The following is a 49,134-nucleotide window of genomic DNA, read 5'->3' on the forward strand; positions in this document are numbered from 1 at the left end:
CCAGGTCGAGAAGAGTTCCCGTTCTGGCAAGCCCCCAGTAAAGAGGGAGACAGTTCAGGAACTGGATGTGGCCGACGCGCGGCCGGCTGCGACGGATGTCGGTTGCTGTGCTTTCACCGTGACTGTCCACATCGTGAGGCTAGACCCGACTCCTGCGGCCGTACGCGCCGGGTCCGCGCGGTGGTCTCCCCCCGCGCGGCCCCTCCGAACTGCGCTTCGTCAGCGCCACGGACGCCGAATCAAACGTCCGGGTGACGTGATCTTTCCCTCTACCGCTGTGCGCACGCTGCGTGCTAGGCTCGACGCAAGTTGCAGTTTGGTTTCCCTTGCAGTACAGAGCCTGCGGAGCATGTAACCCGCAGGCTTTTGTAGTTTTCAGACTTCTTGCAGGTTCTGGAGCAGGGCAACCCTTTGGCCCATAGGAGGGCTTATGGCTACCGGAACCGTCAAGTGGTTCAACGCTGAAAAGGGCTTCGGCTTCATCGCCCAGGACGGCGGCGGCCCGGATGTCTTCGTCCACTACTCCGCGATCAACGCGACCGGCTTCCGCTCCCTCGAGGAGAACCAGGTCGTGAACTTCGACGTCACCCAGGGCCCCAAGGGCCCGCAGGCGGAGAACGTCACCCCGGCCTGACGGCCACGGGTCGGCGATCGCGCACGACTTAGCACCACCAAGGAGCCCCGTTCCCTGCGGAACGGGGCTCCTGCCCTTTCCCCGAGCGGGTGCTGCCGCCCGGCCGGCGGCTCCGCGCACAGCGCGTCGATCTCCGCCGCGCCGTCCCGTTCGGATCTCCGCCCGTCCACGTCACGGCGCGACGTACGGAGGGTGAGGCCGTCACCCGAACGCCCGGACCGCCTTGCCTGCCGGGCGGACCGGCCGTCGCATGGAGCCATGTTCGTTCGTACGACGTATGCGACAGGTGATCCGGCCACGCTCGACGAGGCCGTGCGGGCACTGACCACGGAAGGCAGGCAGCAGCTCGCCGAGGAGCCCGGCTTCCGGGGCGCGGGCATGTTCGCGGACCGCGAGCTCGGCAAGCTGGTGACCGGGACGTGGTGGGAGGACGAAGCGGCCATGCGCGCGAGCGCCGACCGCATGGGGCAGTTGCGCGCCCGGGTGCTGTCGTCGTTCGCGACGACCGTGACGGTCGACAACTGGGAGGCCGCGGTCGCGGCCCGCGCGGAGTCGGTCCCCGAGGGAGCCCGCTTCCGGCTGGTCCGGCTGGATGTGGCCCCGTCCGACGCGGACCGCCTGGTCGACGCCTTCGAGAACGGCGTCCTGCCGCGGCTGCGGACCATGCCCGGCTTCCTCGGCGGATCGCTCCTCGTCGACCGCGCTGCCGGACGCGCCGCGGTGGGCACGATCTACGCCGACAAGGACAGCCTCGCGGCCTCGCGCACTCCCGTCGCCGCGATGCGGGGCGAAGCCACGAGCAGGGCGCGGGCGACCCTGCGGTCGCTGGAGGAGTTCGAGGTGGTCATGGTGGAGAGCCCGCCGCCGTCCTGACACCGGGCACCGCCGACCGGACGGGGCGAACGGCGAGCCGGGGCCTCGGGGACGTCACCGCGGGCTCCAGCGCTCCCCGCGCATGAGCCGGTCGAGCCCCGTCCAGGCGAAGTTCATCAGCAGGCCCGCCGACTCCTTGGCCGGGACGCCACCGGCCTCGTTCGCCCAGCCGGCGAGCGACTCGGCGGCGCCCACCAGCGCCTGGGCGAGCCCGGTGACATCCCGCTCGGCCAGCTCGGTGTCGCGGCGCCCCGCCGGCGGCACGCTCTGCCGGGCCGCGGCCGCGATCAGACCGGTCACGAAGGCGGCGATGTCCTCGCGCATCCTCGCCACCTCGGCGGCGAACGGCTCGCCGTGCGTACGCGCCTGGTGGTGCAGCACGGCCCAGCCGTCGGGGTTCTCTGCGGTGTGGCGGAAGAACGCCTCCAGGCCCGCCCACATCTGCCGGTCGGCCGACAGGCCCGGCTCGACGGCCGCCTGCACGGCCTCCGTCAGGGCCCTGGCCTCCCGCCGGATGCACGCGGTGAAGAGCTCTTCCTTGGAGTTCAGATACAGATAGACGAGCGGCTTGGAGACCCCTGCCAGCTCGGCGATCTCGTCCATCGACGCGGCCCGGTAGCCACGCTGTCCGAAGGTGCGGACGGCGGCGTCCATCATCTGCTGCTCGCGCACGGCCCGCGGCATCCGCTTGGCCCTGACGCCTTTCACAGCACCCATTGTCGAACGTTCCTCCCGCCCCGTGCCCTTACCCAGCGGTAAGACTACGGCCCGGGGGAAGGACGGGCCGAACGGCGGAGAACTGCCGGGAGAAGGATCGTCCGGATGTGATCGGTCCCGCTCCCCGGCGCACACCGCCCCGCGAACGCGCGAACGCCCCGGATCCGGCGGATCCGGGGCGCTTCGTCCTGCGGACGGGCCGTTACGCGGCGGCCGGGACCGCGACCTCGCGCTCGGTGCCCTGCGCCCCGGCCTCGTCCTCGTCGATCGGGGAGGAGGTGGCCGAGTCGTACGCGTCGCGGTCGAGGATGTTCTCGCGGGCGGCGACCAGGACCGGGACCAGCGCCTGGCCGGCCACGTTCGTCGCGGTCCGCATCATGTCGAGGACCGGGTCGATCGCCATCAGCAGACCCACGCCCTCCAGCGGGAGGCCGAGCGTGGAGAGGGTCAGCGTCAGCATCACGGTCGCACCGGTCAGACCCGCCGTGGCGGCCGAGCCGACGACCGAGACGAACGCGATCAGCACGTACTCCTTGATGCCCAGCTGCACGTCGAAGATCTGCGCGATGAAGATCGCGGCCAGCGCCGGGTAGATCGCGGCGCAGCCGTCCATCTTGGTCGTCGCGCCGAAGGGGACGGCGAAGGAGGCGTAGTCCTTCGGGACGCCGAGGCGCTCGGTGACCTTCTGGGTGACCGGCATGGTGCCGACCGAGGAGCGGGAGACGAAGGCCAGCTGGATGGCGGGCCAGGCGCCCTTGAAGAACTGGACGGGGCTGACCTTGGCGAGGGTCGCCAGCAGCAGCGGGTACACGCCGAACAGGACCAGGGCGCAGCCGATGTAGACGTCGGCGGTGAAGGTCGCGTACTTGCCGATCAGGTCCCAGCCGTAGTCGGCGATGGCGAAGCCGATGAGGCCGACGGTGCCGATCGGCGCGAGGCGGATGACCCACCACAGGGCCTTCTGCAGCAGCTCCAGCACGGACTCGCTCAGGGCGAGGACCGGCTTGGCGCGGTCGCCGAGCCCCAGCGCGGCGACGCCGGCGACGGCGGCCATGAAGACGATCTGGAGGACGTTCAGCTCCGTGAAGGGCGTGATGACGTCGGTCGGCACGATGCCGGTGAGGAAGTCGATCCAGGAGCCGGCGTTCTCGGGCTTCTGGCCGTCCTTCGGGGTGAGGCCGGTACCGGCACCCGGGTTGGTGACCAGGCCGATGACGAGGCCGATGGCGACCGCGATCAGCGACGTGATCATGAACCAGAGCAAGGTGCGGGTGGCCAGCCGGGCGGCGTTGTTGACCTTCCGCAGGTTGGTGATCGAGACCAGGATCGCGAAGAAGACGAGCGGCGCGACCGCCAGCTTCAGCAGCTGGACGAAGATCGAGCCGACCTGGTCGAGCGTGTCCTTCAGCCAGGCGACGTCCTGGCTGCGGGCGAACCAGCCGAGCAGGACGCCGAGCACCAGACCGGCGACGATCTGGGCCCAGAACGGGATCTTCGGTATGCGGTTACCGGGCGCGGACGCAGTGGTCGCGGACACGGGGACACTCCACAGGGGCGTAGCGGGACAGACGGGGAACAGGGGCGGCGCCCGTGCGCGGAGGTGCGCGGCGCCGCCCAGATGCCGGGTCAGACCTGGCGGCGACAGACCGCGGACATACAGGAGGCGCCCCCGGCGCGAGCGCAGCGAAGTGCGAGGGGGAGGCACAGATCGACATGCAGGCGCGCCACGAGCGGGACGCTCGCGGTCGTGTGAGGGCGCACTGCTGTCTTCATGCCGAACACGTTAACACTTGAACTTTGAGAACCTCAAAGCTCCCCTTTGGGAGGATCCCCTTCGGGCCCGTCGGCCCACGCCCGCCGCTACTGCGTGACGCCGTCCTCCTGCGAACGGTTCGCGTCCAGGCGCGCCTTGGCCCGGTCGACCTTGGGGACGATCTGCTCGGACATGGCGTCGCGCTGCTTGCGCAGGAGCACGAAGCTCAAGGGTGCGGAGAGCACGAGGGAGAGCAGGACCACCCAGGCGAAGTTGGCGTCGCCGACTCCCTTGGGCAGGGCGCCGATCTGGACGAGTCCGGTGACGACGACGAAGCAGCCGACGAAGATCGCGAGCCGCAGCGCGGTGTACCGGAGCGCGGCGCTCGACTTTCCTGCGGACACAGCGGGCCTTCTTCCTTGGTACGACAGAGGTGCCCGTCCAGTGAAGCACGCCCGACAAAAGGGGCGGCCCGCAGGGCTTCGACGGGGGGCGGGAGCCGGGTGGCGGAAGGGCGGGGGCCCAGGACTCGACGAGGGGGGTCGGGTGGGAGCGTCAGTTCAGCGGCAGGAGCATGATGACGTCGTCGCGGTCGTCGCCGTCCCCGACGCGGATGGCGCCCGGTACGCGGCCGACCTCCTTGTACCCGCAGGCGGTGTAGAAGCGGTCGGCGCCGGTGCCGCCCCGGCAGGTGAGGCGTATCGCCTCGATGCCGTCGAGGCCCCGGGCGGCCTCCGCGGCGGCGGCCATCAGCTCGCGGCCGTAGCCCTTGCCCTGGTGGCGGGGGTGGACCATGACGGTGTAGAGCCAGATCCAGTGGGTCATCAGGCGGTGCGTGTTGAGCGCGAGGAACGCCGTGGCCGCGATCTCGCCGTCCTCGTCGCGCCCGACGAGCAGTCGCATCCGGCCCTCGGCCATGGCCGTCAGGTGCTTGACCCACTCGGGACGTATGTCGTCGGCCGTGACGGGCGGCACGAAGCCGACGGCTCCGCCGGCGTTGCTGACGTCGGCCCACAGCTCCAGCACGCCGTCGCGCAGAGCCGGCCCGCCGGGCGGATCGAGTTCGAAGGTGAGAGCCATGCGTGCCAGCGTAGGAAAGGCCCGGCGGCGGGCACGCGGGTTTCCACGGTCCGAGACGAATCCCACGCTCCGACCGGACGCGGCTTTGCCCCCGGGCCGGAGCCGCGGGGGCAAAGTCACTGGACGTCAGACACGCATCGGCTGCGGGGACTCCCGGCGGGAGTCGTCCGGGCCGGGGTACTCGCGGATGATCTCGTAGCGCGTGTTGCGCTCGACCGGGCGGAAACCGGCGTCGCGGATCAGGTCGAGCAGGTCGTCGCGGGTGAGCTTGCTCGGCGTGCCGTAGTTGTCGGCGTCGTGCGTGATCTTGTACTCGACGACCGAGCCGTCCATGTCGTCCGCGCCGTGCTGGAGGGCGAGTTGGGCGGTCTGCACGCCGTGCATCACCCAGAAGACCTTGACGTGCTGGATGTTGTCGAACAGCAGGCGGGAGACCGCGAAGGTCTTCAGCGCCTCCGCGCCGGTCGCCATCGTGGTGCGCGCCTGCAGCTTGTTGCGGACCTTGCCGTCCTGCATGTCGACGAAGTCGTGCTGGTAGCGCAGCGGGATGAAGACCTGGAAACCGCCTGTCTCGTCCTGCAGTTCACGAAGCCGCAGGACGTGGTCCACGCGGTGGCGCGGCTCCTCGATGTGCCCGTACAGCATCGTGCACGGGGTCTTGAGACCCTTCTCGTGCGCCAGGCGGTGGATGCGCGACCAGTCCTCCCAGTGGGTGCGGTGGTCGACGATGTGCCGGCGGACCTCCCAGTCGAAGATCTCCGCGCCGCCGCCGGTCAGCGATTCGAGGCCGGCCTCGATCAGCTCGTCGAGGATCTCCGAGGCGGACAGCCCCGAGATGGTCTCGAAGTGGTGGATCTCGGTGGCGGTGAAGGCCTTCAGCGAGACGTTCGGCAGGGCCTTCTTCAGCTCGCTCAGCGAACGCGGGTAGTACCGCCACGGCAGGTTGGGGTGGAGGCCGTTGACGATGTGCAGCTCGGTGAGGTTCTCGTTCTCCATCGCCTTGGCGAGGCGGACGGCCTCCTCGATGCGCATGGTGTACGCGTCCTTCTCGCCCGGCTTGCGCTGGAACGAGCAGTAGGCGCACGACGCGGTGCACACGTTGGTCATGTTGAGGTGGCGGTTGACGTTGAAGTGGACCACGTCGCCGTTCTTGCGCGTACGGACCTCGTGGGCGAGACCGCCGAGCCAGGCCAGGTCGTCCGACGCGTAGAGCGCGATGCCGTCCTCACGGGTCAGCCGCTCACCGGCCCGGACCTTCTCCTCCAGCTCGCGCTTGAGTCCAGCGTCCACCTGGCCGCCTCCCATATCTCCACGTAAAACAGGCTCCGCCCACCGTACTCCCCCGCCCTGGCGTCCCTTCACGGGCGGGGCGGTACGGCGGGCGGCGGGTGACTCACGCCTCGTCGGGGAGGTCTCCGACGCGGTTCTCCCACTTGGTGGAGAGGACGATCGTGGTGCGGGTGCGCGAGACGCCGCGGGTGCCGGAGAGCCGGCGGATGGTCTTCTCCAGGCCGTCGACGTCGCTGGCGCGCACCTTGAGCATGTACGAGTCGTCGCCGGCGATGAACCAGCAGTCCTCGATCTCGGCGAGGTCCCGCAGCCGGCGGGCGACGTCCTCGTGGTCGGCGGCGTCCGAGAGCGAGATGCCGATGAGGGCCGTGACGCCGAGGCCGAGCGAGGCCGCGTCCACGGTGGCGCGGTAACCGGTGATGACCCCCGCCGCCTCCAGGCGGTTGATGCGGTCGGTCACGGAGGGGCCGGAGAGCCCCACGAGCCGGCCGAGCTCGGCGTACGAGGCCCTGCCGTTCTCGCGCAGGGCCTGGATGAGCTGCCTATCCACGGCGTCCATAGACTCAAGCCTTCCATTATTCAGCGATTCCGCAAGTTTACGTGTAGAATCTAAGGCATGCAGGGCCGACACCCTGCGAATCACTCAAACGATCACAGCTGATCCCACAAGGATCCGGATCCATACAGGAGATGACACTCACCGTGTACACGATCGAGATGGCCTACGCCCACATGCGACAGCTGCAGGAGCTGGCCAACCGCTCGCGTGCCCACCAGCCCTCCGCCGCCCGCCGGGCCGACCGGACCCGCGCACCGCGCCGCGGCAGGAAGGGCTAATCGTCCGCGGAGCCACCACCGAGCTCCCCCTCCCAACGGCGGTACAGCCGGTGCGGCACCCCCGCCGCGTCCAGCACCCGCCCGGCGACGAAGTCCACCAGATCCTGGATGTGCGTCGCCCCCGCGTAGAACGCCGGAGAGGCGGGCAGCACCACGGCGCCCGCCTCGTCCAGCGTCACCAGGTGCTTCAGCGTCTGCCCGTTCAGCGGGGTCTCCCGCACGGCGACCACCAGACGGCGCCGCTCCTTGAGCGTCACGCTCGCGGCTCGCTGGAGAAGGTCCTTCGAAAGCCCCAGCGCCACACCCGCCACACAGGCGGTGGACGCGGGCACGATCAGCATCCCCTTGACCGGGTACGACCCCGACGACGGACCGGCGGCCAGGTCACCCGCGGCCCAGTGGCGCACCCCGGCCACGTCGACGTCGAACGTGTCGGGCTTGCCGTCCGCCCCGCGGGCCAGCCACTGACGCAGGTCGTCCCGCCAGTGCGCGTCCCGGAAGGCGATCCCCGTCTCGTCGAGCAGGGTCAGCCGCGAGGCCCGGCTGACGACGAGGTCCACGCTCTCGCCGGCGGCGAGCAGCGCCCGCAGCACCGCCGCGGCGTACGGCGTGCCGGAGGCACCCGACACCCCCACGACCCACGGCCGACGACTGTTCATCTCCTGCGGCTCCACATGGGTGAGCCTATCCGGCGGGGCGCGTGCGGAACTGAGCCAGGTGCGCCGGCCGTTTCCCGGTGGAGCGCACGCACACCACAGGGGGCCGGCGATGCCGCACACACACGTCACACCGTCGACCGCGTCGGACCGCGCGAAGGCCGCGGCCGTGCTCGTGCTGGGCTTGGTCGGGCTGCTGTGGGCGCTCGAAGCGATCGACGTGGCCACGGGCCACTCCCTCGACGCGTACGGCATCGTCGCCCGTGAGCCCGGCGAGCTGGCCGACGTGGTCCCGGCGGCCTTCGTGCACTTCGGCTTCGCGCATGTCGCGGCCAACAGCGTCCCGCTGCTGATCTTCGGCTTCCTCGCGGCCCTCGGCGGGATCCGCCGCTTCCTCGCCGTGTCGCTGATGGTCGTCGTGGTGTCCGGCCTGGGTGTGTGGCTGGTCTCCCCGTCCGACGCGAACACGGCCGGCGCGTCCGGCCTCGTCTTCGGCCTCTTCGGCTTCCTGGTGGCGCGCGGCTTCGTGGAGCGCAAGGCGCTGGACCTGGTGGTGGGCCTGCTCGTGGGTGCGGTCTGGGGCAGTTCGATCCTGCTCGGCATCTCACCGGCCGACACCGCGGTGAGCTGGCAGGGCCACCTCTTCGGCCTGCTGGCGGGCGTGGCCGCGGCGTTCGTCTTCCGCCGCCGGGCCCCTCGCGCTTAGGCGCCCGGGTCCACCGGCAGTTCGTCGGTGCCGATGCCGAGCCGCCCCGTCCCTGTGTCCGCAGTGACCGTCTTCCCGTACGGGACGGTGTCCCGGCCGAGGCAGCCGTCCGGCCCGGCTTGACCGCACCGTGGCTAGAGGGTCAGACCCCGGACCACCAGATCCAGCAGGGCACACACGAACAGGGCAATCCCGATGAAGCCGTTGACGGTGAAGAACGCCCTGTTCAGACGCGACAGGTCGTCAGGGCGCACGATCGTGTGCTCGTAGAGGAACGCCGCCGCCACGATCAGCAGCCCCAGCCACAGGAACACTCCCGCGTCCGTGGCCAGCGCGTACCAGACGAACAGCGCCATCGTCACGACATGGCAGCCGCGCGCCCCGTACAGCGCCGCCGGGATGCCGAAGCGCGCGGGGACCGACTTCACGCCGTGGGCCCGGTCGGCCTGGACGTCCTGGCACGCGAAGATCAGGTCGAAGCCGCCGATCCACACGCCCACCGCGAGACCGAGGATCACCGCCTCCCACGACCACGCGCCGGTGACCGCGATCCACGCGCCGACCGGCCCCATGGCCTGGGCGAGACCGAGGATGGCGTGCGGGAAGTCCGTGAACCGCTTGCCGTACGGATAGACCACCATCGGCACCACGGCGACGGGCGCGAGCGCCAGGCACAGCGGGTTGAGCAGGGCCGCGGCGCCGAGGAAGACGACGACGGCGACGAGCGCCCCCGTCCACGCCGAGCGGACGGACACCGCGCCGGTCACCAGCTCGCGCGAGGCCGTACGCGGGTTACGGGCGTCGATCTCCCGGTCGATGATGCGGTTGCACGCCATCGCGAACGTCCGCAGGCCGACCATCGCGACGGTGACGAGCAGCAGCTCGACCCAGTGGACGGTGCGGTCGTGCCGGAACATCGCGGTGAGCGCGGCGATGTAGGCGAACGGCAGCGCGAAGACGGAGTGCTCGATCATCACCAGGCGCAGGAACGCCCTGGTGCGTCCGGGCTGCGGGACGGCCGCGGCGGCGGAGGTCACAGGCCGTACTCCTTCCAGCGGCGGTCGACCTTCGCCGCCGTCTGCGGGTCCGACACGACCATCTCGGGCCAGCCGCCGTCGCGGGTGTAGCCCTCCTCGGGGAGCTTCCGGGTGGCGTCGATGCCCGCCTTGCCGCCCCAGAACTGCTGGTAGGAGGCGTGGTCGAGATGGTCGACCGGGCCCTCGACGACCGTGAGGTCGCGGGCGTAGTCCGTGTTGCCCAGCGCACGCCAGGACACCTCGTGCAGGTCGTGCACGTCACAGTCGGCGTCGACGACCACGATCAGCTTGGTCAGCGACATCATGTGCGCGCCCCATATCGCGTGCATGACCTTCTGCGCGTGCTTCGGGTACTTCTTGTCGATCGAGACGATCGCGCAGTTGTGGAAGCCGCCCGACTCCGGCAGGTGGTAGTCCACGATGTCCGGCACGATGATCTTGAGGAGCGGGAGGAAGAAGCGCTCGGTGGCACGGCCCAGCGGGCCGTCCTCCGTCGGCGGCCGGCCCACCACGATCGACTGGAGCAGCGGCCGCTTGCGCATCGTCACGCAGTCGATCGTCAGCGCCGGGAACGGCTCCTGCGGCGTGTAGAAGCCGGTGTGGTCGCCGAACGGGCCCTCGGGGAGCATCTTCCCCGGCTCCAGCCAGCCCTCCAGCACGACCTCCGCGTTCGCCGGGACCTGCAGCGGCACGGTCTTGCAGTCGACCATCTCGATCCGCTTGCCCGCGACGAACCCCGCGAACAGGTACTCGTCGATGTCGCCGGGCAGCGGCGCCGTCGACGCGTACGTGACGGCCGGCGGGCAGCCGAAGGCGATGGCGACCGGCAGCCGCTCCCCGCGCCGGGCGGCGACCTGGTAGTGGTTGCGGCTGTCCTTGTGGATCTGCCAGTGCATGCCGATGGTGCGCCGGTCATGGCGCTGGAGGCGGTACAGGCCGAGGTTGCGCACCCCGGACTCGGGGTCCTTGGTGTGCGTGAGTCCCAGGTTGAAGAAGGAGCCGCCGTCCTCGGGCCAGGTGAACAGCGCCGGCAGGGAGTCCAGATCGACGTCGTCGCCGGTGAGGACGACCTCCTGCACGGGCGCGTCCTTCACCTTCTTCGGCGGCACGTGCACCATCGAGCCCAGCTTGCCGAACGCCTCGCGCACCCCGACGAACCCGTGCGGCAGCTCGGGCTTGAGCAGTCCGCCGATCTTGTCGCTGATCTCGTCGTAGGACGTCAGGCCGAGCGCCTTGAGCAGCCGGCGGTCGGTGCCGAACACGTTCATCGCCAGCGGCATCGCCGAGCCGCGCACGTTCTCGAAGAGCAGGGCGGGGCCGCCGGCCTTGTTCACCCGGTCGACGATCTCCCCGACCTCCAGGTACGGGTCGACTTCGGCCTTGATGCGCTTGAGGTCGCCCTCGCGCTCCAGCGCCCGGAGCAAGGAGCGAAGATCGTCGTAAGCCATGGGATCAAGTATCGGCCACGGGCTACCCTGGGCCCGTCACCGGGGCCGGGGAACACGGCTCCGCCCACATCTCCAGGGGGCTGTCCCACATGCTCAGGGCGCTGATGTACATCCTGCCGCTGGCGCTGACGATCTACGCGTTCATCGACTGCCTGAACACGCCCGAGGACGAGGCGAAGCACCTGCCCAAGCTCGCCTGGATCTTCATCATCCTGCTGTTCTGGATCGTCGGGCCGATCGTCTGGTTCGCCGCGGGGAAGATGCGGCACGCCCCGGCCGGTGGCCGCACCCCCTCCCCCTTTTCAACGGGCTACCGCAACCACCGCATGGAGTGGGTCGCTCCCGACGACAACCCCGAGTTCCTGAAGTCCATCAAGGAAGAGAACGAGAAGGACGAGTCGCTCCTCAAGGACTGGGAGGCCGACCTGCGCCGCCGCGAGGAGGAGCTCAAGCGCCGTGATCAGGGCGAGGACAAGGACGGCTGATGGAGCTCCGGCTCCTGGTGACCTTCGAGAAGGTCGCCACCGTCCTCAGCTTCACCAGGGCCGCCGCCGAGCTGACGTACGCCCAGTCCAGCGTGACGAGCCAGGTCCGGTCACTGGAGTCCTCGCTCGGCGTGGACCTGTTCGAGCGGCTCGGCAGCCGTATCCGGCTCACGGAGGCGGGCGAGCGCCTGCTGCCGTACGCGCGCCGGATGATCGACCTCGCCGACGAGGCGCGGGCCGCGGTCGCCGGGGCCGGCGAGCCGGCCGGGACGATCACCGTCGGCACCATGGAGTCGCTGACCTCCTACCGCCTGCCACCCCTCCTGGAGCTCTTCCACCACCGCTATCCGAAGGTCCGGCTGTCGCTGCGGCCCACGCTCGGCGACGAGACGCGCCGGGCGCTGCGCCGGGTGCGTACGACATCGGCTTCCTGATGGAACCGGAGACGGAGCACGAGGGCCTGGAGAGCGAGGTACTGGCGGCGGAGCCGCTGGTGCTCGTGTCCGCGCCCGGGCATCCGCTGGCCGGACGTACCGCACTCGCGGCCGCGGATCTGGCGGCGGCGCAGCTGGTGGGCACGGAGCCCGGGTGTCCCTACCGGGACCTGTTCGAGCGGGAACTGGCCGACTGGGCACCGCCGTTCATGGAGTTCGGGACGATCGAGGCGACCAAGCGGGGCGTGGCGGGCGGTCTGGGGATCGCCCTGCTGCCCCGGATCGCGGTCTGTGGGGAGCTGGCGTCCGGGGCGCTGGTGGCGCTCGGCTGGGAGCCGCCGTTCACCCTGTTCACGCAGATCGCGTGGCGGCGGGAGAAGCGGCTTCCGGCGCATGTGCGTTTGTTCGTGGACCAGGCGCGGCGGCTCGTGCGCGAGGACGCCGCGGAAGCGTGACCCTGAGGCTCGCCAGCACGATCAGCGGCACGCCGAGCGCCTGGACGGGCCCGATGTGGTGCCCGTACACCGCCCAGTCGGCGATCATCGCGACGGCTGGGTAGGTGAAGGCGAGGACGGCGATCTTCGCGGTGGGCAGCTTCTGGTAGGCCGCGTACATCAGCACGTACATGACGCCGGTGTGGATCAGTCCGAGGCCGGCGAGCCAGACCCAACCCGCGCCGAGCCGCGACGCCGCGCCGAAGTCGGCGAAGGGAAGCAGCAACGGGATGCCGACGAGGACCTGGACGAGGGCGACGAGATGCGGCCGCACGCCGGTGACCCGCTTGGTGACGACGGTCGACAGCGCGTAGAGCACCGCGGCGGCGAGCGCGAGGCCGAGCCCCTCGAGGGACGCCGTGTCGCCGGGCCGGACGCCGGAGACGAGGACCAGTCCGGCGAACGCGACCGCGAGCCAGCCGCACCTGGCGGCCGTGATCCGCTCCCGGAACAGCACCGCGCCGAGGAGCACCAGGAAGAACGGCTGCGTGTGGTAGACGACGGTGGCGAAGGAGATCGACGTGGCCTCGTACGCCTCGAAGAGGAACACCCAGTTGAAGACGATGAACACCCCGCCGAGCGCGGCGAGCCCGAGCTTCCTCGGGGTGAGGCCGTGTCCCGTGAACCAGCCGCGGGCGAGGATGTACGCGCCAAGGGCGGCGGCCCCGAACAGGCAGCGGAAGAACACCACGTCGAAGGGGGACGCCCCGGACTCGACGACGAAGATGCCGAGGGTGCCCGAGAGCACCATGGCGAGGGTGAGTTCGACAGTTCCCCTGGTCTCGTTTCTCATGGTGATGACGCTATGAACGCGGCCGTGCGCCGGTCCACGGGCCAGTGGGGCGTCCCGCCGATGGCCCCATCGGCCGCGTCGATGGGATGGTGCCGGGAGCCCGCGGGGAAGAGTGGGGGCATGGACGACGCTCAGGCCCGCAAGTGGCTCGCCACCGCCGTCGCCGAGGCCCGCGCGGGGCTCGCCGAGGGCGGCATCCCGATCGGCGCCGCGCTGTACGGGGCCGACGGCTCGCTGCTGGGACGAGGCCGCAACCGGCGCGTGCAGGACGGCGATCCGTCGACGCACGCCGAGACGTCGGCGTTCCGGGCGGCCGGGAGGCAGCGGTCGTACCGGGGCACCACGATGGTGACGACGCTCTCGCCGTGCTGGTACTGCTCCGGACTGGTGCGGCAGTTCGGGATCTCCCGGGTCGTGATCGGCGAGGCGCGGACCTTCCACGGCGGGCACGACTGGCTGGCGGAGCACGGCGTGGAGATCGTGCTGCTGGACGATCCCGGGTGTGCGGCGATGATGCGGGAGTTCGTCGAAAGGCATCCGGCGCTGTGGAACGAGGACATCGGCGGCGAATGACCCCGCCGCGGCCTCGCGACGGCGCGTGACGGACTGAACACAAAAAGGCGGCAATCCCCTCGCCCACCTGCCCGGTCGGCCATATCATGGCCGTCAACTACCTGTTCCCCGGCGCCACTTGACCGCTCGGGAGTTGTTTTTGAGGGATCAACTCGCCGCGAGGAGCGAACTGCTCGCGCAGCTCACGTCCCATCTCACCGGCACCGAGGTCGTCGGCCGGAAGTCACGCCCCTCCTGCAAGGCCCTGCCGCCTCCCGTGGTCGCTGTCGTCGGCGGACGCGGGATGGGCAAGTCGTACGACTTCGCCTGGCTGCGGGACGTCTGCGGACCGGTCACGCCCACCGCGTACCTGGACTGCGCCGACGACACGCTGCGCACCGGCGCGGCCGAGTCGCCGGAGTCGCGTTCGCTGGTGACGGAGGCGCTGCGGCTGCTCGGCATCGGCTTCACCAGCGCCGGGCCCGCACGGGCTCCCACGCTGCACATGACCCGGCTGTTCGCGGGGCTCGTCGCCGTCGCCTCCGGCACGTGGAACGCCGACCAGGACGAGCGCATCGCCGCCGAACTGCGCCGCCTGGAGCTGATCGCGCCGTCGCGGGGCAACTGGGCGGCGGTCGTGCAGAGCTGGGTGGCCAAGCTGATGGCGGCGTACGCGGCGCTGCCCATGCCGCTGCCGCCGGTGCAGAAGTTCATCGAGGTGTCGGTGGAGGTGCTGCTCCAGGAGCTGTTCCAGCGCGGCAGCCGCAAGGCCGTCGGCTGGTACGCGGCCTATCCGGGCGCGCAGGGCAGCGCCCGCTGGGGGCTGACCCTGCTGGGCAGCCACTTCCGGCTCGGCGGTGACCAGCGGCGGCGGGCCGAGTACTTCCTCGGTCAGGCGCTGCGGGCCGACCTGGAGGAGGCGTACCGGACGACCGGCGGCTGGCTGCTGCGCACCGGCCGCCCGCTGATGCTGCTCGACAACGCCCACGACGAGCTGGGCGAGCAGCTGGTGCGCGACTGCCTCACCCACCGGTCGACCGGCCATCCGGACCGGGTGGTGGTGTACGCGGCGTTCCGGCGCGGCGATCCGCCGGTCCTGCAAGGCGCGCACCGGCTGGCGTCGCTCAGCTCCGCGGTGGGCCTCGCGGGCGGCCGGGGCGACGGGCTGTGCGTGCACCCGATGGTCGTGGTGCCGTATCCGCCGCTGCCTCCGGCCGGTCCCGAGACCTCCGACGGGCTGCTGAGCCATGTGGATCCGGACGCGATGCTGCCGCCCGGACTGCCGCGCGCGCTCTACCGGTTCACGGGCGGACGACCGCTGGCGATGACCCGGATGACGGACGCGATCGAGGAGCTGCGGACGGCGGACGGAGCCGCCGTGCCGCCCGATCGGGCGGGCCCGCCCGTGCCGACCGCCCTCGCGACGCTGACGCTGCGTTCGCTGCTGCGGCACCGGCCGGCCACACCGCGGCAGGCGGACACCGGGCCGACGGTCGCCGAGGCGCTGCGCGAGGAGCTGGCCCCCGGAGAGCTGGGCGAGCTGCTCACCCGGGTGTCGCCGGCCGCGGACGCGCGCTCCGCCGAGCTGCTGCTCCCGGCGGCGGCCGGCATGACGACGCCGGAGCTGCGCCACGCGCTCGACTCCGACGGATGGCCGCGCTGCGACCGGCACTTCGTGGCCGACCACTGCCTGCGCACGCTGCTCCTGCACCGGCTCTACCACCTGGACGCGGACCACTCGTCGTGGCTCGGCATGCACTCGCGGCTCGTGATGCACTACGCGGCCGCCGGAAGCGACTCCTGGCACGCGTACCACCACGAGCTGGCGATCGGCCGGACCGACGGTGCGATCGCGCACCTCACCGGCTCGCTCGGCCGCGCGGACACGGCCGCCTGGCTGGACGAGCTGCTGCACATCGCGTCCGCGCCCGGCTTCGAGGGACTGTCGGAGCGGCGGCGGCTGGCGTTCACGGGCGGGCACCGTGAGCCGCAGCGGCGCGTCGAGCGGCTGCTCAACGCCGCCTGGCTGGCGCAGGACTGGCTGGAGCTGCCCGAGGCGCGGCTGGAGGCGGCTGTCCACGGGGCGCTGCACGCCCTGCGGGACGACGTCGCCGACAGCTCCGTGCTCACCGACGCCGCCACGCACTGGGCGGAGAGCATCCGGTCGGGCCGTCCGCTGCGGGAGTGCGACTGCTCCCGGCGGGGCCGGGCGAGTGGGGGGATGGACTGATGAACAACCTGACGAAGATCCTCATCGGGGTCGGGGCCGTGACCGCGGTCGTGCTGGGCGTGCTGTTCGGGCCGGGCATCCTCGACCCGGACCGCTCGTGCGCGAAGGGCGTGGTGAAACCGGAGGGCAGCGACGAGTGCATCGGTGTCTCGGCGACCGGCTACGACTTCGGGGTGAAGGAGATCCGGGAGGTCACGCGTGCCATCGCCGCCGAGAACCGGAGCGTGGAGGACGCCGAGCAGCTGACGGTCTCGGTGGCGGTGATGATGCCGTTCACCTCCCGGGCGCCGGAGCAGCTGACGAAGATGCGCCACGAGCTCCAGGGCGTCTACGTGCAGCAGAAGCTCGCCAACCGCGCCGAGGGCAGACCGCCGAAGATCCGGGTGCTGCTGGCCAACACCGGTCACCTGGGCCACCACTGGGAGACCGTGGTGAACCAGCTGGTCACGATGGCGGACGGTCCCGAGCAACTGCGTGCGGTGACCGGCATCGCGACGAGCAACACCGCGAACAAGCAGGCCGTCGCCCTGCTGGCCCGTCATCACATCCCGATGGTGGGCTCCACCATCACCGCCGACGACATCACCAACATCCCGGGCCTCGCGCGGGTGTCCCCGACCAACAAGGACGAGGCCCGGGCGCTGGTGTCGCACGCCAAGTCCGTCGACCGCAGCGCTCTGCTCGTGTACGACACGAACCCGGACGACCGCTACGCGCAGACGCTGCGCGAGGCGTTCAACGAGCAGCTGCCGAACCAGGTCTACGAGCCGACGCAGTTCACGTCCAGCAAGGAACCGAACAACCCGGGCAATCTCGGCAATGTCTTCAACAGCATCGCCCACTACATCTGCGACACCGAGGCCCGCACGGTGTTCTTCGCCGGCCGCCACACTCCGCTGCGGATCTTCGTCTCCGAGCTCGGCAGGGCGGGCTGCGCGAGCCGCGGTTTCACCGTTCTGACCGGCGACGAGGCGTCCTACCTGGGGTCGGACGAGACCATGGACCGGCGGGCGCTGGCGGTGCGGCCGGGCGAGAAGAAGCCGCGGGTGACGCTGAAGTACGCGGCACTCGCCCACCCGGACGCCTGGGTCGAGGCACCCGGACGGCCGCTGCCCGCGACGGGCGGCTCGGCGGCGGCCTACCGGCAACTGTCCGACGCGATCGCCGAGATGCGCGCCGAGATCGGACCGAACCGGCTCCACGACGGGCAGACGATCATCGGGTACGACGCGATGGCGACGGCCGTGCAGGGCATCCGGCGCGCGACCGGCACCTCGGCGAAGGCTCCGGCGCTGACCGATGTGACGGCTCAGTGGCCGCATCTGACGGGCTCGCTCCGGGTGAACGGCGCGAGCGGCTGGATCTGCCTGGACAACTACGGCAACCCGCGGAACAAGGCGGTGCCGATCGTGCGGCTCGCCGCCGACGGGACCCTGCGGTTCCAGGAGTTCTCCTGGCCGGACCAGAAGCCGCCGCCGGTGGACTGCATCGTGAGGAAGGACTGATCGGCTCCGCGTTCAGGCGGCCGCGTAGGCGTCCCGCAGCTGCTGCCAGCGCTCGGCGGTCCAGGCCGACCAGTCGGTGGTCGGCCGGCCCTCCAGCGCGGCGACGAGCAGCTCGAAGTGGTTGTGCCAGCCGGCCAGGCAGTCGAGCAGCACCTCGTCGTCGCAGCGCAGTTCGTTGGTGAAGCGCAGCACTGTGGCCTCGTCGCCGTGCGGTTCCAGGTGGAAGCGGACGCGGCCGTGCACGGTGACCGTGTACTCGGCGACCCGCTCCACGTCCCAGGCCGTGACATGGCCCTCGGCGAAGGTGTGGCGGCCCTCCGCGTCCGTGTTGAGCCAGCGCAGCCTGACCGCGCCGCCGATTCTGGGCTCGAGCAGGTCGGCTGCGCAGAGCCAGGTCGGCAGACCCTCGGGAGTGGCGACGGCGGCCCATACCCGGATCACCGGGTGCGGCAGGTGCAGCTCGTACCGCAGCAGGCGAGTGCCGTCGTCCCGGGTCTCGACGGTGCCCTGGGGGATCACGTCACTCATGTCTCCAGCGTCCCGCTGGGGCGGCGCGGGCGCTACCTCACGGGCGGCGTCAGACGCCCGCGTACGAGTGCAGGCTGTTCACGAACATGTTCACGCCGTAGTAGTTCCACAGGAAGCACAGGAACGCGGCGAGCGCGATGTACGCGGCCCTGCGGCCCTTCCAGCCGGCCGTGGCGCGGGCGTGCAGGTAGGCGGCGTAGGCGACCCAGGTGATGAAGGACCACACCTCCTTGGCGTCCCAGCCCCAGTAGCGGCCCCACGCGTCACCGGCCCAGATCGCGCCCGCGATGATCGTGAACGTCCACAGCGGGAAGACGGCCGCGTTGACGCGGTAGGAGAACTTGTCGAGCGAGGCGGCCGAGGGCAGCCGCTCCATGACCGACGTGGCGAAAGCGCCGGGCTGCCCGCCGCGGGCGAGCTTGCGCTCGTAGGCGTCGCGGAAGAGGTAGAGCACCGCGCCGACCGCGCCGAGGTAGAAGACGGCACCGCAGAAGATCGCGGTGGAGACGTGGATCCACAGCCAGTACGAGTCGAGGGCGGGCACCAGCTGGTCGCTCTCGGTGTACAGGTACGTCACGGCGAAGCCGAGGTCCAGCAGGACGGTGGTGACCAGCGGCAGGCCGGCCCAGCGGATGTTCTTCCCGGTCAGCAGGAGGACGAGGTACACGCCGACGGCGACCGTGGAGAACGTGGTGGAGAACTCGTACATGTTGCCCCACGGCGCCCGCTGCACCGACAGGGCACGGGCGACGACGCCCGCCGCCTCCAGCAGGAACGCGAGGGCGGTGAGCGACACCGCGATGCGGCCGTACAGGTCGCCCTGCTCGGTGCCGCCGTGCGCGCCGGGGCCGTCGGGCACGTCCCGGGCGCCGCTCGCGGCCCGGGTGACGACCTTCGGCCTCTCCAGGACCGCCGTCGCGCCCGCCTTCCTGACGGTGACCGGCGGGGCGGCGGCCTCCTGGCCGGGGGCCGTGAGCGCGGCGGCCGTGCGGGCCACCTTGCTGCGGCTGCCGAAGAGCCACTCGGCGATGTGCGCGAAGAAGGCCAGCGTGTAGACGGCCATCGACGAATAGATCAGGTAATTGCTGATCTGCGCGAGGTTCTCGTTGGCTGCGGCGGCGGTTGCGGCGGCGAGAGTCACTTCCCGGCCCCTTCGGCAGAAACGGCAGAAACATCAGTGGGCGAAGGCGCTGTGGGCGCCTTCGAGTGGAGGGTCGCGGCCAGGTCGGCCAGTTCCTCCGGGAGCTTCGCCGACTCGCTGCGGCCGAGGCCCGCCATCTCGACGACCGTGGTGCCGTCCTCACCGCGCACGGCGCGCACCCAGACGCGTCGGCGCTGGATGAACAGCGAGGCGGCGAGACCCGCGATGGCGGCGATCGCGCCGGTCAGCGCCCAGCCGGTGGCGGGCTGACGCGTGATCTGGAAGGTCGCCCACTCCTTGACCTCCTTCTCGAAGGTGATGGAGCCCGCGCCGTCCGGCAGCTTCATGGTCTCGCCGGGGCGCATCCGCTGCTTGAGGATCTCCCCGTCGGCGTTCTTGAACTGCTTCATCTTGCTGGTGTCGAGCTGGTACACGTTCTGCGGCAGACCCGCGTCGACACCGAGGCTGCCGTGGTAGCCGGTGAGCGCCAGCACGGGGTACTCCAGGCCCGGGAACTGCGAGAACATGTCGCCCTTGCCGTCTCCCGCGAAGGTCGGCACGAAGAACGCCTGGAAGCCGAGCTGGTCCTTGCGGCCGTCCTTGTCCCGGTAGCCGTCCATCACCTTGATGGCGCCGGTGGAGGTGACGTTGTTGTCGATCGGCAGCAGCGGCACCGCGTCCTGGAAGACGACCTTGCCCTTGCCGTCCCGCACGGTGACGACGGGGGCGTACCCGTGGCCGTTGAGGAAGACCTTGGTGCCGTCCACCTCCAGCGGCTCGTTGACCTCGACGACCTGCTTCTTCTCGGTGCCGCCGGGCCCGGACCAGGTCACGGCGGCCTCGTAGGTGCGCGGCGTGCCGCGCTGCGGGCCGCTCTGCGCGTACGTGCCGGTGAAGCTGTCCAGCGTGAAGCTGAACGGGGACAGGTCGTCGGTGTCGAACAGCGAGCCGGACTTGAAGTCGTCGTACTGCGTGAGCGTGTTGGAGAAGCCACCGCCCTCGACGACCAGCTTGCCGCCCTCGGACTTGAACAGCTGGCCCGCCGCGAACGCCACGAGCATCACGATCAGCGACACGTGGAAGACCAGATTGCCGGCCTCCCGCAGGTAGCCCTTCTCGGCGGCGACCGCGTCACCCGCCTCGTGGGCGCGGAAGCGGCGCCCGCGCAGCAGGGCGAGTGCCGCCCGGCGCACCTGCTCCGGCTCGGTCTCCGTGCGCCACGTCGTGTACGCGGGCAGCCGTGTCAGCCGCCGCGGCGCGCCCGGCGGGCGGCCGCGCAGCTGGCCCACGAACTGCCAGGAACGGGGCACGATGCAGCCGATGAGGGAGACGAACAGCAGGATGTAGACCGCCGAGAACCACACCGAGCTGTAGACGTCGAAGAACTGCAGCTTCTCGTAGAGGGGTCCGAGGACGTCGTGGCGGTCCTTGAACGCCTGCACCTTCATCTCGTCCACGCTGTTCTGCGGGACGAGGGAGCCGGGGATGGCGCCGAGCGAGAGCAGGAAGAGCAGGATCAGCGCGACCCGCATGGAGGTCAGCTGCCGCCAGAACCAGCGCGCCCAGCCGATCGCTCCGAGGGCGGGTCCGCCGACGGCCTGGTCCGTCGCCGTCTCGGTGGGGGCGGTGGACAGCTGGGCGCCGGCCTCGCCGAGCTCGCGTTCGTCGGTGTCGTACTTGCTCATGGACGTTCAGATCCCCACCGTGAAACCGTTGGACCAGCTCTGCATCGACTGGACCATGGTGTCCCAGACACCTGTGAGCAGCAGCAGCCCGGTCGCGATCATCATCACGCCGCCGATCCGCATCACCCATGCGTAGTGCTGCTTCACCCAGGCGAAGGCACCGAGCGCCTTGCGGAACGCCACCGCCGCGAGGACGAACGGCAGCCCGAGGCCGAGGCAGTACGCGACGGTCAGCAGCGCCCCGCGGCCGGCGCTGGCCTCGCTCGCCGCGAGCGCCGTCACGGCGGACAGCGTCGGCCCGATGCACGGCGTCCAGCCGATCCCGAACAGCGCGCCGAGCAGCGGCGCGCCCAGCAGGCCCGACACCGGCCGCCTGTGGATGCGGAACTCGCGCTGGGTGAGCCAGGGCATCAGGCCCATGAAGAAGACACCCAGCAGGATCATCAGCGCGCCGAGGACCTTGGACAGGATCTCCCGCTGCCCCTGGAGCGTGGAGCCGAAGTAGCCGAAGAGCGCGCCGCCGGACACGAACACGGCGGTGAAGCCGACGACGAACAGGGAGGCGCCGGCGACCATCCGGCCGCGCTTGGCCTCGGCGAGGTCGGTGCCCGTCACGCCGGTGACGTACGAGAGGTAGCCCGGGACGAGCGGCAGCACGCACGGCGAGAAGAAGGACACCAGCCCGGCGAGCACGGCGATGGGCAGAGCGAGGAGCAGGGCGCCGCCGAAGACCGTGTCGTACACGCCCGGTGCCGCGGCAAGGAACGTCACAGGATCACTTCTCCGCGATCAACGGGTCGATGATCTTGTGCAGTTCCTCGTCGTCGAGCGCCTTGAGCGAGCGGGCCGCGATCTTTCCGTCCCGGTCGAGCACGATCGTGGACGGAATGGCCTGCGGATTGAGGCTGCCCTTGGGGAAGCCGTTGACGATCAGTTTTCCGATCGGGTCGTACAGGCTCGGGTACTCGATCCCGTAGTCCTTCTCGAAAGCGAGCGCCGGCTCCTTCTTGCTGTCCCGGGTGTTGATCCCGACGAACTCGACGCCCTTCGCCTTGGTCTCCTTGGCGACCTTCGCGAAATAGGGGGCCTCGGAACGGCACGGCGGGCACCATGATCCCCAGACGTTCATCACGACGATCTTGCCCTTGAGGTCGGCCACGTCGAGCGGCTCGCCCTCCAGGGTCTCGCCCTTGAGCGCGTGGGGGGCCTGGCGCTCCCCCTTGGCGACGGTGTCGATGCCGCCGGAGCCGGTGACGAAGTTGGTGTCGCCGCCGCCTCCGGACTTTCCGCCCTCGCCACAGGCCGACAGGGTGAGCGCACCTGCGGCGACCAGGGCGGTCAGCAGGGCGGCGCGGGGGGCACGGCTGAGGCTCATGTGAAAAGTTTCGCATGGCCCCGGCGGCGATCTTCCGCACCCCCCTCCGTGCCCGATAAGGCCCGTTGTCAGGAAGCCTTAAGGAATGCGTTCCAGCCGCCGGCGGGGGACTCGCCGACCTGAAGCGTGCGCAGTTTCGCGAGCACCTGCGGATCCTGCACGTCGAGCCAGTCGCAGAACTGCCGGAAGGAGACGAGCCGTACGTCCTTCTTGCCGGCCATGCCCTTGAGCGCTTCCTCCACGGCGTCCATGTAGATGCCGCCGTTCCACTGCTCGAAGTGGTTGCCGATGAAGAACGGTGCGCGATTGGACTCGTAGGCCCGGGTGAATCCCGCGAGATACGCGTCCGTGGCCTGCCTGCGCCAGCCCGGAAAACGCGAGGGCACGCCCTGCGTCGCATTGCCGGACTGGTTGGCCAGCATGTTGTAGTCCATGGACAGCACCTCGAAGGAGCGCCCGGGGAACGGCACCTGCTGGAGCGGCAGATCCCAGATGCCCATCCGCCGGCCGGGCCACGTCTGGCGGCCGCCGGGCGAGGAGGCGTCGTACCGCCAGCCCAGCTGCTTCGCGACGGGCAGGAGCTTGTCCTGGCCGAGCAGACACGGCGTGCGGCCGCCGACGAGTTCCTTGCGGTAGTCGAAAGGCAGGGGATCGATGTCGTGCCAGCCGCTGTTGGTACGCCATTCGGTGACGAACCTCACAGCCTGGTCGATCTCGCTGCGCCAGTCCGACGACGACCAGTTGCCGCCCGATCCAGGGCCCTGACAGAAATGCCCGTTGAAATGGGTGCCTATCTCATGGCCGTCGAGCCATGCCTGGCGTATGTGCTTCAGGGTGTCCTTGATGTGCTCGTCGGTGAGATAACCGATGTCGGACGCGCCGATCGCATTGTTCGGCGGACGGTAGAGAGTCTTTTTCGACTCGGGCAGCAGATAGATGCCGGAGAGGAAGAAGGTCATCGCCGCGCCGTGGTTCCTGGCGAGTTCGAGAAAGCGCGGGAAGAGGCCGTTGCCGACCTCACCCGCCCCGTCCCAGGAAAAGATCACGAATTGCGGCGGCGTCTGCCCGGGCTCCAGCGGAACGGGACGCTCCGGCTGATGGGGCTGCTTCCCGGTGTCGGACGTGGAGCCGTCGCCGATCGGCCGGCCCCGCGTCGCCGAAGGCGAGGGCTTCGCGCCCTTGCCCTGGTCACCGCCCCGGCCGGGCGCACCACCTCCGGAACTGCCCGGGCCACTGGAGCCGCAGCCCGCCACGGTGACCGCGGCCGCGGCCCCAAGTCCCGCTCCGAGCAAGTCCCTTCGAGTGATGTCGCGCATATCGTCCCCATCCGCGCTCCCCTGGTCGGAGGGAGCTCTTCCAAACCGGCACAGGGAGAGATGCGGTGCGGAACGCGGAGGTTCCTGATGTGCGGGACGGGTTTTTCTACGCCGTTTTCCGGGCGGACTACGCGCCGAATGCCTTGGACTTGCCCTTCACGGGTTTGGCACCGGCGAGAAGGTGCGGCGGGACGAGATCCCGGGCCGGCTCGGAGTATCCGACCGACACGATCCTGTTTCCCTCGTACGTGAACGAGGTGAGCGAGGCGAGGGTGCACTGCCGGCGCCGCGGATCGTGCCACAGCCGTCGCTTCTCGACGAAACTGCGCACGACCCAGATCGGCAGCTGGTGGCTGACGCACACGGCCTCGTGGCCGCGCGCCGCGTCCCGCGCCGCCTCCAGCGCTGCCGACATCCGCACGACCTGCTCCACGTACGGCTCGCCCCAGGAAGGCCGGAACGGGTTCGTCAGGTGCTTCCAGTTGGCCGGCTGGCGCAGCGCCCCGTCGCCCACGCCGAAGGTCTTGCCCTCGAAGACGTTGGCCGCCTCGATCAGCCGCTCGTCGGTCTCGAGGGTCAGGCCGTGCGACTTGGCGACCGGCTGGGCGGTCTCCTGGGCCCGCTCCAGCGGGGAGGCGACGACATGCGTGATGTCCCGGTCCGCCAGGTGCTCCGCGACCCGGTCGGCCATCTGCCGGCCGAGCTCGGAGAGGTGGTAGCCGCTGCGGCGGCCGTAGAGGACGCCGTCGGGGTTGTGCACCTCGCCGTGGCGCACGAGATGGACGACGGTGATGTCCCTGGTGCTCATGCGGTGGCCTCCGCTGCGGCTCGGGCGGCGGCGGGCAGCGCGGCCGCGATCCGCTCGATCGCCCGCTCGTCGTGGGCGGTCGAGACGAACCAGGACTCGAACGCGGACGGCGGCAGGTAGACCCCGTCGGCGAGCATCGAATGGAAGAACGCATTGAAGCGGAACGCCTCCTGCTTCTTCGCGTCCTCGTAGTCCCTGACCTCGGTCGGGGTGAAGAAGACGGAGAACATGTTGGACGCCGTCTGCAGGCGGTGCGCCACGCCCTCCTTGGTCAGGGCGCCGGTCACCAGCGCCTGGATCTCCTTCGAGACCGCGTTCACCTTCTCGTACGCGGCGTCGTCCAGCAGGCGCAGCTGCGCGAGGCCCGCGGCGGTCGCCACCGGATTCCCGGACAGCGTGCCCGCCTGGTAGACGGGACCGGCCGGCGCGAGGTGCGCCATGACGTCCCGGCGCCCGCCGAACGCGGCGGCCGGGAACCCGCCGCCCATGACCTTGCCGAACGTCATCAGGTCGGGCGCCACGCCGTCGACGCCGTACCAGCCCGCCTTCGAGGTGCGGAAGCCGGTCATCACCTCGTCGGAGATGTACAGCGCGCCGTTCTTCGCGCAGGCGTCCTTGAGCCCCTGGTTGAAGCCGGGCCGCGGCGGCACCACGCCCATGTTGCCCGGCGACGCCTCCGTGATCACACAGGCGATCTCGCCCGGGTGGTTGTGGAACGCCGCCTGCACGGCCTCCAGGTCGTTGTACGGCAGCACGATCGTGTCACCGGCCTGAGCCCCCGTGACGCCGGGCGTGTCGGGCAGCGCGAACGTCGCGACCCCGGAGCCCGCCGCGGCGAGGAGCGCGTCGACGTGCCCGTGGTAGCAGCCGGCGAACTTGATGACCTTGGACCGGCCGGTGAAGCCGCGGGCCAGCCGGATCGCCGACATCGTCGCCTCGGTGCCGCTGGAGACCAGCCGTACCTGCTCGACGGGCTCGACACGGGCCACGATCTCCTCGGCGAGGGCGACCTCGCCCTCGCCCGGCGTGCCGAAGGAGGTGCCGCGGGCGACAGCCGCCTGCACCGCCTCGATGACCTCGGGGTGGGCGTGCCCGAGGATCATCGGTCCCCACGAGCAGACGAGGTCGACGTACTCGCGGCCGTCGGCATCGGTCAGGTACGGGCCGGTGCCGGACACCATGAACCGGGGCGTACCGCCCACGGCACGGAAGGCACGGACGGGAGAGTTCACGCCGCCGGGCGTCACGAGGGACGCGCGGTCGAAAAGCGTCTGCGAAACTGGGGCGTCATAGGGAAAGCTCACGGAAACCATGGTCTCAGAGGCCCGGGCGATCTTGCGGACAGGTGTTTCACCACACGTTCGTGGGGGAGGTCACTGTCACGATGATCTGGTTGCGCGGCGGGGGCTGCGAGTGGTCGGGTGGAGATATGCATCGCGGTGGCGGACTGGGCGAGGGGACCGACGACCTGGGTCCTGAGCCTGCCCGGCGCGGAAAGCACCGGCGAGGCGAGGCGGAAGATCCGGTGGGAGGCAGGAGCGGCCGGTTGGGGGTGACGTACAAGTACTTCGGTGCGCCCGACGGCGCCACCGCCGCACGGGTGCCGATCTCGATGCGCCCGGAGGAGCTGGGCGGCGACGAGCTCGGCATGGGCGGCATGTTCACCAAGATCAAGCCGGAGACCATAGCCGCGATGGTGCTGACCGGCATCCAGGGCATGCCGCTGCACAAGGTGCCGCCGCTGGAGCTCGTGGTGCTCCACCCCGACTACGCGGTGGTGAAGCTGCCGATGACCGTGGTCGACCCGCTGCGGGACATCGGCGAGGAGTCGGTGGGCGCGGCGGCCTTCATCTGGTCGACGGTCCCGGACCGGGGCGGCCCCCGGGACGCGTTCAACGTCTACCAATTGCTGCACGAATGGCAGGATTTCAGCCATCGCCTGCACGAGGCGGGGCACCAGCCGTACTGCCTGGTCTGGCCCTGAGCCGGGGCGTTCGGGGAGTTCGGGGAGTTCGGGCGGGGCTTGCGGGCTCCGCCCTCGTCATGTGCCGCCGACGCGTACGCGGCCGCGGGACGCGCATGCCGTCTTCCGCGCCCGCCGGAAGGTGGCGCGCACCGCGCTCGCAAGGCGGGATCACGCCGGCGGCGCGCTCCCGCGAATGACCCGAACCTCTCCTTTTCCCCACAGAGCGTCGGCCTCGAGGGGAGCGCTTACGGGCGGGGTCTGCGGACGTGGAGGACGAAGGCCGGTGGTGTGTTGCGCCATATGGTGCGGCTGGGGACGACTTCTTCGAAGCGGTCGGCCAGCAGCTCGCGGAACCGGCGGGCGGGGGTGAGGGGAACGGCGTGGAGGTAGGTGAACGCGGTGAAGGCACCCGCCGGGGCGAGCACCGCGGCTGTCGCGTCCAGGAGCCGGTGCTGGGTGGCGGGGGGAAACAGTGCCCAGGGCAGGCCGCTGACCACCACGTCTGCCCTCTCGATGCCGCGCTCGTCCAGCAGGTGGCGCAGGTGTACGGCGTCGCGCTGGATCACCTCCGCCCCCGGGTGGCGGTGGCGCAGCCGCTGAGCGAGGAGCGGGTCGATCTCGACGGCCAGGTGGCGGCCGCGCCCGCCGAGCCGGCGCTGGATCTCGGCGGTGAACGGCCCGGTGCCGGCGCCGAGTTCCACCACCACGGGCTCCCCGCGTTCGGGCACCGGGGCGCAGACCGCCTCGGCCAGGTGCCGCGAGCTGGGGGTGACGGCCCCCATGCGGGCAGGTGCGCGCACCCACTGCCGCAGGAACAGGGTGTAGTCGTTCGGCTCCTGCGAGGGCTTGCAGAGACGGCAGTGCCGGGCTGTTCGCTGCGTGGTGCTGGTGGTCATGTCGATGCCCTTGTCGGGGAGTGCTGGTGTCGATCGTGGAGGCGTGAACGGGCCATGTGTGTGGTTCCCGTCGGTGGCGCAGTGGCCGGGCGCACCGTCCGGTGCGCAGCCTGGTCGGTGAGCCGACGTTCCTCCCTTGTCCCGCGCCTGACTGCGGGCTCGGTGGTCAGACCTGCTCGGTGGGACGCACGAGCAGTTCGGCGACGGCGACGTGCCGGGGGCGGGTGACGATGTAGCCGACGGTGTCGGCGATGTCCTGGCTCTGCAGCCGCTCGATGTCGCCCAGGGCGGCGACGATGTGCTGCTGGATGACGTCGGGGTTGTGCGTGCGCAGTTCGGTGTCGACGCTGCCCGGCTCCACGACGGACACGCGGACGTGCCGGCGTGCCAGTTCCTGGCGCAGCGCCTCGCTGAAGGCGCCGACGCCGAACTTGGTGGCGCTGTACACGGCGGACATGGCGTAGGCGTTGCGGCCGGCGAGCGAGCCGATGTTGACGATGTCGGCGACCTGACGCGGCTCCTCGGCGGCTGCCTCGACCAGGTGGGGGACCGCCGCATGGGCCGTGTACATCAGGCCCATGAGATTGATGTCGATCATGCGCCGCCAGTCGTTCAGGTCCGCGCCCGGGGCGGGCCCGAGCAGCATGAGCCCGGCGTTGTTGACCAGGATGTCCAGGCGGCCCAGGCCCTCGACGGTCCGCTCGACCGCTTCCGCGGCAGCCTCGGCGGTGGTGATGTCGGCGGGCACGACCAGGGCCTTGCCACCGGCATCGGAGATCTCGGCGGCGAGGTCGGTGAGCCGGTCCTCGCGCCGTCCGACCAGTGCCACGGAGGCGCCCTCGCCGGCGAGTTCCAAGGCGGTGGCGTGGCCGATACCGCTGGAGGCCCCCGTGACCAGGGCGACGGTTCCTTCGAGACGACGAGTCATGGTTCGAGCCTTTCGATGAACGGCCACGTTGCTCGGGCCGTAGGGGATTGGGGGGACGGCCCTCTCGGGGGGCCGTATAGGGGCGCGGGCCGCTCAGGCCTGAGCCGAAGGCACAATGGGGAAGTGAGCATCAGCGGGCAGAAGACCACCGACACCACGCGTCAGGGGACCACGGAGGACGGAGAGCTGCCGCCCCGCGAGCGCCTGGTCCGGGCTGCGTCACGTCTGTTCTATTACGAGGGCGTACGCGCGATCGGCGTGGAGCGGCTGATCGCCGAGGCCGGGGTGACGAAGGCGACCTTCTACCGCCACTTCGCCTCCAAGGAGGACCTGGTCCTGGCCTATCTGCTGACCAAGGACGTCTACTACAAGAAGGTGGCAGAACCGCTGGCCGCCGCGCATCCGCCCGCGGAGGCGATCGACCTGATCTTCGAGGCGATCGCCGAACACGCCCGCGAGCGCGGCTTCCGCGGATCGCCGTTCATGAACGCGGCCGCCGAGTACCCGGACGCCGACCATCCGGTCCGCGGCCTGGTGACGTCGCACCGGGAGTGGATCCGCACCCTCTTCGGGCAGCTGCTCACTCGGCTCGGTCACACCGACCCGGAGTCGGCGGCCGGTGCGCTGCTGATGCTGTACGACGGCGCGATGGCAGCCGGCTACCTGGACGACTCGACGGCCGCCCACAAGACCCTGCTCGACGCGGTCCGCCTGATCCGATCGGGAGGCTGACCCCGTCGGGACCGCGTGGAGCGGCGGCTCTGTGCGGGCCCCGGCCGGGACGGGGCGCGGATTGGCTTCATGGAACCTTTTCGATCTCTCTTCGATGGGCACCGGCGACCTGGGCAGGTCTCCGCCTGGAGGCAGCCCAGCCGGGAAGGCCAATTCAGGCCGCCTCCAGGAGGTAGGAAGACCGGTCGTTCTACCTCTCGAAGATAGCTCTCCTGGCGGCCGCGCGCCACCGATCGGCCCGCTTGTGGGATCCCTCACCCGACCGCTGCCGGCTCTCGACGCCGGGCGCACCGAGAAGCCGCAGGTCGGCGCTCCGCCCCTGCCCATCGCCCCGTGGGCGGCAGGATGTCAGCCGCCGTCTGCACGAGGCGGGTCAGCTGCCGTCTGCACGAGGCGGGCCGCCAAGCGGTACTTGCCTGGTCCGGCCCGCAGCCCGCGCCCCCTCGTCCGCCAGGTCAGACGACCGGCGGCCGGCCGAGCCGGGCCATGAGCCACACCGTGCTCCAGCGCATCGGACGGCGCTCTCCGCACGGCGTACGGACGCCCTCGGCGAATCCGGCGAACCAGGCGCGCAGGCCCGGAGCCGAGCGGGTGCGCGCCAGGGTGAGCGCGGTCCAGGAGCCCAGATAGAGGGGCACGAGCAGGGCCGGGAGGTTCCGCTTCGCCAGCCAGACGCGGTTGCGGGCGGTCATCCGGTAGTAGACGCCGTGCCGGGTGGGAGGCGTACGGGGGTGCTGGAGCACCAGCTCGGGGGCGTAGAGGATCTTCCAGCCGTCGTCCAGGGCGCGCCAGGCGAGATCGGTCTCCTCGTGCGTGAAGAAGAAGTCGTCCGGCCAGCCGCCGACCCGCTCCAGCATCCGCATCGACAGGGCGTGCCCGCCGCCGAGGAACGTGGTCACCCAGCCGCCGCGCAGTGGATCGGTCTTCCCGATGCGCGGCACGTGCCGGCGCTGGGTGAATCCGGTCTCGTCGGCGATGCGGAAGCTGACGATCCCGAGCGCCGGGTCGGCGTCGTACATCGCGGCGACACGGCTGAAGACGTCCGTCTCGATGAGCAGCCCGTCGTCGTCCAGGTCGACGAGCACGTCGACGTCGCCGAACTCCCGCAGCCGCTCCATGGCGACGTTGCGCCCGCCGGACACCCCGAGGTTCTCGGGCAGCTCGACGCCCGTGACGCCGGGCGGCAGGTCGCCCAGCGGGGCGCCGTTGGAGACCACGACGACGCGGGTGGCGGGAAGGTCCTGAGCGGCCACCGAGTCGAGCAGCGCCCGCAGTTCGGCAGGGCGGGAGCCCATCGTCAGTACGGCCACACCCACACGCGCTCGGGACACGTCCACATCTCCATCTGTTGCCGGTCGTGACCCGCGAGCTTAACGGTGACCGTCCGGCAGATGTACGGAGGTGAACGCCGACGGCGCGCGCACATGACCGGCGACCGTGGGCGTCTGCGGGGGCGCGGGTCCGTGACCGGCGGCAACGGCGCGGAGGGGGCGGACGGGGCGGGCTCGCCCGTCACCGGTGGTGGTGACGCACGCCGCATCCGCGCCGCTCCCACCCTGAGCCCCTGAGCGCGACGCGCCGCCGCCCGCCGCTAGGGCCGGCGCCACCCCGGGTCGCGTCCCGTCAGCGCCAGCAGCCGGTCGAGGTCGGAGGCGCCGGCTCCCCCGTCCGGCAGCGGGACCTCCTCGCCGAAGACCCCCATCGCGCGGGCGCTCGGCGCGAGCTCCCCGAACGCCGTCAACGACTCACGGACCACCGTCGGGTCCGGCGTGTACTCCTGCCCGGTGGCCCGCGCGAGGTCCCAGGCGTGCACGGCGAGGTCTCCGAGCGCCATCCTTGCGACCAGGCCGGCCGCCATGTTCATGGTGCCTGTCACGCCCTGGTCCGCGCCCGGAGCCGCCCACGCCTCGACGAGCGCCTCGGTCTCCGCGGCGAACTCCTCGCGCCAGTGGCCGTGCCCGGCACGCTCCGGCATCACGGAGAAGTCGGCGTCCTTCTTGGCCGCCAGCAGCTGGAAGTTGACCACCACCTGGAAGAGGTGATCGACCAGCTTCCGCACGTCGTACTCCGCACAGGGCGTCGCATCGCCGAGCCGGTCGTCGGTGATGCCGCGCACCACCGGCACGGAGCGCTCCGCGGCTGCTCGCAACAAGTCACTGATGGTGTTCGTCATACGCCCGACCGTAGAGAGCACCGCCTTCCCGGTCTTGAAGAAACGCGACAGCACCCGGATTACGATCGGCGCATGGCAGGTCCGCGACGCGACACCCGGGGCATCGTCGAAGCCAGGGAGCTGTTCGCCCGCGTCGACTTCCGCCGCCGCGAGCCCGCCCCCGAGCTGCGCGCCTGCATCGAGCACTACTGGCTCATCGACTGGGACCTGACCGAGCCGTACGCCTCGCACGTCGTGCCGCACCCGTCCGTGAACCTGGTGTTCCAGCAGTACGGCGACGCGGAGCCGTGGGCCGAGATCGCGGGCGTCGGCCTGGGTCTGTTCACGCAGAAACTGGCGGGACGGGGGCGGGTGTGCGGCGTGCAGTTCCGGCCGGGCGGGTTCCGGCCCTTCGCGCCGCACCGTCCGGTGTCGGACTGGACGGGCCGCCGGGTCCCGCTGACGCAGGCGTACGCGGACCTGGGCCCGGCCCGGGGCGCAGCCGACGAGCCGGAAGGATCCGGGAGGCCCGTCGGGCCGGTCGCGGCCGGGACGTCGCGCGTCGCCGCTGAGGTCCGCCGGATCGTCGGCCCGGACGACGAGGACGCCCGCGTCGCCGCCCTGGACACCTTCCTCCTGGGCCTCGCCCCCGCACCGGACCCACAGGCGTCGCAGGCCATGGCCCTGGTCGACCGGATCCGAGCCGACCGCTCGATCCGGCGCGTCGCCGAACTGGCCGCTGCCGAGGGCGTGTCGACACGCTCGGTGCAACGGCTCTTCTCCGCGTACGTCGGCGTCGGCCCGAAGTGGGTCATCCTCCGCTACCGCATCCACGAGGCGCTGGAGCGCGCCGAGACGGACAACGCCGCGCTCGACTGGTCCGCGCTCGCCGCCGAACTCGGCTACAGCGACCAGGCCCACCTCGTACGGGACTTCACCGCGACGGTGGGCGTCCCGCCGACCGCGTACGCACGTCCCCCGCACTGAACTCACGCCGTACCGGGCCCGCGTCGTACCCCGCCCCTACAGTGCCCGGCATGGGCATCGACACAGTGAAGGTACGGATCGAGCCGTGGTCCGAGGACGACTTCGAGCTGCTGCGCGCCGTGAACGCGCCGGAGTTGACGGACCACCTCGGCGGCCCCGAGACCGAGGAGCAGCTGATCACGCGGCATCAGCGCTATGTGGAGCTGAGCGCCGACCGCGCCGGTCGCGGCCGGATGTTCCGCATCGTCCTGGCCGAAGGGCAGGACGCCGGCCGGTCCGCCGGCTCCGTCGGCTTCTGGGAGCAGACCTGGGACGGCGAGCAGATCTACGAGACGGGATGGGCCGTTCTGCCCGCGTTCCAGGGCCGGGGCATCGCGACCGCCGGGACGCTGGCGGTGATCGAGCGGGCGCGCGCCGAGCGGCGGCACCGCACACTGCACGCGTTCCCCTCCGTGGACAACATTCCGTCCAACGCCGTGTGCCGCAAGGCCGGTTTCACGCTCGTCGGCGAGCGCGAGGTCGAGTACCCGCCGGGGAACGTGCTGCGCTCCCACGACTGGTGCCTCGACCTCCTGAGCAGCTGACTAATGGAATAGACTCCCCCATCCATTAGTCATGAGTCATGACGGAGGGGGAACCATGCTGCTCGCCCACATCAGCGATCTGCATCTCGACGGCACACAGCGGGCCACCGACCGCGCCGCGCGCACCATCGCCTACCTCAACTCCCTGTCGCGGCAGCCCGACACCGTCCTGGTGACCGGCGACATCGCGGACCACGGGGTGCCCGAGGAGTACGCACAGGCCGCGGAGCTGCTCTCCCGGCTGACCGCACCGCACGTCACCTGCCCGGGCAACCACGACGACCGCGCCGCCTACCGCAAGGTGCTGCTGGGCGACACGTCCGCCGCCGTCCCCGAGTCGCCCGTCAACCGGCTGCATCATGTGGACGGTTACGCCCTCCTGCTGTGCGACTCGACGATCCCCGGCGAGGACGCCGGGCGCTTCGACGACGAGACGCTGGCCTGGCTGGAGCGCACGCTCGACGACCTGGGCGACATTTCCGCCCTGCCCGCCTTCCACCACCCGCCGGCCGTGATCCACCACCCGTACCTGGACGCGACGAACCTGACGAACGCCGACCGCCTGGCGGACCTGCTGGACGGGCGGGACAACGTCCCGGCGATCCTGACCGGCCACGCCCACACCGCCGGGGCGACGACCTTCGCGGGCCGTCCGCTGCTGGTGGCGCCGGGGGTCGTCTCGACGCTGCGCCTGCCGTGGGAGAGCGGCGAGACGCTGACCGACCGCACCGCACCGCCGGGCGTCGCGTTCCACGTCCTGGGCGAGGGCGGCGCGCCGGTCACGACCCACTTCCGCGTCGTGCCGTAGCGGACGATCCGGACGACGGGGAGGGCCCGCTTGACGAGGCGGGCCCTTTCCCCGGATATTTATCTGCGTCACGCAGATTCTTCGTTACGAAGGTATCCCCGCTCTCTCTTTCAGGAGTTCCCATGACGACCCTGGTCACCGGCAGTCGCGGCAAGGTCGGTTCCGCCCTGCTCTCCCTGCTGTACGAACGTGGCGCCGCGGTCCGGGCCGCATCCGCCGCCCCGGACAAGCTCGCCCTCCCGGACGGCCTCGAACCCGTACGGCTGGCCCTCGACGACCCGTCGTCCTTCCCCGCGGCCCTCGAAGCCGTCGACTCCGTCTTCCTGTACGCCGAGCCGTCCCACATCGACGCCTTCGTCGAGGCGGCGCACACCGCGGGCGTCTCCCACATCGTCCTGCTGTCGTCCAGCTCGGTCCTCGGCGCCGACGCGGCCGGCGACCCCGTCGCGGGCCCCCACCTCGCCGTCGAGGAGGCCCTTGCCGCCGGACCGGTGGCCACGACCGTCCTGCGCCCCGGCGCGTTCGCCGGAAACGCACTCCAGTGGGCGCGCGCCCTGCGCACCACCGGCGTCATCGACCTTCCGTACCCGGGCAGTTACGGCGACCCGATCCACGAACGGGACGTGGCGGAGGCCGCTCTGGCCGTGCTCACCGACCCCGAGCGGAGGGGACGCGCGTACCACCTGACCGGGCCCGAGTCCCTCACCTTCACCGAGCAGATCGCGATCCTGGAACGCGCCGCGGGCCGCGCGGCGCCCATCGAGGTCCGTGCGGTGACGCCGGAGCAGTGGCAGGAATCCGTATCCGCCTATCTGCCCGCCGCGTTCGCGCGGGCCCTGCTCGACTACTGGGCGTCGACGGACGGTTCACCCGCGCCGCTCACCCGCACCGTCGAGGAACTGACCGGACGCCCGGCACGGACGTTCGCCGAGTGGGCGCAGGAGCACGCGGACGCGTTCCGCGTCTAGCCGGGGACACTGGGCAAACCGGTGGCTGCCACCGTGCGGCCGGTGCCATGCTGGCGCTGTGAACGGACCGGAAATCACCTTCAGCGTCGCCCCTGAGCTGCGGCTCTTCCTCCCGCCGGAGCGCCGCGAGGGCCGCACCGCAGTCGTCACGGACGGCTCGTCGACGCTCGGACATGTCGTCGAGTCGCTCGGTGTCCCGCTCACGGAGGCGGGCCGTCTGCTGGTCGACGGCCGCCAGGTGCCGGTCTCGCACATTCCGCAGGAGGGCGAACACGTCGAGGTGCGAGGCGTCGACCGGCCCCAGCGAGTCCCCGGCGCGCCGCTCCGCTTCCTGCTCGACGTCCATCTGGGCACGCTGGCGCGGCGGCTTCGCCTCCTCGGGGTGGACGCGGCGTACGAGAGCGAGGACATCGGTGATCCCGCCCTGGCCGCCCGGTCCGCGAAGGAGCGGCGGGTGCTGCTCTCGCGCGACCGGGGGCTGCTGCGGCGCCGGGAGATCTGGGCGGGCGCGTACGTCTACAGCGACCGGCCGGACGACCAACTCACGGACGTACTGGAACGGTTCGCGCCGCAGCTCGCGCCGTGGACACGGTGCACGGCGTGCAACGGGCCGCTGACGGACGCCGACAAGGACTCGGTGCAGGAGCAGCTGGAGCAGGGCACCCAGCGCACGTACGACGTGTTCGCCCGGTGCACCGAATGCGACCGCGTCTACTGGCGCGGCGCCCACCACGCCCGCCTGGAGGCGATCGTCGCGTCGGCCCTGCGCACGGCGGGGGCGTGAGGGCTGACCCGCCGCACGGGCCGGCTGCCGCCCCTACGCGTCGAAGTCACCCGCGCGCAGCCGCTCCACCTGTGTCGCGCTCAGTTCCACCGTCCGCCGCATATGGGCCGTGAGCAGCGCGATCTCCTCGTCCGAGTACGTGTCGATCATCGACACCCACGCCCCGCCCAACCGGCCCCACAACGCCTCGAACTCGGCCATGCGCTCCGGCACGCACGCCACGAGAACCCGACGCCGGTCGTGCGTGTCGCGCTCCCGCGTCACATATCCGGCGCGCTCCAGCCGGTCGACCAGCCGGGTCGCGGAACCGGTCGTGAGCCCGGTCAGCTCCGCGACCCGCCCGGTCGTGACCGGGCCGCCTTCGAGCTCCAGGAGGTTCAGGCACTGGAGATCCGTGGGATGCAGACCCAGGTGGTCGGCGAGGGCCTGGTTGAACAGGGCGTACGAGGCCATGTAGCGACGCGAGGCCGTGGACAGCTCCCCCATGAGCCGGCTCCGCGCGGCGCCGTCCGACTTCTTCTGCGTCATGCAGAAAGTGTACGGAGCAGTGCTCCGGGCCCTCACCGCCAGAGGCCTGGCCGCCGGGCCGCCGGGGCGGCTGGGGCGGCCGGGGCGGCGGGGCGGCGGGGCGGCCGGGGCTCGGCACCGGGGCGGCCCGCCAAGAGGCCCGAGTGCTCCCCGGCGAGCAGGGAAAGATCCCCGGAGCGGCAGGCCGGAGATCAGGGACGCTCGTCCGTCAGATAGCGCTGCACCGTCGGCGCCAGCCAGCTCACCACCTCCTCTTTGGTCATCTCGACAGCTGGCGGGAAGCGAAGCACATACCGGGCCAGGGCCATGCCGAGGATCTGGGAGGCGACGAGCGCGGCGCGGCGCGGGGCGTCGGCCGGGTCCGGTGACAGGCTCGCGACGACCGGCCCCAACTGCTCACGGAAGATCGAGCGCGCACGCTCGGCCGCGGCGGCGTTGGTGACACCCGCCCGCAGCAGCGCCGTCAGCACGTCGTCGTGCTCCCACCGGTCCAGGAAGTGGGCGACGAGCACCGCGCCGGCATGCCTGCCGGGCAGTGCTCCCAACTCCGGCAGACGCAGGTCGAATTCGGAGGCGGCGGCGAACAGCCCCTCCTTGTTGCCGTAGTAGCGCATGACCATCGAGGGGTCGATGCCCGCGTCGCGCGCTATGGCCCGGATCGTCGCGCGCTCGTACCCGTCGGCCGCGAAGCGCTCGCGGGCGGCTTCGAGGATCGCGGCCTTGGTGGCATCGGAGCGGCGGGGAGCGCCGGGTGCTTCCGTCGTCATGCCAACAACTGTAGGCCAACAAGCGTTGACACGCCAGAGCCGACCGCTCTACATTTGCCAACAAGCGTTGACCAACAAGCGTTGGCCAGCAGGTGTTGACTCACAGCCGTCGACCACCGGAGGCAGCCATGCCCGGCAAGCCCAGCACCGCCGCCCGCACCGCGCCGATCGAGGACACCGACGGACCCGCCGCGTTCGACACGGACGTGATCGTCGTCGGGGCCGGCCCCACCGGTCTGCTCCTTGCGGGCGACCTCGCCTGCGTCGGCGTCTCGGTCACCCTCGTCGAGCGCCGCCCCCACGAGATCAGCAACCTGACCCGCGCCTTCGGCGTCCACGCCCGCACGCTGGAGCTGCTGGACGCCCGCGGCCTGGCCGACGAGCTGGTGGCGAAGGGCACGCCGATCACCGGACTGCGCCTGTTCGGCCGGCTCTCCCTCGACCTGGGCGCGCTCCCGTCCCGCTTCCCGTTCCTCCTGATCACCCCGCAGTACGAGGTGGAGAGGCTGCTCGAGCGCCGGGCACGTTCCGCGGGCGTCGACTTCCGCCACGGCACGGAGCTGACGGGCCTCGACCAGTCCCGCGCCCCGGCGTCGGTCACCGCCGAGCTCCGCGGTGCGGACGGCACGCGCAGCACCCTGCGCGCCCGCTACCTCGTGGGCGCCGACGGTGTCCGCAGCGGCGTGCGCACCGCGCTCGGCCTGCCCTTCCCCGGAGCGTCCGTCATCAGGTCCATCGTGCTCGCCGACGTCCGCCTCGCCGAGGAGCCCCCCGGCCTCCTCACGGTCGACGGAGCGGGCGGCACGTTCGCCTTCATGGCCCCCTTCGGCGACGGCTGGTACCGCGTCATGGGGTGGGACCACACCCGGCGGGTCCCCGACAGCGAGCCCGTCACCCTCGACGAAGTACGCGGGATCGCGCGCCGGGCCCTCGGCAGCGACTTCGGCATGCACGACGCCCGCTGGATCTCCCGCTTCCACAGCGACGAGCGCCAGGCCCCGGCCTACCGCGCCGGCCGGGTCTTCCTCGCGGGCGACGCCGCGCACGTGCACTCCCCCGCCGGCGGCCAGGGCATGAACACCGGCCTGCAGGACGCCGCCAACCTCTCCTGGAAACTCGCCTCGGTGATCCAGGGCCTCGCCCCGGACTCCGAGGGGCTGCTCGACAGCTACCAGTCGGAGCGGCACCCCGTCGGCAGGACGGTCCTGCGCAGCAGCGGAGCGATCGTGCGTCTCGCGATGGCCCGCACTCCCCTCCGGCGCGCGGTGCGTTCCCTCGCCGCCCGCCTCATCGGCAATGTCCGGCCGGCGGCACGGAAGGCCATCGGCGTCGTCTCCGGCATCGGCATCTCGTACGGCGCACCGCGCGACGCGCACCCCCTCACCGGCCGGCGCGCCCCCGACCTGCGGCTCGCCGAGGGCAGGCTCTACGAGCTGCTGCGCAAGGGCGAGTTCGTGCTGATCGGCCCCGCCGACGAGGCCGCCCCCGTGATCGCCGCGACCCCGGCCGTCCCCGGCCGGGTCATACGGGCGCACTGGGCGTCGGGCCGGGGCACCGCGCTGCTCGTCCGCCCCGACGGCTACATCGCCTGGGCGGCGGGACGCGGGGCCCTCTGACCGGCCGGCGAAGCCCCGGTCCCGGCGCCGGGCCCGGAAGGCGCACGGGGCCTAGGACGGACCGGACCGGAAGATGCACGGACCTTGAGGACGGACCGGACCGGAAGCCGCCCGGATCAGAAGGCGCCCGGATCAGAAGGCGTACGGATCCCCGGTGGCCGGCGCGACCACCTGGTGGTCGTTGTTCACCGGATCCCGGTCGGTCGCCCCGCCGTTCCACACCGTGGCGACCCTGACGACCGCCTCGGCCGGGTCGCCGGTGATCCCCAGCCGGATGGAGGTCTTGCTGCCGACCCCGTCGGCGACCAGCGGCCCCGTGCGGCAGAGCACCACCCGTTCGCCCGCCCGCAAGCAGCGCTCGGGCAGCCGCAGTCCGCCGACCGGCCGCAGGGAGAACTCCAGCCTCACGGTGGCGTCCTCCAGGCTGGAGGGACCGTGATTGCGGGTCATCACGGAGATCCTGAGCCACTCGTCGCCCAACGAGACATGACCGTGGTGCGCCACGTCCGCCTCCGGCGCCACGGCCCCCGAGGCCCCGGCAGCCGTGCCCGCGGCCCGGGCCGCTCCGACGCCCCGCGGCCCCGAGTCCCCGCCCGCACGCGCGCCCGCCCCCGAGGCGACCACCAATACCAACGCCGCGATCCCGGCCGACAGCGCCCTACGCATCACATACATGAAACCGAAGATACCGATTCTCCCGTTATGCACCTGACTGTCCGTCACTCCGGCGTGCCCCGGCGACGGCACCGGCCGACGCGGGCATGCGCCGCACGGCCCGGGGCGCGCCACCCGACCCGCAGCCCGGCCCCTGTACGGCGTCCACCCGCCGGGCCGCCACCCGACCCGTGCGGCCTTCGGCACGTCACCTGGCCGACCTATCCTGACCGCAGTTCGATCACACGCGCGAGGAGCCACGACATGACCACCGCCCGGACCCCCGTCGCCGTCGTCACCGGAGCCAGCAGCGGTATCGGCGCGGCCACCGCACGGCAGTTGGCAGCCGCGGGCTTCCACGTCGTCCTCACCGCCCGCCGCAAGGACCGCATCGAGGCCGTCGCTGCCGAGATCACCGCCGCCGGCCACCAGGCGACCGCCCACCCGCTGGACGTCACCGACCGGTCGGCCGTCGACTCCTTCGCATCGTCCCTGGACCGTTGCGACGTCCTCGTCAACAACGCGGGCGGCGCGCTCGGCGCCGACCCGGTCGCCACCGGCGACCCCGCCGACTGGCGCCGGATGTACGAGGTCAATGTGATCGGCACCCTCAACCTCACCCAGGCGCTCCTGCCCGCGCTCACCGCGAGCGGCGACGGCACCGTCGTCGTCCTGTCCTCCACGGCGGGCCTCGCCACCTACGAGGGCGGCGGCGGTTACGTCGCCGCCAAGCACGGAGCCCACGTCCTCGCCGAGACCCTGCGCCTGGAGATCGTCGGCACCCCCGTCCGCGTCATCGAGATCGCTCCCGGCATGGTCCGGACGGAGGAGTTCGCCACGACCCGCTTCCGCGGCGACACCGAGAAGGCCGCCAAGGTCTACGCGGGCGTCGCCGAACCGCTCACCGCGGACGACGTCGCCGACACCATCACCTGGGCCGTCACCCGGCCGTCCCACGTCAACATCGACCTGCTCGTGGTCCGCCCCCGTGCCCAGGCGTCCAACTCCAAGGTCCACCGGGAGCTCTGATGAACGACCGCATCGCCCTCTCGCGCCTCGCCGCCGACGATCTGCCGGCAGCCGTCCCCGGACTCGCCGCCCTCCTCGTCGACGCGGTCGACGACGGCGCGTCGGTCGGCTTCACCTCCGCGCTCACGCCCGAGCAGGCCGCCGCCTGGTGGTCGGACCTGGCACCCGCCCTGTCGGACGAGCGGATCGCCGCCTGGACCGCCCACGACGGAGACCGGCTCGTCGGCACCGTCCAGCTCAGATGCGAGACCTCGCCCAACGGACGGCACCGCGCCGAGATAGCCAAGCTGGTCGTGCACCGCTCGGCCCGCGGACGCGGCATCGCGCGCCGACTGCTCGCCACCGCCGAGGAGTTCGCGCGGTCGACTGGCCGCACCCTGCTCATGCTGGACACGCAGACGGGCAGCACCGCCGAACACCTCTACCGCTCGGCGGGCTGGACACCGCTCGGCACGGTCCCCGACTACGCCGCCGACCCCTCCGGCGTCCTGCGCCCGACGACGTTCTTCCACAAGACCCTCCACCCGGCCCCGCAGGGCTCGGAACGATCCGCCGTATCCGCCACCTGACGGCCGCGGCACGGCACGGCCTGGCACACGGGCAACGCAAAGGCCCCGGACCGATCCCGGTCCGGGGCCCCACGACGCGGCCTTCTCAGCCCTTCACGCAGACGACCTGCTTGAGCTTCGCCACCACCTCGACCAGGTCCCTCTGCTGGTCGATCACCTTCTCGATCGGCTTGTACGCGCCCGGGATCTCGTCGACCACACCCGAGTCCTTGCGGCACTCCACCCCGCGCGTCTGCTCCTCCAGGTCCCGCGTCGAGAAGCGCCGCTTCGCCGCGTTGCGGCTCATCTTGCGGCCCGCTCCATGGGAGGCGGAGTTGAAGGAGGCTTCGTTCCCGAGGCCCTTCACGATGTACGAGCCGGTGCCCATCGAGCCCGGGATGATCCCGTAGTCGTCGGAGCCCGCCCGGATCGCGCCCTTGCGGGTCACCAGCAGGTCCATGCCCTCGTATCGTTCCTCCGCCACGTAGTTGTGGTGGCAGGAGATGACCGGGTCGAACGTCACCTTCGCCTTGCGGAACTCGCGGCGCACGACTTCCTGGAAGATGCCCATCATGATCGCGCGGTTGTACTTCGCGTACTCCTGCGCCCAGAACAGGTCGTTCCGGTAGGCGTGCATCTCCGGGGTGTCCGAGACGAACACCGCGAGGTCGCGGTCGATCAGGCCCTGGTTGTGCGGAAGCTTCTGCGCCTCGCCGATGTGGTACTCGGCCAGTTCCTTGCCGATGTTGCGGGAGCCGGAGTGCAGCATCAGCCAGACCGACCCCGACTCGTCGAGACAGAACTCGATGAAGTGATTACCGGATCCGAGCGAACCCATCTGCTTCGTTGCCCGTTCCCGACGGAACTTGACCGCGTCCGCCACCCCGTCGAACCGGTCCCAGAAGCTGTCCCAGCCACCGGCCGAGAAGCCGAACACCCGCGTCGGGTCCACCATCTCGTCGTGCATGCCCCGGCCCACCGGGATCGCCTGCTCGATCCCGGAGCGCAGGCGGGAGAGGTCGCCGGGCAGGTCGTTCGCCGTCAGGGACGTCCGCACCGCCGACATGCCGCAGCCGATGTCCACACCGACCGCCGCCGGGCACACCGCTCCGTGCATCGCGATCACCGAGCCGACCGTCGCGCCCTTGCCGTAGTGGACGTCCGGCATGACGGCGAGGCCCTTGATCCAGGGCAGCGTGGCGACGTTCTGCAGCTGCCGCATCGCCACGTCCTCGACCGTCGCGGGGTCGGTCCACATCCGGATCGGGACCTTCGCGCCCGGCACCTCTACAAACGACATAGCTCCTCAATTCCCCCGAAAAGACATGTAACGCAAATGCCCGGCCAATGACCGCGTAAAGCTCGGCGGACCGGCATCCGGGGCAGCGCGTGCGATAGACATTGTGTCCATCGGCCCTCAGCGGCCGACAACCGTTTTTCCCCGGCGCGGTGGCGCGGACCGGACAGAGGGACCCATGGAGAAGGGAGCCAGGCACGTGCAACGGAAGGCGTACGTCCCCGGCGCGGCGGCGCTCCTCGCGGCGCTGGTCACCGGCCTCACCGGCTGCACCTCGGGTGGTGGGGACGACGGTTCCGCGCCCGACGCCAAGGCCAACGGCGCCCCGGCATCGGCCGCGCCCCCGGGCAGGTACCGCACGTTGCCGGAGCCCTGCGGCTCCGTCGAGCGGAGCACCCTGAGGGACCTGCTGCCCGGCGTCCTCACGCTCCCCCAGGACCAGCAGCAGGTGCTCGACGGCACGCCGGCCGTGACGTACGACACCGACCGCCGCGCCGCCTGCAGTTGGAAAGGACAGGCACCGGACTCCTCCCACCAGTTGCGGGTCGACTTCGAGCGGGTCGTGTCCTACGACCCGGCCGTCAGCGACGACAACCGGGCACAGGAGGTGTTCGAGGAGAAGCAGTCCGCGACCTCCGTGCCCGTCGCCCCCGGACCCGGACCCGAAGCCACCTCCTCGCCCACCGCGACCGCAAGCACGGGACCGACCGCGACCGCGAGCCCGGGGCAGGGCGCGACCCCGGATCTGGAGGTCCAGGCCGGGAAGACAGGCAGGGCCGGAGGGGAGGCCGAGGAGCCTGGGGCTCTGGAGGACGCGCCGGGCTCCGGACAGCCTTCGGGCGACTCCTCCCCCGACGACTCCCCCAGCGGCTCCGCGGAGGGCACCGACGGCAGCCCGTCCCCGGGCGGGTCCGCCACGGGGCTGGAGCCGCGCGTCCTGGAGGGGCTCGGCGACGCAGCCTTCATCGACGACGTGCTCGACCGTTCCGGGTCCACCGCGCAGCGCCGCACCGTGAGCGTGGTGTTCCGCACATCGAACGTGATCGTCACGGTGGTCTACGCGGAGCAGCCGGCGCCGATGGCGGAGCTCCCGGACAGCAAGGAACTGCAGGAAAAGGCGCAGAGTGTGGCCCGTCGGCTGGCGGATCTCTTCGACGAGTGACCGGCCGGGGCGGCCGGCTGCCGGTCCGGCGTCCGGGCCCCCGGCCGCCGCGCGGCCGCGTACGGTGGCCTGGCGGCCGTGACGGCCGTGATCGGCCTGACGGACCCGACGCCCGACGGACCCGACGCCCGACGGACCCGAGCCTGCGCCCGGCCCGGCGGACAACCGACGACGGACAGACCGAACGACCGACTGAAGGAACCATGCACCGTTCAGCCCCGCGACTCACCCGCATACTCGCCTGCGCAGCCGTTCCGGTGATGCTCGTCGTCGCCGGCTGCTCCTCGGACTCCGGTGACGGCAAGCCCGAGGGTTCGGGCTCGTCCGCCTCCCCCACCCCCGAGGCGAAGAAGACGCCGAAGGTCGCGCCCGCGAAGTTCACGAAGCTGCCCGACCCGTGCGAGTCGATCGCCCGCAAGACGATCAAGGACCTGGTGCCGGGCGCGAAGTCCGGTTCGGCCGGCCGGTCGTCGGACGCCGGCAGCCGTGGCAGCTGCTCCTGGAACGGCCTGGACGACAACGGCGTGAAGGGTTCGCAGTACCGCTGGCTGGACGTCTCCTTCCTGCGTTACGACTCCGACGCCACGCTCGCCGTCAGCGGCGAGCAGCGCGCGAAGGACAACTACGCGAAGGAGATCGCCAAGACGCAGGCCACCGAGGGCGCGAAGGACGTGAAGTCCAGCCCGGCGCCCGGGATCGGCAGCGAGGCGACCACCGTCAACTACACGCTAAAGAAGACCGGTGAGAACTTCGTCTACGCGGTGATCGTGGCGCGTACCGAGAACGGTCTGGTGACGCTCACCTACAACGGCACCGGTTACGCGGGCGCGAAGAACCCCTCGTCCGAGGACCTGACGAAGGACGCGCTGCAGGCGGCGAAGGAGGCCGTCGCCTCCGTGGCCACGGCCAACAAGTAGCCGCCGGGCGGACGGGCACCGGGCCGGTCCCGTCCGCCGACGCACCGTTCCCCCCACCGGTGCCGACGTCCGTCCGACCTGCTTTCGGCCGGTTTCCGGCCGACTGCCCGTCGCCTTCCACCCGTTGTCCGGTGGTCGCACACGAGGGCGGAAGGACGGACTCCGGGGGCATGTGCCAGGCTGTGCCCCGCACATTATGGATGGGGAGGGGAATGCGGTGGCCGCGATGCAGCTGACACGCACGCACCGGGTGCTCATCGGTGTCGTCGTCGCGGGAGCGCTGATCATCGCCGCGATCGGCTTCGCGGGGTCGTACGCCGCGGTGCGCGAGCTCGCGGAGCGCAAGGGGTTCGGCGACTTCTCCCTCGTCTTCCCCATCGGTATCGACGCGGGCATCTGTGTGCTGCTCGCGCTCGACCTGCTGCTGACGTGGATGCGCATACCGTTCCCGCTGCTGCGCCAGACGGCGTGGCTGCTGACGGCCGCGACGATCGCGTTCAACGGAGCGGCCGCCTGGCCCGACCCGCTCGGTGTCGGCATGCACGCGGTGATCCCGATCCTGTTCGTGGTCGCCGTTGAGGCGGCCCGCCACGCGGTGGGCCGGATCGCGGACATCACGGCGGACAAGCACATGGAGGGCGTACGGCTCACGCGCTGGCTGCTCTCGCCCGTGCCGACGTTCAAGCTGTGGCGGCGGATGAAGCTGTGGGAGCTGCGCAGCTACGAGCAGGTGATCAAGCTGGAGCAGGACCGGCTGATCTACCAGGCCCGTCTGCAGGCACGTTTCGGCAGGGCGTGGCGCCGCAAGGCACCCGTCGAGTCGCTGATGCCGCTGCGGCTGGCGAAGTACGGCGTTCCGCTGTCCGAGACGGCCCCGGCGGGTCTCGCGGCCGCGGGCATCGAGCCCGCGCTGCTCCCGCCCGCGCCGGTGACGGCGCAGGCCGGCCAGCCCGAGCTGCCGAGCGGCGCCCGGCGGCGGCCGGGTCCGCCGGACGCGATCGCCGGCGAGCCGGCGGCGCTGCCCGTGGAGGAGACCGCCGACGAGCGGCAGGAGCCGCGGCCCGAGGAGGGACCGGAGGCGCCGGGCGCCTACGAGAGCCCCTGGTTCGCCGCGTCGCAGGCGGCGCAGGACGCCTACCAGGGCACGTACGACCCCACGTACGTCGAGGAGTTCGAGCCCGCGCCGGTGCCGGTCCCCGCGGGCGCCGGCGGCCGTACGCGCCCGCTAGGAACGGGTCCCGATCCGCAGGCGTTCGACGAGCAGGACGCCCAGGGGTACGAGGAGCAGTACGCGCAGCCCGTCCCCGAGCCGGAGGCGCCGGCCGAGTTCACGCCCGAGGACAAGGAGTTCGAGGAGCTGGCGTACCCGGCGTACAAGGACTACGTGGACGAGCACCAGGTCTATCCGAACGTCCGGACCCTCGACATACTCCTCGCCGACCGGTACGGCGTCCGGCACCCGAACGGCACTGCGCTGCTCAAGCGTCTGATGCCGAGCCTCCAGAAGCGCCATCAGGCCGATCTGGAGGCCGAGCACATCGCCTGAGGCCGAGCACACCGCCCGAGGAACGGCCCATGCGCAAGGGCCCTCACCCCGTGCGGGGTGAGGGCCCTTGCGCGTACGTCGGGGTGATCAGGCCCCGAGCAGCTTGCGCACGCGGTCCGCGCCGACGGCGAGCAGCAGCGTGGGCAGGCGCGGGCCGGTCTCGCGGCTGACCAGCAGGCGGTACAGCAGCGCGAAGAAGGCACGCTGGGCGACCTTCAGCTCCGGCGTCGGCTTGGCGTCCGGCGTGAGGCCGGCCATGACCTTCGGCACTCCGTAGACGAGCGTGGTGAGCCCGTCCAGCGACCAGTGCGTGTCGAGGCCCTCCAGCAGCAGCCGCAGGGACTCGCGGCCCTGGTCGTCCAGCGAGCCGAGCAGCTCGGTGTCGGGCTCGGAGCGCACGACGGTCCGCGCGTCGGCCGGCACGTGGGTCGAGATCCAGCTCTCGGCGCGGTCCAGCCGCGGCCGCACCTCGTCGAGGTCCGTGACCGGGTTCGCCGGGTCCAGCTCGCTGAGGATGCGCAGCGTCTGGTCCTCGTGGCCGGCGGTGATGTCGACGACCGAGGCCAGCGTGCGGTACGGCAGCGGGCGCGGCGTACGCGGCAGGTCGCCGGCCGCGGTGCGGGCGGCCCGGGAGTAGGCGGCGGCGTCGGCGGGCAGGACGGTGCCGTCGGCGACCTTGGCCTCCAGCTTGTCCCACTCGTCGTACAGCCGCTGGATCTCCTGGTCGAAGGCGATCTTGAAGGACTGGTTGGGCCGGCGGCGGGCGTACAGCCAGCGCAGCAGCTGGGGCTCCATGATCTTCAGCGCGTCGGCCGGGGTGGGCACGCCACCGCGGGACGACGACATCTTCGCCATGCCGGAGATGCCGACGAAGGCGTACATGGGGCCGATCGGCTGCTTGCCGTCGAAGATCGAGACGATCTGGCCGCCGACCTGGAACGACGAGCCCGGCGACGAGTGGTCGACGCCGGACGGCTCGAAGACCACGCCCTCGTACGCCCAGCGCATCGGCCAGTCGACCTTCCAGACCAGCTTGCCGCGGTTGAACTCGCTCAGCCGGACCGTCTCCGAGAACCCGCACGCGGTGCAGGTGTACGTCATCTCGGTGGTCTCGTCGTCGTACGCCGTGACCGTGGTCAGGTCCTTGTCGCACGAGCCGCAGTACGGCTTGTACGGGAAGTAGCCGGCGGAGCCGGTGCCGTCGTCCTCGGCGGCCGCGCCGGAGCCCTCGGCGGCCTCCAGCTCGGCCTCGTCGACCGGCTTCTGCGACTTCTTCGCCTGGGCCTCGGCCTGCGCCTTCGGGTCCTTCTTGGTGCGGTACTGGGCGAGGATCGCGTCGATGTCGCCGCGGTGCCTCATCGCGTGCAGGATCTGCTCGCGGTAGGCGCCGGAGGTGTACTGCGCGGTCTGGCTGATGCCGTCGTACTCGACGCCCAGCTCGGCCAGGGACTCGGTCATCGCGGCCTTGAAGTGCTCCGCCCAGTTCGGGAAGGAGGAGCCCTTCGGCGCGGGGACCGAGGTCAGCGGCCGGCCGATGTGCTCGGCCCAGGACTCGTCGACGCCGTCGATCCCCTTGGGGACCTTGCGGTAGCGGTCGTAGTCGTCCCAGGAGATCAGGTGACGGACCTCGTACCCGCGGCGCCGGATCTCGTCGGCGACCAGGTGCGGGGTCATGACCTCGCGGAGGTTGCCCAGGTGGATCGGGCCCGAGGGGGACAGTCCGGAGGCGACGACGACCGGTTTGCCAGGCGCACGTCGCTCCGACTCGGCGATGACCTCGTCCGCGAAACGGGAGACCCAGTCGGTCTCGGTGCTGCTCTGAGCCACGGTCGGCACGTCCTTGATTCCTAGGGGTCGGAAATACGTCGGGAAACTCGCGTACACCATTCTCCCAGACCGGGAAACCGGATCCCACGCAGTTCCCGCGCCGCGCCCGAAGGCGTCCGCGTCCCGGCAAACCGGTTGCCCGGCCGTGGGACACTTGACCACTGGAACATCCCCCTCGACAGGAACGGAAGCTCATGGCCTCGGTCCCTTCCCTCGCTTCGACCGTGCAGCAGCGTCTCGCGGACGCCCTGGCAGCAGCGCTGCCGGAGGCCGGCTCCGCCGACCCGCTGCTGCGACGAAGCGACCGGGCCGACTTCCAGGCCAACGGCATCCTGGCGCTCGCGAAGAAGCTCAAGGGCAACCCGCGCGAGCTGGCGACCAAGGTCGTCGAGGCGATCGGCGAGAACGACGTGCTGAAGGACATCGAGGTCTCCGGCCCCGGCTTCCTGAACATCACGGTCACCGACAAGGCGATCGCCGAGACGCTGGCCGCCCGCGCCGCGGACGCCCGGCTCGGCGTGCCGACGGCCGCCGAGCCCGGCACGACGGTGATCGACTACGCCCAGCCGAACGTGGCCAAGGAGATGCACGTCGGCCATCTGCGGTCCGCCGTGATCGGCGACGCGATGGTGCGGATCCTGGAGTTCTCCGGCGAGCGGGTGGTGCGGCGCCACCACATCGGCGACTGGGGCACCCAGTTCGGCATGCTCATCCAGTACCTGATCGAGCACCCGCACGAGCTGGACCACGAGGACGGCGCCTCCGGCGAGGAGGCGATGTCCAACCTGAACCGCCTCTACAAGGCGGCGCGTGCCCTCTTCGACTCCGACGAGGACTTCAAGGCCCGCTCGCGGGACCGCGTGGTGGCGCTCCAGTCGGGCGACGAGGAGACCCTCGCGCTGTGGCAGAAGTTCGTGGACGAGTCGAAGATCTACTTCTACTCGGTCTTCGACAAGCTCGACATGGAGATCCGGGACCCCGACGTCGTCGGCGAGTCCGGCTACAACGACATGCTCGACGAGACGTGCCGCATCCTCGAGGAGTCCGGTGTCGCCGTGCGCTCCGAGGGCGCGCTGTGCGTCTTCTTCGACGACGTGAAGGGCCCCGACGGCAACCCGGTCCCGCTCATCGTCAGGAAGTCCAACGGCGGCTACGGCTACGCGGCCACCGACCTGTCCGCCATCCGCGACCGCGTGCACAACCTGGACGCCTCCACCCTGCTCTACGTGGTGGACGCCCGGCAGTCCCTGCACTTCAAGATGGTCTTCGAGACCGCGCGGCGGGCCGGCTGGCTCGGTGACAAGGTCAAGGCCGTGCAGCTCGCCTTCGGCACCGTGCTCGGCAAGGACGGCAAGCCGTTCAAGACCCGTGAGGGCGAGACGGTCCGGCTGGTGGACCTCCTCGACGAGGCGATCGACCGGGCGACGGCCGTCGTCGCCGAGAAGCGGGAGAAGGTCGGCCTGACCGACCAGGAGGTCGCCGACAACGGCCGGTACGTGGGCATCGGTGCGGTCAAGTACGCCGACCTGTCGACGTCCGCGGTGCGCGACTACAAGTTCGACCTGGACCAGATGGTCTCGCTCAACGGCGACACCTCGGTCTACCTCCAGTACGCGTACGCCCGTATCCAGTCGATCAAGCGGAACGCGGGCGACCGCCGGCCGGTCGCCCACCCCGAGCTCGAACTGGCCCCGGCGGAGCGGGCCCTGGGCCTGCACCTGGATCAGTTCGGCGAGGTGCTGGCGGAGGTGGCGTCGGCGTACGAGCCGCACAAGCTGGCCGCGTACCTGTACCAGCTGGCCTCGCACCTGACCACGTTCTACGACCAGTGCCAGGTGCTGAGCGACGACAACCCGGCGGAACTCGTGGAGAACCGCCTCTTCCTCGTCGACCTCACGGGCCGCACGCTCCACCAGGGCATGGCCCTGTTGGGCATCCGCACGCCCGAGCGCCTCTGACGGCTCGCCTGTGACGGCTCGCGCGACGCGCAAGGGGGCCGTGAGCCGCTGTGCGGCGCCCCACCACACGTGTTCCCGGACGTGGTCAGGAGCTGCGGGCCAG

The 49,134-nt window shown here is 71.2% G+C and carries 51 protein-coding genes and 1 pseudogene (1 of these 52 running past the window's edge); 24 read left to right on the plus strand and 28 right to left on the minus strand.

Annotated elements, in window-relative coordinates; all coding sequences use genetic code 11:
- On the minus strand, window positions 1-130 hold the start of the coding sequence (locus AB0K02_RS07905; RefSeq protein ID WP_365991453.1) for a menaquinone biosynthesis protein. 752 nt of this gene lie to the left of the window's left edge; the window shows 130 of its 882 coding nt (coding positions 1-130); its start codon is at window positions 128-130; the stop codon falls past the left edge of the window.
- A 300-nt stretch (window positions 131-430) separates the two neighbouring features.
- Between AB0K02_RS07905 and AB0K02_RS07910 the strand changes: the two genes are divergently transcribed.
- Together AB0K02_RS07910 and AB0K02_RS07915 are read left to right on the plus strand one after the other, a co-directional pair.
- Complete coding sequence (locus AB0K02_RS07910; protein ID WP_017948713.1) at window positions 431-634, plus strand: cold-shock protein; 204 nt, start codon at window positions 431-433, stop codon at window positions 632-634.
- 258 nt (window positions 635-892) lie between these two features.
- Entirely contained in the window at window positions 893-1,507 is a 615-nt protein-coding gene (locus tag AB0K02_RS07915) for an antibiotic biosynthesis monooxygenase (RefSeq protein ID WP_365991454.1), read from the plus strand.
- 54 nt (window positions 1,508-1,561) lie between these two features.
- Here the strand turns inward: AB0K02_RS07915 and AB0K02_RS07920 are convergent, their stop codons facing one another.
- The 6 genes from AB0K02_RS07920 to AB0K02_RS07945 form a co-directional block, all read right to left on the minus strand.
- Window positions 1,562-2,224 (minus strand): TetR/AcrR family transcriptional regulator, encoded by a 663-nt coding sequence (locus AB0K02_RS07920; protein ID WP_365991455.1) that lies wholly within the window; start codon window positions 2,222-2,224, stop codon window positions 1,562-1,564.
- A gap of 202 nt (window positions 2,225-2,426) precedes the next feature.
- On the minus strand, window positions 2,427-3,761 hold the full coding sequence (locus AB0K02_RS07925; RefSeq protein WP_365991456.1) for a dicarboxylate/amino acid:cation symporter: 1,335 nt from the start codon (window positions 3,759-3,761) through the stop codon (window positions 2,427-2,429).
- 323 nt (window positions 3,762-4,084) lie between these two features.
- Window positions 4,085-4,381 carry a DUF4229 domain-containing protein gene (locus AB0K02_RS07930; protein WP_365991457.1) on the minus strand — a complete coding sequence of 99 codons (297 nt, stop codon included), beginning with the start codon at window positions 4,379-4,381 and terminating at the stop codon, window positions 4,085-4,087.
- 151 nt (window positions 4,382-4,532) lie between these two features.
- Window positions 4,533-5,057 (minus strand): GNAT family N-acetyltransferase, encoded by a 525-nt coding sequence (locus AB0K02_RS07935; protein ID WP_365991458.1) that lies wholly within the window; start codon window positions 5,055-5,057, stop codon window positions 4,533-4,535.
- 126 nt (window positions 5,058-5,183) lie between these two features.
- Window positions 5,184-6,347 (minus strand): aminofutalosine synthase MqnE, encoded by a 1,164-nt coding sequence (gene mqnE / locus AB0K02_RS07940; protein ID WP_365991459.1) that lies wholly within the window; start codon window positions 6,345-6,347, stop codon window positions 5,184-5,186.
- A 103-nt stretch (window positions 6,348-6,450) separates the two neighbouring features.
- Window positions 6,451-6,906: an Lrp/AsnC family transcriptional regulator gene (locus AB0K02_RS07945; protein ID WP_177148502.1), complete on the minus strand. Its 456-nt coding sequence runs from the start codon at window positions 6,904-6,906 to the stop codon at window positions 6,451-6,453.
- Window positions 6,907-7,037: 131 nt separating this feature from the next.
- Between AB0K02_RS07945 and AB0K02_RS07950 the strand changes: the two genes are divergently transcribed.
- On the plus strand, window positions 7,038-7,184 hold the full coding sequence (locus AB0K02_RS07950) for a hypothetical protein (RefSeq protein ID WP_365991460.1): 147 nt from the start codon (window positions 7,038-7,040) through the stop codon (window positions 7,182-7,184).
- Here AB0K02_RS07950 and AB0K02_RS07955 read toward each other — a convergent pair.
- Window positions 7,181-7,843, minus strand: a complete 663-nt coding sequence (locus AB0K02_RS07955) for a UbiX family flavin prenyltransferase (protein WP_177148500.1) — start codon at window positions 7,841-7,843, stop codon at window positions 7,181-7,183. The two genes, AB0K02_RS07950 and AB0K02_RS07955, sit on opposite strands and share 4 nt — an antisense overlap.
- Window positions 7,844-7,952: 109 nt before the next feature.
- Between AB0K02_RS07955 and AB0K02_RS07960 the strand changes: the two genes are divergently transcribed.
- Entirely contained in the window at window positions 7,953-8,546 is a 594-nt protein-coding gene (locus tag AB0K02_RS07960; protein ID WP_365991461.1) for a rhomboid family intramembrane serine protease, read from the plus strand.
- Window positions 8,547-8,680: 134 nt separating this feature from the next.
- Here AB0K02_RS07960 and mqnP read toward each other — a convergent pair whose 3' ends face one another.
- Window positions 8,681-9,583, minus strand: a complete 903-nt coding sequence (gene mqnP, locus AB0K02_RS07965) for a menaquinone biosynthesis prenyltransferase MqnP (RefSeq protein ID WP_365991462.1) — start codon at window positions 9,581-9,583, stop codon at window positions 8,681-8,683.
- Window positions 9,580-11,031 carry a menaquinone biosynthesis decarboxylase gene (locus tag AB0K02_RS07970; RefSeq protein WP_365991463.1) on the minus strand — a complete coding sequence of 484 codons (1,452 nt, stop codon included), beginning with the start codon at window positions 11,029-11,031 and terminating at the stop codon, window positions 9,580-9,582. Before AB0K02_RS07970 ends, mqnP begins: the two co-directional genes overlap by 4 nt.
- An 89-nt stretch (window positions 11,032-11,120) precedes the next feature.
- Between AB0K02_RS07970 and AB0K02_RS07975 the strand changes: the two genes are divergently transcribed.
- A complete protein-coding gene (locus tag AB0K02_RS07975) occupies window positions 11,121-11,516 on the plus strand; it encodes a PLD nuclease N-terminal domain-containing protein (RefSeq protein WP_365991464.1) in 396 nt (131 codons plus the stop codon).
- Window positions 11,516-12,405: pseudogene (locus tag AB0K02_RS07980) on the plus strand (LysR family transcriptional regulator). The gene AB0K02_RS07975 and the pseudogene AB0K02_RS07980 overlap by 1 nt, the downstream one beginning before the upstream one ends.
- Here the strand turns inward: AB0K02_RS07980 and AB0K02_RS07985 are convergent.
- On the minus strand, window positions 12,302-13,237 hold the full coding sequence (locus AB0K02_RS07985; protein ID WP_365991465.1) for a DMT family transporter: 936 nt from the start codon (window positions 13,235-13,237) through the stop codon (window positions 12,302-12,304). The pseudogene AB0K02_RS07980 and the gene AB0K02_RS07985 sit on opposite strands and share 104 nt — an antisense overlap.
- 120 nt (window positions 13,238-13,357) lie before the next feature.
- On the opposite strand from AB0K02_RS07985, the gene AB0K02_RS07990 reads away from it, so the two are divergent.
- The 3 genes from AB0K02_RS07990 to AB0K02_RS08000 all read left to right on the plus strand — a co-directional run bounded on the left by AB0K02_RS07990 (window position 13,358) and on the right by AB0K02_RS08000 (window position 17,524).
- Window positions 13,358-13,810: a nucleoside deaminase gene (locus tag AB0K02_RS07990; RefSeq protein WP_365991466.1), complete on the plus strand. Its 453-nt coding sequence runs from the start codon at window positions 13,358-13,360 to the stop codon at window positions 13,808-13,810.
- A gap of 139 nt (window positions 13,811-13,949) precedes the next feature.
- A complete protein-coding gene (locus tag AB0K02_RS07995; protein ID WP_365991467.1) occupies window positions 13,950-16,019 on the plus strand; it encodes a hypothetical protein in 2,070 nt (689 codons plus the stop codon).
- A complete protein-coding gene (locus AB0K02_RS08000; protein ID WP_365991468.1) occupies window positions 16,019-17,524 on the plus strand; it encodes an ABC transporter substrate-binding protein in 1,506 nt (501 codons plus the stop codon). The genes AB0K02_RS07995 and AB0K02_RS08000 overlap by 1 nt, the downstream gene beginning before the upstream one ends.
- A gap of 12 nt (window positions 17,525-17,536) precedes the next feature.
- Here AB0K02_RS08000 and AB0K02_RS08005 read toward each other — a convergent pair whose 3' ends face one another.
- The 8 genes from AB0K02_RS08005 to hemL form a co-directional block, all read right to left on the minus strand.
- Window positions 17,537-18,052 (minus strand): SRPBCC domain-containing protein, encoded by a 516-nt coding sequence (locus AB0K02_RS08005; protein ID WP_365991469.1) that lies wholly within the window; start codon window positions 18,050-18,052, stop codon window positions 17,537-17,539.
- A 49-nt stretch (window positions 18,053-18,101) separates the two neighbouring features.
- Entirely contained in the window at window positions 18,102-19,193 is a 1,092-nt protein-coding gene (ccsB, locus tag AB0K02_RS08010) for a c-type cytochrome biogenesis protein CcsB (RefSeq protein WP_365991470.1), read from the minus strand.
- Window positions 19,190-20,878 (minus strand): cytochrome c biogenesis protein ResB, encoded by a 1,689-nt coding sequence (locus tag AB0K02_RS08015; RefSeq protein WP_365991471.1) that lies wholly within the window; start codon window positions 20,876-20,878, stop codon window positions 19,190-19,192. Before AB0K02_RS08015 ends, ccsB begins: the two co-directional genes overlap by 4 nt.
- A gap of 6 nt (window positions 20,879-20,884) precedes the next feature.
- The gene (locus tag AB0K02_RS08020) at window positions 20,885-21,649 is read right to left on the minus strand and encodes a cytochrome c biogenesis protein CcdA (protein ID WP_365991472.1); all 765 of its coding nucleotides are present in this window, start codon (window positions 21,647-21,649) and stop codon (window positions 20,885-20,887) included.
- A 4-nt stretch (window positions 21,650-21,653) separates the two neighbouring features.
- Entirely contained in the window at window positions 21,654-22,253 is a 600-nt protein-coding gene (locus tag AB0K02_RS08025) for a TlpA disulfide reductase family protein (RefSeq protein WP_365991473.1), read from the minus strand.
- A 68-nt stretch (window positions 22,254-22,321) separates the two neighbouring features.
- Window positions 22,322-23,569, minus strand: coding sequence for a hypothetical protein (locus tag AB0K02_RS08030; protein ID WP_365991474.1), 1,248 nt, complete (start codon window positions 23,567-23,569; stop codon window positions 22,322-22,324).
- Between the two features lie 127 nt (window positions 23,570-23,696).
- Complete coding sequence (locus tag AB0K02_RS08035) at window positions 23,697-24,377, minus strand: histidine phosphatase family protein (RefSeq protein ID WP_365991475.1); 681 nt, start codon at window positions 24,375-24,377, stop codon at window positions 23,697-23,699.
- Window positions 24,374-25,690, minus strand: coding sequence for a glutamate-1-semialdehyde 2,1-aminomutase (gene hemL / locus AB0K02_RS08040; protein WP_365991476.1), 1,317 nt, complete (start codon window positions 25,688-25,690; stop codon window positions 24,374-24,376). Before hemL ends, AB0K02_RS08035 begins: the two co-directional genes overlap by 4 nt.
- A gap of 116 nt (window positions 25,691-25,806) precedes the next feature.
- Here hemL and AB0K02_RS08045 point away from each other — a divergent pair, with 116 nt between their 5' ends.
- Window positions 25,807-26,361, plus strand: a complete 555-nt coding sequence (locus AB0K02_RS08045) for a hypothetical protein (RefSeq protein WP_365991477.1) — start codon at window positions 25,807-25,809, stop codon at window positions 26,359-26,361.
- Window positions 26,362-26,588: 227 nt separating this feature from the next.
- Here AB0K02_RS08045 and AB0K02_RS08050 read toward each other — a convergent pair whose 3' ends face one another.
- Entirely contained in the window at window positions 26,589-27,239 is a 651-nt protein-coding gene (locus tag AB0K02_RS08050; protein ID WP_365991478.1) for a methyltransferase domain-containing protein, read from the minus strand.
- 166 nt (window positions 27,240-27,405) lie between these two features.
- Window positions 27,406-28,167, minus strand: coding sequence for an SDR family NAD(P)-dependent oxidoreductase (locus tag AB0K02_RS08055; RefSeq protein ID WP_365991479.1), 762 nt, complete (start codon window positions 28,165-28,167; stop codon window positions 27,406-27,408).
- A gap of 123 nt (window positions 28,168-28,290) precedes the next feature.
- Here AB0K02_RS08055 and AB0K02_RS08060 point away from each other — a divergent pair, with 123 nt between their 5' ends.
- Window positions 28,291-28,899, plus strand: a complete 609-nt coding sequence (locus tag AB0K02_RS08060; protein WP_365991480.1) for a helix-turn-helix domain-containing protein — start codon at window positions 28,291-28,293, stop codon at window positions 28,897-28,899.
- Window positions 28,900-29,354: 455 nt separating this feature from the next.
- Here the strand turns inward: AB0K02_RS08060 and AB0K02_RS08065 are convergent, their stop codons facing one another.
- Entirely contained in the window at window positions 29,355-30,230 is an 876-nt protein-coding gene (locus AB0K02_RS08065) for a glycosyltransferase family 2 protein (protein WP_365991481.1), read from the minus strand.
- Window positions 30,231-30,323: 93 nt separating this feature from the next.
- Between AB0K02_RS08065 and AB0K02_RS08070 the strand changes: the two genes are divergently transcribed.
- Window positions 30,324-30,467 carry a hypothetical protein gene (locus tag AB0K02_RS08070; protein ID WP_365991482.1) on the plus strand — a complete coding sequence of 48 codons (144 nt, stop codon included), beginning with the start codon at window positions 30,324-30,326 and terminating at the stop codon, window positions 30,465-30,467.
- A 23-nt stretch (window positions 30,468-30,490) separates the two neighbouring features.
- Here the strand turns inward: AB0K02_RS08070 and AB0K02_RS08075 are convergent, their stop codons facing one another.
- Window positions 30,491-31,072 carry a TIGR03086 family metal-binding protein gene (locus tag AB0K02_RS08075; RefSeq protein WP_365991483.1) on the minus strand — a complete coding sequence of 194 codons (582 nt, stop codon included), beginning with the start codon at window positions 31,070-31,072 and terminating at the stop codon, window positions 30,491-30,493.
- A gap of 72 nt (window positions 31,073-31,144) precedes the next feature.
- On the opposite strand from AB0K02_RS08075, the gene AB0K02_RS08080 reads away from it, so the two are divergent.
- From AB0K02_RS08080 to AB0K02_RS08100, 5 genes are all read left to right on the plus strand, one after another.
- On the plus strand, window positions 31,145-32,038 hold the full coding sequence (locus AB0K02_RS08080) for a helix-turn-helix domain-containing protein (protein WP_365991484.1): 894 nt from the start codon (window positions 31,145-31,147) through the stop codon (window positions 32,036-32,038).
- 50 nt (window positions 32,039-32,088) lie between these two features.
- Complete coding sequence (locus AB0K02_RS08085) at window positions 32,089-32,622, plus strand: GNAT family N-acetyltransferase (RefSeq protein ID WP_365991485.1); 534 nt, start codon at window positions 32,089-32,091, stop codon at window positions 32,620-32,622.
- 55 nt (window positions 32,623-32,677) lie between these two features.
- Entirely contained in the window at window positions 32,678-33,430 is a 753-nt protein-coding gene (locus AB0K02_RS08090; RefSeq protein WP_365991517.1) for a phosphodiesterase, read from the plus strand.
- 122 nt (window positions 33,431-33,552) lie between these two features.
- Complete coding sequence (locus AB0K02_RS08095; RefSeq protein ID WP_365991486.1) at window positions 33,553-34,398, plus strand: NAD(P)H-binding protein; 846 nt, start codon at window positions 33,553-33,555, stop codon at window positions 34,396-34,398.
- Between the two features lie 58 nt (window positions 34,399-34,456).
- Complete coding sequence (locus tag AB0K02_RS08100) at window positions 34,457-35,182, plus strand: Mut7-C RNAse domain-containing protein (RefSeq protein WP_365991487.1); 726 nt, start codon at window positions 34,457-34,459, stop codon at window positions 35,180-35,182.
- Between the two features lie 33 nt (window positions 35,183-35,215).
- On the opposite strand, the gene AB0K02_RS08105 is transcribed toward AB0K02_RS08100, so the two are convergent.
- Complete coding sequence (locus AB0K02_RS08105; protein ID WP_365991488.1) at window positions 35,216-35,710, minus strand: MarR family transcriptional regulator; 495 nt, start codon at window positions 35,708-35,710, stop codon at window positions 35,216-35,218.
- Window positions 35,711-35,901: 191 nt separating this feature from the next.
- Window positions 35,902-36,477 (minus strand): TetR family transcriptional regulator, encoded by a 576-nt coding sequence (locus tag AB0K02_RS08110; RefSeq protein ID WP_365991489.1) that lies wholly within the window; start codon window positions 36,475-36,477, stop codon window positions 35,902-35,904.
- Between the two features lie 128 nt (window positions 36,478-36,605).
- On the opposite strand from AB0K02_RS08110, the gene AB0K02_RS08115 reads away from it, so the two are divergent.
- A complete protein-coding gene (locus AB0K02_RS08115; RefSeq protein WP_365991490.1) occupies window positions 36,606-38,093 on the plus strand; it encodes an FAD-dependent monooxygenase in 1,488 nt (495 codons plus the stop codon).
- Window positions 38,094-38,225: 132 nt separating this feature from the next.
- On the opposite strand, the gene AB0K02_RS08120 is transcribed toward AB0K02_RS08115, so the two are convergent.
- Window positions 38,226-38,768: a hypothetical protein gene (locus tag AB0K02_RS08120; protein ID WP_365991492.1), complete on the minus strand. Its 543-nt coding sequence runs from the start codon at window positions 38,766-38,768 to the stop codon at window positions 38,226-38,228.
- 243 nt (window positions 38,769-39,011) lie between these two features.
- Between AB0K02_RS08120 and AB0K02_RS08125 the strand changes: the two genes are divergently transcribed.
- Together AB0K02_RS08125 and AB0K02_RS08130 are read left to right on the plus strand one after the other, a co-directional pair.
- The gene (locus AB0K02_RS08125; protein ID WP_365991493.1) at window positions 39,012-39,776 is read left to right on the plus strand and encodes an SDR family oxidoreductase; all 765 of its coding nucleotides are present in this window, start codon (window positions 39,012-39,014) and stop codon (window positions 39,774-39,776) included.
- Window positions 39,776-40,345, plus strand: coding sequence for a GNAT family N-acetyltransferase (locus tag AB0K02_RS08130; RefSeq protein WP_365991494.1), 570 nt, complete (start codon window positions 39,776-39,778; stop codon window positions 40,343-40,345). Before AB0K02_RS08125 ends, AB0K02_RS08130 begins: the two co-directional genes overlap by 1 nt.
- Window positions 40,346-40,430: 85 nt before the next feature.
- Here the strand turns inward: AB0K02_RS08130 and AB0K02_RS08135 are convergent, their stop codons facing one another.
- Window positions 40,431-41,624, minus strand: coding sequence for an RtcB family protein (locus AB0K02_RS08135; RefSeq protein WP_365991495.1), 1,194 nt, complete (start codon window positions 41,622-41,624; stop codon window positions 40,431-40,433).
- Between the two features lie 196 nt (window positions 41,625-41,820).
- Here AB0K02_RS08135 and AB0K02_RS08140 point away from each other — a divergent pair, with 196 nt between their 5' ends.
- The 3 genes from AB0K02_RS08140 to AB0K02_RS08150 all read left to right on the plus strand — a co-directional run bounded on the left by AB0K02_RS08140 (window position 41,821) and on the right by AB0K02_RS08150 (window position 45,246).
- A complete protein-coding gene (locus AB0K02_RS08140; RefSeq protein ID WP_365991496.1) occupies window positions 41,821-42,783 on the plus strand; it encodes a DUF3558 domain-containing protein in 963 nt (320 codons plus the stop codon).
- 203 nt (window positions 42,784-42,986) lie between these two features.
- Window positions 42,987-43,700 carry a DUF3558 domain-containing protein gene (locus tag AB0K02_RS08145; RefSeq protein WP_365991497.1) on the plus strand — a complete coding sequence of 238 codons (714 nt, stop codon included), beginning with the start codon at window positions 42,987-42,989 and terminating at the stop codon, window positions 43,698-43,700.
- A gap of 217 nt (window positions 43,701-43,917) precedes the next feature.
- A complete protein-coding gene (locus tag AB0K02_RS08150) occupies window positions 43,918-45,246 on the plus strand; it encodes a DUF2637 domain-containing protein (protein ID WP_365991498.1) in 1,329 nt (442 codons plus the stop codon).
- A gap of 87 nt (window positions 45,247-45,333) precedes the next feature.
- Here the strand turns inward: AB0K02_RS08150 and lysS are convergent, their stop codons facing one another.
- Window positions 45,334-47,082 (minus strand): lysine--tRNA ligase, encoded by a 1,749-nt coding sequence (lysS, locus tag AB0K02_RS08155; RefSeq protein WP_365991499.1) that lies wholly within the window; start codon window positions 47,080-47,082, stop codon window positions 45,334-45,336.
- Window positions 47,083-47,267: 185 nt separating this feature from the next.
- Between lysS and argS the strand changes: the two genes are divergently transcribed.
- Window positions 47,268-49,031, plus strand: a complete 1,764-nt coding sequence (gene argS, locus AB0K02_RS08160) for an arginine--tRNA ligase (protein WP_365991500.1) — start codon at window positions 47,268-47,270, stop codon at window positions 49,029-49,031.
- Window positions 49,032-49,134 lie beyond the last annotated feature (103 nt).

Origin of the sequence: Streptomyces sp. NPDC049597, from assembly GCF_040675505.1 — a bacterium.
GTDB lineage: Bacteria > Actinomycetota > Actinomycetes > Streptomycetales > Streptomycetaceae > Streptomyces.

What these genes read in the sequence shown, in the direction of transcription:
- AB0K02_RS07910 (WP_017948713.1), top strand. Translation starts at nt 431, where the DNA reads ATGGCTACCGGAACCGTCAAGTGGTTCAACGCTGAAAAGGGCTTCGGC.
- AB0K02_RS07915 (WP_365991454.1), top strand. Translation starts at nt 893, where the DNA reads ATGTTCGTTCGTACGACGTATGCGACAGGTGATCCGGCCACGCTCGAC.
- AB0K02_RS07920 (WP_365991455.1), bottom strand. Translation starts at nt 2,224, where the DNA reads ATGGGTGCTGTGAAAGGCGTCAGGGCCAAGCGGATGCCGCGGGCCGTG.
- AB0K02_RS07935 (WP_365991458.1), bottom strand. Translation starts at nt 5,057, where the DNA reads ATGGCTCTCACCTTCGAACTCGATCCGCCCGGCGGGCCGGCTCTGCGC.
- AB0K02_RS07945 (WP_177148502.1), bottom strand. Translation starts at nt 6,906, where the DNA reads ATGGACGCCGTGGATAGGCAGCTCATCCAGGCCCTGCGCGAGAACGGC.
- AB0K02_RS07950 (WP_365991460.1), top strand. Translation starts at nt 7,038, where the DNA reads ATGACACTCACCGTGTACACGATCGAGATGGCCTACGCCCACATGCGA.
- AB0K02_RS07955 (WP_177148500.1), bottom strand. Translation starts at nt 7,843, where the DNA reads ATGAACAGTCGTCGGCCGTGGGTCGTGGGGGTGTCGGGTGCCTCCGGC.
- AB0K02_RS07960 (WP_365991461.1), top strand. Translation starts at nt 7,953, where the DNA reads ATGCCGCACACACACGTCACACCGTCGACCGCGTCGGACCGCGCGAAG.
- AB0K02_RS07970 (WP_365991463.1), bottom strand. Translation starts at nt 11,031, where the DNA reads ATGGCTTACGACGATCTTCGCTCCTTGCTCCGGGCGCTGGAGCGCGAG.
- AB0K02_RS07975 (WP_365991464.1), top strand. Translation starts at nt 11,121, where the DNA reads ATGCTCAGGGCGCTGATGTACATCCTGCCGCTGGCGCTGACGATCTAC.
- AB0K02_RS07985 (WP_365991465.1), bottom strand. Translation starts at nt 13,237, where the DNA reads ATGAGAAACGAGACCAGGGGAACTGTCGAACTCACCCTCGCCATGGTG.
- AB0K02_RS07990 (WP_365991466.1), top strand. Translation starts at nt 13,358, where the DNA reads ATGGACGACGCTCAGGCCCGCAAGTGGCTCGCCACCGCCGTCGCCGAG.
- AB0K02_RS08000 (WP_365991468.1), top strand. Translation starts at nt 16,019, where the DNA reads ATGAACAACCTGACGAAGATCCTCATCGGGGTCGGGGCCGTGACCGCG.
- AB0K02_RS08005 (WP_365991469.1), bottom strand. Translation starts at nt 18,052, where the DNA reads ATGAGTGACGTGATCCCCCAGGGCACCGTCGAGACCCGGGACGACGGC.
- AB0K02_RS08015 (WP_365991471.1), bottom strand. Translation starts at nt 20,878, where the DNA reads ATGAGCAAGTACGACACCGACGAACGCGAGCTCGGCGAGGCCGGCGCC.
- AB0K02_RS08025 (WP_365991473.1), bottom strand. Translation starts at nt 22,253, where the DNA reads ATGAGCCTCAGCCGTGCCCCCCGCGCCGCCCTGCTGACCGCCCTGGTC.
- AB0K02_RS08030 (WP_365991474.1), bottom strand. Translation starts at nt 23,569, where the DNA reads ATGCGCGACATCACTCGAAGGGACTTGCTCGGAGCGGGACTTGGGGCC.
- AB0K02_RS08035 (WP_365991475.1), bottom strand. Translation starts at nt 24,377, where the DNA reads ATGAGCACCAGGGACATCACCGTCGTCCATCTCGTGCGCCACGGCGAG.
- hemL (WP_365991476.1), bottom strand. Translation starts at nt 25,690, where the DNA reads ATGGTTTCCGTGAGCTTTCCCTATGACGCCCCAGTTTCGCAGACGCTT.
- AB0K02_RS08045 (WP_365991477.1), top strand. Translation starts at nt 25,807, where the DNA reads ATGCATCGCGGTGGCGGACTGGGCGAGGGGACCGACGACCTGGGTCCT.
- AB0K02_RS08050 (WP_365991478.1), bottom strand. Translation starts at nt 27,239, where the DNA reads ATGACCACCAGCACCACGCAGCGAACAGCCCGGCACTGCCGTCTCTGC.
- AB0K02_RS08055 (WP_365991479.1), bottom strand. Translation starts at nt 28,167, where the DNA reads ATGACTCGTCGTCTCGAAGGAACCGTCGCCCTGGTCACGGGGGCCTCC.
- AB0K02_RS08070 (WP_365991482.1), top strand. Translation starts at nt 30,324, where the DNA reads ATGACCGGCGACCGTGGGCGTCTGCGGGGGCGCGGGTCCGTGACCGGC.
- AB0K02_RS08075 (WP_365991483.1), bottom strand. Translation starts at nt 31,072, where the DNA reads ATGACGAACACCATCAGTGACTTGTTGCGAGCAGCCGCGGAGCGCTCC.
- AB0K02_RS08080 (WP_365991484.1), top strand. Translation starts at nt 31,145, where the DNA reads ATGGCAGGTCCGCGACGCGACACCCGGGGCATCGTCGAAGCCAGGGAG.
- AB0K02_RS08085 (WP_365991485.1), top strand. Translation starts at nt 32,089, where the DNA reads ATGGGCATCGACACAGTGAAGGTACGGATCGAGCCGTGGTCCGAGGAC.
- AB0K02_RS08090 (WP_365991517.1), top strand. Translation starts at nt 32,678, where the DNA reads ATGCTGCTCGCCCACATCAGCGATCTGCATCTCGACGGCACACAGCGG.
- AB0K02_RS08095 (WP_365991486.1), top strand. Translation starts at nt 33,553, where the DNA reads ATGACGACCCTGGTCACCGGCAGTCGCGGCAAGGTCGGTTCCGCCCTG.
- AB0K02_RS08105 (WP_365991488.1), bottom strand. Translation starts at nt 35,710, where the DNA reads ATGACGCAGAAGAAGTCGGACGGCGCCGCGCGGAGCCGGCTCATGGGG.
- AB0K02_RS08110 (WP_365991489.1), bottom strand. Translation starts at nt 36,477, where the DNA reads ATGACGACGGAAGCACCCGGCGCTCCCCGCCGCTCCGATGCCACCAAG.
- AB0K02_RS08115 (WP_365991490.1), top strand. Translation starts at nt 36,606, where the DNA reads ATGCCCGGCAAGCCCAGCACCGCCGCCCGCACCGCGCCGATCGAGGAC.
- AB0K02_RS08120 (WP_365991492.1), bottom strand. Translation starts at nt 38,768, where the DNA reads ATGTATGTGATGCGTAGGGCGCTGTCGGCCGGGATCGCGGCGTTGGTA.
- AB0K02_RS08125 (WP_365991493.1), top strand. Translation starts at nt 39,012, where the DNA reads ATGACCACCGCCCGGACCCCCGTCGCCGTCGTCACCGGAGCCAGCAGC.
- AB0K02_RS08130 (WP_365991494.1), top strand. Translation starts at nt 39,776, where the DNA reads ATGAACGACCGCATCGCCCTCTCGCGCCTCGCCGCCGACGATCTGCCG.
- AB0K02_RS08135 (WP_365991495.1), bottom strand. Translation starts at nt 41,624, where the DNA reads ATGTCGTTTGTAGAGGTGCCGGGCGCGAAGGTCCCGATCCGGATGTGG.
- AB0K02_RS08145 (WP_365991497.1), top strand. Translation starts at nt 42,987, where the DNA reads ATGCACCGTTCAGCCCCGCGACTCACCCGCATACTCGCCTGCGCAGCC.
- argS (WP_365991500.1), top strand. Translation starts at nt 47,268, where the DNA reads ATGGCCTCGGTCCCTTCCCTCGCTTCGACCGTGCAGCAGCGTCTCGCG.